Source organism: Streptomyces sp. NPDC087428 (genome assembly GCF_044744085.1).
GTDB lineage: Bacteria > Actinomycetota > Actinomycetes > Streptomycetales > Streptomycetaceae > Streptomyces.
The window spans coordinates 346,029-402,497 of the sequence record NZ_JBIUXR010000004.1 but is presented as its reverse complement, the minus strand read 5'-3'; the positions used below and the strand labels follow the sequence as shown (position 1 = coordinate 402,497).

Sequence of the window (56,469 nt, the reverse complement as noted above, 5' to 3'; positions counted from 1 at the left end):
GGACGGGAACCTGACCGGCACCCGCTGGGCCAGCGAATGGCGCGACCCGCAGTGGATCCAGGTGGACCTGGGTGCCACCGCGGACCTGAGCCGGGTCGTCCTGACCTGGGAGTCCGCCTACGGCAAGGCGTACGAGATCCAGGCCTCCGACAACGGCTCCGACTGGCGCACCCTGAAGACCGTGACCAACGGGGACGGCGGCACCGACGAACTGGCCGTCTCCGGCTCCGGACGGTACGTGAGGATGTACGGCACCGCCCGGGCCGGCGGGTACGGCTACTCCCTGTGGGAGTTCCAGGTCTACGGCACCACCGGCCCGCCGCCCGCCACCGGCGGCGCCGTCCGGGTCACCGGATCGCAGGGCAACTGGCAGCTGACCGTCGACGGCAAGCCCTACCAGGTCAAGGGACTGACCTGGGGACCGTCCGTCGCCGACGCGGCACGCTACCTGCCCGACCTGAGGTCGATGGGCGTCAACACCATCCGTACCTGGGGCACCGACGGTTCCTCCAAGCCGCTGCTGGACGAGGCCGCGGCCAACGGGATCCGGGTCGTCAGCGGCTTCTGGCTCCAGCCGGGCGGCGGTCCCGGCAGTGGCGGCTGCGTCAACTACCTCACCGACGACGCGTACAAGGCCTCCTCGCTCACCGAGTTCGCCAAGTGGGTCGACACGTACAAGAACCACCCCGGCGTGCTCATGTGGAACGTCGGCAACGAGTCGGTTCTCGGCCTCCAGAACTGCTACAGCGGTGACGAACTGGAGAAGCAGCGCAACGCCTACACCACCTTCGTCAACGACGTGGCGAAGAAGATCCACACGATCGACCCCAACCACCCCGTGACCTCCACCGACGCCTGGACGGGAGCCTGGCCCTACTACAAGCGCAACGCCCCCGACCTGGACCTGTACTCGGTCAACTCCTACGGCGACATCTGCGGGGTCCGCGGGGCCTGGGAGTCCGGCGGCTACACCAAGCCCTACATCATCACCGAAGGCGGCCCGGCCGGTGAGTGGGAGGTGCCCGACGACGCCAACGGCGTCCCGGACGAGCCCACCGACGTACAGAAGGCCGAGGGGTACACCAAGGCCTGGAACTGCATCACCGCGCATCAGGGCGTCGCGCTGGGAGCCACGCTCTTCCACTACGGAACCGAGCACGACTTCGGCGGCATCTGGTTCAACGTGGTGCCCGACGGCAAGAAGCGGCTCTCGTACTACGCGCTGAAGAAGGCGTACACCGGATCCACCGCCGGCGACAACACCCCGCCGGTCATCAGCGGGATGACGGTCCAGAACGCCAACGGCGCCCCCGCAGGGCGCGAGTTCACCGTCGGAGCCGACATCCGGGACCCGGACAACGACGCGCTGACGTACAAGATCTATCTGAGCGGCAACTACGCCACCGGTGACAAGGCCCTGGTCGAGGCCACCTGGCGGTCCACCGGCAACGGCACCTTCGCGGTGACGGCGCCGGCGCGGCTCGGGGTGTGGAAGGTCTACATCCAGGCCGAGGACGGACACGGCAACGCCGGCATCGAGACCAAGTCCGTGAAGGTCGTCGTGCCGCCGGTCACCGGCACCAACCTGGCCCTCGGACGGCCGGCCACCGCCACCTCCGCCCAGGCCGGCAGCACCGGCTGCCCCTGCACCCCCGCGATGGCGGTCGACGGCAGGATGGACACCCGCTGGGCCAGCGACTGGAGCGACCCCCAGTCGATCCAGGTCGACCTCGGTGAGCGGAAGTCCTTCCGCCACCTCCAGCTGGTGTGGGACCCGGCCTACGCCAAGTCGTACGAGGTACTGGTCTCGGACGACGGCAGCAACTGGCGTTCGGTGTTCTCCACCACCACCGGGAACGGTGATGCCGACGATCTCGACATCGCCCAGACCGCCCGCTACGTGAAGCTCAACCTCACGCAGCGGGGCACCGCTTGGGGCTACTCGCTCTGGGAGTTCGGGATCTACGGCTGATCACCCGGGCGGCGCCGGTGAGGCATGTTCACCTCACCGGCGCCGCCCGCCGGGGTGTGTCGGTGGCGGGGCCGGGGCAGGAGAGCGGCCATGGTGAGGACATGAACGTCGCAGACATTTTGGTGGACGGGTTCACCCGCGTCCGGGAGACGGTGCACTCGGCCGTCGAGGGCCTGGAACCCGACGACCTCCACGCCCGGCTCGACGAGGGCGCGAACTCGATCGCCTGGCTGGTGTGGCACCTGACCCGTGTCCAGGACGACCACATCGCGGACGCGGCCGGGACCGAGCAGATCTGGTTCACCCAGGACTGGCCGGCCCGCTTCGATCTGCCCTTCGCCAAGGACGCCACCGGCTACGGGCAGACCAGCAAGCAGGTCGAGGCCGTACGGGTGGGCTCGGCGGAACTGCTGATCGGGTACTACGACGCGGTGCACCTCCAGACCGTCGGCTTCGTCCAGGGCCTCGACGGCAAGGCGCTGGACCGCGTCGTGGACGAGGCCTGGTCACCGCCGGTCACCCTGGGCGTACGGCTCATCAGCGTGCTGTCGGACGATCTCCAGCACGCCGGACAGGCCGCGTTCGTCCGCGGCTCACTGGAACGCCGGTAGCCGTCGTCAGGCGGCGGGCGGGGTGAGCGGCCCCCGGGTGCGGGCGTAGTGCCCCGGGCTGGTGCCCACGACACGCTTGAAGTGACGCGCCAGATGGGACTGGTCGTAGAAACCGGCGCCCGTCGCCACCTCGGGCGCCGGCCGCCCCTGGAGGAGCAGCCGGCGCGCGAGGTCGACACGGCGCCCCGTCACGTACTGGTGCGGCGCCATCCCGAACTCACGGCTGAAGGCCCTTACCAGATGCGTGTGGTGGGCGTGCAGACGCAGCGCGGCCTCCTGGAGGGTGATCCCCTCCACGAACCGTTCGTCGAGCAGATCGCGCAGCCGGTGCGCGACCCTGCGGTCGTGCACGTACCGGACGGGTTCGAGCCGGTTGCGCAGATGCTGGTCGAGGCGCTCGGCAACCAGGGCGAGCCGGCTCGCCGCCTCCAGCTCGTCGCCCGGTTCGGCGAGCGTCGTGTGGAGCCGGGCGATCCGGCGGCGCAGCGCCGGATCGTGCAGCACGGGGCTGTCGACGGCCATGCCGATCAGTTCCTCGTCGACCTGCGCGGTGTTGAGATACAGGACGCGTTTGCGGAAGCCCTCTGCGGTCGCGGCGCCGCCGTTGTGCGGGATGTGCGGCGGCAGGAGCGTCACCACATGGGTGAGCACTCCGTGCTCGTGGTGGTCCAGGTCGTAGCGGACCATGCCCTCGTCCACGATGAGCAGGGTCCACGCGTCGTGCGTGTGCATGGGGTAGGAGTGATCGATGAAGTGGGCGTGGAAGACCTCTTCGATTCCCTCCACGGGCGGACACCACGCGGTGATGTCCGGACGATCAGCCATGACCCGATCGTACGCCCGGCGGACGCGGTGCCCGCCCCGGTGCGGCGGTCGCGGGGCGGGCACCCGGGACAGCGCCGCACCGGGGCGGTCGTGCAAAGTTCGTACAAGACAGCCGGGGGGACGGCCGGGCAGGCTCGGAGCCATGACAGATGATCTCGCCCCCGTCCGCTTCGACACCAAGATCGCCGTCCTGCTCCGGGACGACCTGCACACCTGGCAGCGGCTGAACGTCACGGCCTTCCTGGTCAGCGGCCTCGGCACGGCGGTGCCCGAACTGGTCGGCGAACCGTACGCCGACGCCGACGGCACCCCGTACCTGCCGATGTTCCGTCAGCCGGTCCTGGTCCTCGAAGGAGGGAAGGAGATGCTGACGACGGCCCACACCCGTGCGGTCGGCCGGGGCGTGGCCCTGTCGGTGTTCACGTCCGACCTCTTCTCGACGGGCAACGACCGGGACAACCGGGCCGCCGTCCGGGCCGTGCGGCGGGACGCGATGGACCTGGTCGGGCTGGCCGTCCACGGCCCCCGCAACGCCGTGGACAAGATCCTCAAGGGCGCGTCCATGCACTCCTGAGCGAGGTCACGGCCGGCCCGGTCCAGCGCCCGCCGGAGCGCGGCGGGCCGGCCCGGCCGGTCACACCGTGCGTTCGACGAAGAACGGCAGGAGCGCCAGGAGCTCCCCGACGGCGTCCGGCTCCAGCGCGACGCTCTCCAGGCAGGCGCGGGCGTTCTCCAGATGCCGGTGCGCCTCGGCCACGGCGGCCGCGCGCCCGCCGGCCTCCTCGACCAGACCGGCCGCCCGCCGGGCCGCACTGCCGTCGAGCGGCTCGCCCGTACGCAGCAGCGCGCCCAGTTCCAGCGCTGCCCGGTCGCCCGCGGCGAGCGCGGTCAGGACGGGGTAGGTCTTCTTCTGCCGGCGCAGATCGCTGTGCACCGGCTTGCCCGTGACCGCCGGGTCGCCCCAGATGCCGAGCACGTCGTCCATGGCCTGGAACGCCACCCCGAGATGGCGCCCCGCCGCGGTGAGGGCGTCGGCCTCCGTCCGCCCGGCCCCGCCGAGCACGGCGCCCAGACCGGCGGCGCAGCCCAGCAGCGCGCCCGTCTTGCGCTCGGCCATCAGCCGGTACTCGTGCGGCCGCACGGCATCGGGACCCGTCCAGGGCCGGGACTCGAAGAGCAGGTCGTCGGCCTGCCCGCGGACCAGGTCGTTCAGCGTCCCGGACAGCAGCCGGACCGCCGGTACGCAGTGCGCGCCCGGGGCGTCGGCCAGGGTCTGCACGGCGAGTGCGAAGAGCGCGTCACCCGCGAGGACGGCGGGCCCGGTCCCGTAGGCCTTCCAGGCGGTGGCGCGCTGCCTGCGGGTCTCGTCGCCGTCCATGATGTCGTCGTGGAGCAGGGAGAACGTGTGGATCAGCTCGACCGCGACAGCGCCCCGCACCGCGCTCTGGGCCTTCGCGCCGACGGCCTCCGCACCGAGCACGGTGAGGGCCTGCCGGATCCCCTTGCCCTGCGCACCGGGGACGGCCCGGCCGTCGGGCCCGTCCCAGCCGAGCGAGAACGCGGTGATCTCGGCGTGCCACGGATGCAGCTGCCGCACGGCCCGGCCGAGAGCCGGACGGACAAGGGCGCGGCAGCGGGCGAGGATCTCCTGCGCTGTGGCCCGCTCGGCCACCGGGGGCGTCATCGGCGGCCCTCTTCCTCGGTCACCGTGTCACCGGCCGGTGACACACCGAGTTCCGCGTAGGCCTTGTCGACCATGTCACGGGCGTTGAGCAGTCCGATCCGGTCGAGCGTGACGCGCAGGCCGTCCAGCTCCGCGGCGGTCTCCGCGGGGTCGCGGCCCAGCCGGGCGAGCGACTTCGCCAGACCGAGGCGGGCCAGTGCCTCGCCCCGGGGTTCCGTCATCGCGCTGAACTCTCCCAGCGCCTCCTGGTAGACCTGCCGGGCCTCCTCGTACCGCCCGGCGCGGTAGAGCACATTGGCGCGCATCTTGTGGTTGTAGGCGAGGGCGCTGGACAAGTTCATTTCACGGCAGGTGAGTTCGGCCTCGGACAGCAGGGCGAGCGCGCGTTCCGGGGCGTTGTCCCGTACGGAGATGATGTCGGCCATACCGCGCAGCGCCCAGGCCCGGCCGCGCCGGTCGTCCGCGTTCCCGGCCAGTTGCGCGGCTTCCTCGAACATCTCCAGCGCGGTGTCGAACTGGCCGGTGTTGCGATGTATCTGCGCGATGCCCTCCAGGGCCCAGACAGTGTGGCGCGCCTCGCCGCGGGCTCGCGCCTCGGCGAGCAGTTGCTCGTGCAGTACGGCGACGGTCCGGTAGTCGCCCTGGATGCGCCCGGTCTCCGCGAGCCCGGCGAGCGAATAGCCGCGGGCGACCACATCGCCGCCGTTCTTGCCCAGTTCGGCCGCCAGCCCCAGCAGGCGGAAGGCGAGGCGCAGCGCGCCCCGCTGGCGGGCGAGCGTCCCACCGCTCCACAGCGCCCACGCCATCGCCCCGGTGTCCTCGGCCGACCTGGCCGCCCGGTAACTGGCCTTCCAGGCACGGTCGGCGTCCTGCACATGGCCCAGCCTGCGGTGTGCCTCGGCCACCGCGAGGCCGGTGCGGGCCACCTCCTGCTGGGATCCGGAGAGCTCGGCCGCCCTCAAGTGGCGTTCCCCCTCGGCCAGTACGTCGGTGAGGGAGGCGTTCACGGACATCTTGGTGAGGGCGCCTTGGTACTCGGGCGCCAGTGCTTTGCTCTGCATGGGGGCCTTTCGCGGGCGAACGGGCCGGCCGCATCAACTATACGCCCAATGTATACATTCAGTGCATAGTTGATCGGTACTCTGACCTGCGCGCTCATGGGGGGTCGGACGAAGCTTGTCGTGTGCGGCGTGCCGCCTTGTTGTGGATCAAGACGGCGGATGCGCGCCGAGGGTTGCTTCGCGATCGGCCATTCCGTACAGAAATTCGTCTCGGAGGCGGTCGCCGGGTCAGCCGGACCGGTCCGCCAGGTGGTCGATGAACCACTCCCGGGCCAGCTCGGCGACCTCGTCCAGCGTGCCCGGCTCCTCGAAGAGGTGCGTCGCACCCGCGACGACGTCGAGCCGGTTCTCGCAGCGCAGTTCCGCCTGCGCCCGCCGGTTCAGCTCCAGGACCCGGGCGTCGCGGCCGCCCACAACGAGGAGTGTCGGCGACCGGACGTCGCCGAGGGCGGACCCCGCCAGGTCGGGCCGGCCGCCGCGGGAGACGACCGCACCGATCCCGGTGCCGCGCTCCCCGCCGGCGGCTGCCGCCGCCCGCAGCGCGGCCGCCGCTCCGGTGCTCGCGCCGAAGACGCCGATGGGAAGGGACTCGCGGCGTCGCAGCCAGCCGGTGGCGTCCACCAGCCGTTCCGCCAGGGTCCCGATGTCGAAGACGTTGGCGCGGACCGCTTCCTCGGCCGGTGTGAGCAGGTCGAAGAGCAGGGTGCCGAGGCCCGCCCGGTTCAGTGCCGCCGCCACCGAGCGGTTGCGCGGGCTGTGCCGGCTGCTGCCGGAGCCGTGCGCGAACACCACGAGGGCGCGGGCCGAACCGGCCACGGTGAGCTCACCCGGCAGCACGACGCCGCCCGCCTCCACGTCCACCTCGACGGCCGTCCGCCCGGAGCCCCGGTCCGCGGCCCGAGCCAGCAGGGCGACGACCTCCTCGTCCGGGGTCTGGCCGAAGTCCCGGTACCACTCACCCACCGCGGAGAACCGGGGCGGCGTGGACAGGCACACCAGCGCGTCCACCTGGCCGCGCAGCCTCTCGGCGGCGTCCGGCGGCGCCACCGGAACGGCCAGTACGACGTGGGCCGCACCCTGCGCACGTGCCACCTCGCACGCGGCCAGGGCGGTCGCGCCGGTCGCGATGCCGTCGTCCACGATGATCACGCGGCGCCCGTCGAAGCGGATGCGCGGCCGGTCGCCGCGGAAGGTCCGGGCCCGCCGCAGCAGCTCAACCGTCTCGGCGCGCTCGACGGAGGCGAGATCCGCCGCCGAGGCCCCGCTACGGCGCAGGATGTCCTCGCTGATGACCCGTACACCGCCCTCGCCGATGGCGCCGAAGCCCAGTTCCGGGTGGTGGGGGACGCCGAGCTTGCGGACCACGATCACATCGAGCGGTGCGCCGAGCTCCTGGGCGACCCGGAAGGCCACCGGTACTCCGCCGCGGGGGAGACCCAGCACGACGGGATCGCCCCCTGCGAGGGGGCGGAGAGCCTCGGCGAGCCGTTGTCCCGCGTCGGCGCGGTCGGAGAACAGCACGGGGACTCACCCCAGACCGGGAGAGGGGAGGCGGCTACCTGCACACCTTCTCCGAATCAACCCCATGCACCGCGGGCCCGCAAGCCGACGGCGTCTGCCGTTCCGTCGTTCCGTCGTTTCGCCGTTCTGTCGGAACGGCGGATCGACAGACGCCGCGGGCGACGCCGCGCGGATCGTCACAGGACGGAACGCGCCACCCGGAACCCCGTGTCATCGATCCGGAACGTCGGGTGGCTGCGACGCCGCACCGAGGCCCGGCAGCTCCAGCGCTCGTCGAACCAGCCGCCGCCGCGCAGCACCCGGTAGCTGCCGTAGACCTCGGCGTCGTAGACGTCCCAGCACCACTCCCAGACATTGCCCAACGTGTCGTACAGCCCCCAGGCGTTGGGCTGCCTCCCGCCCACCTCGCGCAGCCGCTCCAGCGAGTTGCCGCGGTGCCAGGCGATGTCGTCGAGCGGGCCGTACCGTGCGCCCGTCGTGCCGGCGCGGCACGCGTGCTCCCACTCGGCCTCTGCGGGCAGCCGGTAGCCGTCGGCTGCCGTGTCCCAGCCGACGTCCTCGGTGCTCCCGTCGCCCGCCGCGTCCTCGGCGCCGAGGCGGTACGCGGGCGTCAGTCCCTCGTGCGCCGACAGGACGTTGCAGAACCGGACCGCGTCCAGCCAGGAGACGCCCTCGACGGGCAGCCGGTCGCCCTGCGCGGCACTCGGGCGCTCGCCGGTGACCCGCGCGTACTGGGCCTGGGTGACCACGGAGGCGGCGAGCCGGTACGGGCTCAGCTCGACCGTCCAACTCCGCTGTGTGCGGCGGTCCGACAGGGTGACCTGCCCCGCCGGGACGGTGATCATCTGGATGTCCGTGTCTGTGTCCATGGGGCGGTGATCGTATCAACGCCGTTGGCGGCCCGGCCGGTTCGCCAACGGCCGTGATCAGCCCGCCGATGCCTGCCGGGTGATCTCGCCGAACCGCTCGCCCATGGCCGCGGCCAGTGCCTGTGCCGCGGAGAGGGGCCGGACCATCACCGTCAGGTCGTCGATCTCGCCCGCCTCGTTCATGTGCAGGAAGTCGCAGCCGTTGATCTCCCGGTCGCCCACTTTCGCGACGAAGACGAGTGCGTGATCGCGTCCGTCCTCGCTCCCCGTCTCCCGGACGTACCGGAAATCCGTGAACACCTCGGAGACCGCGCGCAGGATCGCGGCGGTGAGGGGCTTGCCGGGGTACGGCTTGAACGCCACCGGGCTGGTGAAGACGACGTCATCGGCCAGCATCGCCTCGATCGCGTCGAGGTCGTGCGTCTCGACGGCTTTGCGGAAAGGGTGCATGTGCCGCTCCATAGTCAATTCGTTGAATAGGTGTGAAAGAGATTAATCGCATCGGTGTTAACCTGTCCAGATGTCTCTCAAGTACGCGGTCCTGGCGGCGCTGCTGGAAGGTGAGGCCTCCGGCTACGACCTGGCCAAGGTCTTCGACGTCTCGGTGGCGGACTTCTGGTCCACCACACCGCAGCAGCTCTACCGGGAGCTGGACCGGCTGGCGGAGAGCGGCCTGATCGAGGCACGGGTGGTCGAGCAGCAGCGCAGGCCGAACAAGAGGGTGTTCACCCTCACCGGGGCGGGCCGCGCCGCGCTGGCCGCGTTCACCGCCGAGCCACCCCGCCCCACCGCCATCCGGGACGAGCTCCTGGTCATGACCCAGGCGGTGGACGGTGGCGACCGGGACGCGGTACGTGCCTCGGTGGTGGAACGCATGGAATGGGCACGCGCCAAGCTCGCCCGCTACGAACGGCTTCGGGACCGCATGCTGGACGGCCGCGACGAGGAGACCTTCGTGGCACAGGCCGGGCGCATCGGCCCCTACCTGACGCTGATGCGCGGACGGGCCTTCGAGGAGGAGAACCTGCGCTGGGGCGAGAACGTGCTGCGGATCCTGGACCGGCGGGCACTTCAACGGCGTTGAGGATCCTGTTGTTGTCAGACCCCTCGGTTAGGTTCTCCCCATGACTGAATTCGTACTGGTGGCGGGTGCCTGGCTGGGAGCGTCGGCATGGGACGAGGTGGTGCCGGGGCTGCGCGCGGCCGGGCACGGCGCCCACCCGTTGACCCTGAGCGGTGTCGCTGAGAAGCAGGGTCTCCCGGTCGGCCCGCAGACCCATGTGGCCGACATCGTCGACGAGGTGGAGCGCCTCGGCCTGCGCGATGTCGTTCTGGTCGGCCACAGCTACTCGGGCATCCCGGTCGGTCAGGCCGCCGGCCGGATCGCCGACCGGCTGGCCCGTGTCGTCTTCGTGGACGCCAGTGTCCCGGCCGACGGGGAGTCCTTCGTCTCCGCCTGGTGGCAGGGCCCGGCGGCGCTGGAGGCCGAGCTCGCGGGCAACGGCGGCGTCTGGGCGCCGCCGACCGCGCCCGACTTCGACGGCCAGGGGCTCACCGGCGAGCAGACCGCGCGGATCGTGGCCGGCGCGACGCCGCACCCGGGCGCCTCGCTGAGTGATCCCGCCAAGCTGAGCGGCCCGCTCGGCGGCCTCCCGGTCACCTACGTCAAATGCCTGCTCGACGGCCCCGAACCGGCTGACGACGTGGCCGCCTTGCTGAGCGGGGCGAGCTGGGAGCTGGTCACCCTGGACACCGGGCACTGGCCGATGTTCTCCCGGCCGCAGGAGCTGGCCCGGATCCTGACCGGGGCGGCCGCGCGGTCCTGAGCCCTACCGGGCGGCGACTGCCCGCGCACGGAACCGCCGCCCGCCCGGCACCGCCCACCTCGCCCACGAACAGGCGATCAGGACGCGCGCCCCCGGGGTGTCCCGGGCTGCAATGGACAGGTGACCGCGCCCCCGGACGATTGCCTCGCGCGCAACGAATGGATCTGCGGCGCCTATCTGACCAGTCGGCGGCACATCCTGTGGGACGCGGTACTCCAGCACGTCCAGCTGACCGTGATCGCCGTCCTCATCGGCCTGGTCCTCGCGCTGCCGCTCGCCCTCGCCGCCCGCCGCCGGCGCTGGGCGGCCGGTCCGGTGCTCGGGGTGACCACCGTCCTCTACACCGTCCCGTCCCTCGCCATGTTCTCGTTGCTGCTGCCGGTGTACGGACTCTCCGCCGCGCTCGTCGTCGCGGGCCTCGTCCTGTACTCCCTCACGCTGCTCGTACGGAACATCCTGGCCGGACTCCGAGCCGTACCGGAGGAGACCCGCCAGGCGGCACGCGGCATGGGGTACGGCCCCGTACGCCTGCTCGTCGCGGTGGAACTGCCGCTCGCCCTGCCGGCCGCCATGGCAGGCCTGCGCATCGCCACCGTCTCCGCGGTCTCCCTCGTCACCATCGGTGCGATCGTCGGCTACGGCGGTCTCGGCAACCTCATCTACTCCGGGATGAACACCTACTTCAAGGCCCAGGTACTCACCGCGTCCGTCCTCTGCGTCGTCATCGCCGTCGCCGCCGACCTGCTGCTCCTCCTCGTGCAGCGCCTGCTGACCCCCTGGACGCGGAGGCAGTCGTGAACACCCTCGCCAAGGCCTGGTCCTGGCTCACCACCTCCGCGCACTGGTACGGCGACGACGGCATCTGGACCCGGCTCGGCCAGCACCTCTACCTCACCGTCGTCTGCCTGCTGATCAGCTGCCTCATCGCACTGCCCGTGGCACTCGTGCTCGGCCACCTCGGCAAGGGCGGCGCCCTCGCCGTCAACATCTCCAACGTCGGCCGGGCCGTTCCCACCTTCGCGGTCCTGGTGCTGCTCCTGCTCACCCCGGTCGGACGGTTCGGAGAGGGGCCGACGATCGTCGCCCTCGTCCTGTTCGCCGTACCGCCGCTGCTCACCAACGCCTACGTCGGGATGCGGGAGGTCGATCAGGACGTCGTACGGGCGGCCCGGGGCATGGGCATGACGGGCAGGCAGCTGCTGTTCCAGGTCGAGGTGCCGCTCGCCCTGCCGCTGATCCTCACCGGCGTACGGATCGCGGCCGTGCAGCTCGTCGCCACCGCCACCATCGCCGCACTGGCGGGCGGTGGCGGCCTGGGCCGGATCATCACCGCCGGATTCAACCTCGCCTCCACCGCTCAGGTGGTCGCCGGAGCGGTGCTCGTCGCCGCGTTCGCCCTGATCGTCGAAGGGCTCTTCGTAGTGGCACAGCGCCTCGCCCCCGACTGGGTGCGCGACGGGAACGCCGGATGAGGGCCCGGCGCACGGCCCCGGTGCTTCTGCCGCTCCTGCTGGCGGTGACCGCCTGCACGACCGGGCCCGCGCTGGAGAACCAGGGCGCGGTCACCGCACCGCCCGGCGACAGCGAACACCTCACCATCGGCTCCGCGGGCTTCACCGAGAGCGATCTGCTCGCCCAGCTGTACGCACTCCTGCTCGACCGGGCCGGATACTCCACGAAGATCATCTCCGTCACCAACCGGGAGATCTACGAACCGGCGCTGGAGAGCGGCCAGATCGATGTCGTACCGGAGTACGCCGCCACGTTCGCCGACTGGCTGAACGCCAAGAAGAACGGCGCCGACGCGGCCCCCGTCGGCTCGCCGGACCTCGCCACCACCATGAAGGCCCTGCGTGCCCTGGCCGCACCGCGCGGCCTCACCGTCCTGGACCCCGGTCGCGCCGTCGACCAGAACGCCTTCGCGGTCACCTCCGCCTACGCGACGGCGCACCACCTGAAATCGCTGAGCGACCTGGGCAGGTCGGGGATCCCGGTCCGGCTGGCCGCGGGTGACGAATGCGTGCAGCGCCCCTACTGCGCACCCGGCCTGAAGAAGACGTACGGCATCGACATCACCGCCGTCGACCCCAAGGGCGTCGGTACCACCCCGGCCAAGCGGGCCGTCCAGAGCGGACGGGACCAGATGCTGCTGACCACCACCACCGACGCCACCCTGGACAATTTCGGACTCGTCCTGCTCGCGGACGACAAGCACCTCCAGAACGCCGACTACCTCGTCCCCGTCGTCAACCGGTCCCGGGCGGGCAGCGAGGGCGTGCGCACCGCGCTGGGCAAACTGAACACCGCACTGACCACCGCGGACCTGGCCCGGCTGAACGAGCAGGTGGACAGCTGGCGACGGCTCCCCGAGGACGTGGCACGCACCTACCTGCGGTCCAAGCACCTCATCCCGGCCGGCTGACCGTTTCCCCAGGTTCTGCCCCGACAGGTGCGCACCCTGCCCGGCCGGGCAGGGTGCGCAGCCGGTGGACGTACGGCTTCGGCGCCTCCCAAGCCGCCTCGGGCCGGTACACGCACCGTGGGGGCAAGCGCTTTCTCCCGGCGGGACCCAGGCTTTGTGCCGCGGTCCGGCCAAGAGATCCGGACCGGGGTCGGCGCGGTCCGATGAGTTCGCACCCCCGGTGGAGTCATCCTGTGGACACCACAGCTGAGAAGGCGGAGCGATGAGCACCCTGCGCGAAGTACTCGAAACGCATGTCCGTCACGGATCGGTGCCCGGCGCGGTGGGCCTGGTGGCCCGCGGCGAACGCGTCGACGTGGCGGCGGTCGGCTCCGCCTTCACGGACGGCGGCGTGCCGATGGCTCGGGACTCGATCTTCCGGATCGCCTCCATCACCAAGCCGCTCACCGCGGCGGCGGCCATGACGCTGGTCGAGGACGGCCGGATCGCCCTGGCCGACCCGGTGGGGCCTTGGCTCCCCGAACTGGCGTCACCGAAGGTCGTACGCACCCCGGACGGCCCGGTCGACGACGTGGTCCCGGCCGTTCGGCCGATCACCGTGTTCGACCTCCTCACCTTCCGTGCCGGTTACGGATTCCCGTCCGACTTCTCGCTGCCCGCTGTCGCACCCCTGTTCAGCGAGTTGCACCAGGGCTCCCCGGAGCCGGCGGCCGTCGCCGAGCCGGACGCGTGGATGGCGGCGCTGGCCCGGGTGCCGATGCTGCACCAGCCGGGGGAGGCGTGGCTGTACAACACCTGCTCCGACATCCTGGGCGTGCTGATCGCCAGGGCCTCGGGTCAGTCGCTGCCGGAGTTCATGGCGGAGCGGCTGTTCGAGCCACTCGGCATGACCGACACCGGATTCGCGGTACCCGCCGACCGGCTCGACCGGTTCACCGGCTACTACCGGGCCGGCTCGGAGGGGAAGCTCGAACTGGTGGACGCCCCCGACGGCCAGTGGAGCAGCATGCCGGACTTCCCGTCCGGGGGCGGCGGACTGGTCTCGACCGTCGACGACTGGCACGCCTTCGCCCGGATGCTGCTCGACGGCGGGGCCGTGGGCAGCCGCAGTCTGCTGACGCCCGAATCAGTACGGCAGATGACGACCGATCACCTGACACCACCGCAGCGCGCGGCCAGCGGACTCTTCACCGAAGGGCAGGGCTGGGGGTTCGGCGGCTCGGTCGACGTCGAGACGCTCGATCCGTGGAACGTTCCGGGTCGCTACGGATGGGTCGGCGGCACCGGCACGACGGCGCACATCATCCCGGCCACCGGCACGGTCGCCATCATGCTCAGCCAGGTGGCGATGGCCGGTCCCACCCCGCCCGTGCTGATGCGTGACTTCTGGCGGCACGCCACGGGCGTCTGAGCCCCGGACCGCGAAGCGTTCCGGTGGCCCCCGGCGCACCCCTCACGCGTCCGCCACCGAATCGAACTCCACCTCGTCGCGCCCGACGCCCTGCGCGTCCGCGTCCACCGACCGGCGCAGGGCCTCGTGGAGCTTGGCCGGGGTCAGTACGCCGACGAACCGTGCCCCGTCCAGCACCGCCACCCACCCGGCGTCGTGCTGGAGCATCTCGCTGAACGCCCGCTTCAACGGGGCGCCCACCGGCACCCACGCGTCCATCCGGCGCGCGAGTTCGCCCACCGTGCCGTGCTCCCCGGCGATCCGCAGCGCATCCGCCGCCACCCAGCCGTGCAGCTCGCCGGCACCGTTCAGGACCACCGCCCACCGCGAACCCGCGGCGCCGAGCCGGGCCGCCGCCACCCGGGCGGGCTCGTCCAGCCGGGCGACCGGGGGCTCCTCAAGGTCCTCCGGTTCGATCGTGGTGACCGACAGCCGCTTCAGCCCCCGGTCGGCACCGACGAACCGTGCCACGTACGGGGTCGCCGGGGACCCGAGCACGGCACCCGGACTGTCGAACTGCTCGATGCGGCCCTCCCCGTACACCGCGATCCGGTCGCCCATCCGCACCGCCTCCTCGATGTCATGGGTGACCATCAGCACCGTCTTCCTGACCGTGGCCTGCAGGCTCAGGAACTCGTTCTGGAGCCGCTCCCGCACCACCGGGTCCACCGCGCCGAACGGTTCGTCCATCAGCAGCACCGGCGGATCGGCGGCCAGGGCCCGTGCCACGCCGACCCGCTGGCGCTGGCCGCCGGAGAGCTGGGCGGGGTACCGGGAGCCGTACGTCGCCGGATCGAGGCCGACCAGATCCAGCAGCTCGGCCGCCCGCTCCCGCGCCCTGGACCGCTTCCAGCCGACCAGCGCCGGGACCGTGGCGGTGTTGTCGAGGACCGTCCGGTGCGGGAAGAGGCCGACCTGCTGGATGACGTAGCCGATGCCGCGGCGCAGCTTCACCGGGTCGACCCCGGCGATGTCCTTGCCGTCCACCAGGATGCGTCCGGAGGTCGGCTCGATCAGCCGGTTGACCATCATCATCGTGGTGGTCTTGCCGCAGCCCGAGGGGCCGACCAGGGTGACGAGCTCGCCCTCGGCGACCTCGAAGGACAGTTCGTGGACCGCCGTCGTACCGTCCGGATACACCTTGCCGACCTGCTCGAACCGGATCATGACTGCACGTTAGGAGGCGGCCGGACCCGCCGCACACGGGCCGGGACTGTCCGGGTCACGCGGGTGTGCTGAACTGTCCGGGAAACAACGGATTCAGGAGCACCCTTGAGCAGCTACCGTCAGCCCGGCCTCGTCCTCACCGACCGTCACTTCACCGTTCCTCTCGATCACACCGACCCGGGCGGTGAACAGATCGAGATCTTCGGCCGTGAGGTGGTGGCCGGGTCCAGGGCCGCTGAAGAGCTGCCGTGGCTGCTGTACCTGGAGGGTGGACCCGGCTTCGGTGCCCGGCGCTTCACCGGCGCGGAGGCCTGGCTGGGCCGCGCGGTGCAGGAGTTCCGGGTGCTGCTCCTGGACCAGCGCGGCACCGGGCTGTCCACTCCGGCGAACCGGCAGACCCTGCCGTTGCGCGGCGGCCCGCGGGAGCAGGCCGACTACCTCGCGCACTTCCGGTCCGACAGCATCGTCCGGGACTGCGAACTGATCCGCCCGCAGCTGACCGGTGGTGCCCCCTGGACGGTTCTCGGACAGTCCTTCGGCGGTTTCTGCGCGGTCCGCTATCTCTCCGCCGCGCCGGAGGGGCTCAGCACTGTTCTGATCACCGGTGGTCTGCCCTCGCTCGACGCCCACGCGGACGATGTCTACCGGGCCGCGTACCCGAGGATCGAGCGGAAGGTCGCCGCGCACTACGCCCGCTACCCGCAGGACGTCGAGCGCGCCCGCGAGATCACCGCTCACCTCGCGGAGCACCGCCCGGAGAGCGCCGGACACCGGCTGACGCCCGAGGGGTTCCAGTCGCTCGGCATCATGCTCGGCGGCGGCAGCGGCAGCCACCAGCTGCACTACCTGCTGGAGAACGCCTTCGTCCACACCCCGCACGGCACCGAGCTCTCCGACACCTTCCAGGAGGCCATGCGCACGGCCTCCTCGTTCGCGGGGCACCCGCTGTACGCGCTGCTGCACGAGGCCATCTACGGCCAGGGCGAGCGTCCCACTGGTTGGGCGGCCGAGCGGGTACGCGCCGAGTTCCCGCAGTTCGACGCGGTGACCGCGCTCCAGGGCGACGGTCCGGTCCTCTTCACCGGTGAGAGCATCCACCCCTGGCACTTCGACGTGGACCCGGCCCTGCGCCCGCTGCGCGAGACGGCGGAACTGCTCGCCACCCGCGGCGACTGGGAGCCGCTGTACGACACCGAGCGCCTGGCCGCCAACGACGTACCGGTGGCCGCAGCCGTCTACCACGACGACATGTACGTCGACACGGCCCACGCGCTGCGGACCGCCGCCTCGATCCGCGGACTCCGTACCTGGGTGACCGACGAGTACGAGCACGACGGCCTGCGCGCGGGCGGCCCGAGGGTCCTGGACCGGTTGCTCGCCCTGGTCCGCGACGAGGTCTGAGCCGCGAGGGGGGTCTGGTCCGCGACGAGGTCCGAACCGTGACGCGTCCGGGCCGCGACCGGTCCGGGCCGTCCGGCGGGCCGGCCGCGGTCAGCCCTGCAGCGCGTCCAGCGTCGCGTCCAGGTCGGCCGCCGCACGCGGATCGCGGTTGTAGGGGAGCTTGGACAGAACCGCGGCCATGCCGCAGGTGTTCGTCGCCGCGGAGAAGGCGAGACCGGCGCCGACACCGGCGGCCAGCCAGCGCGCGGCCGGGTACCTGACCCCCGCCAGCAGGCCGGCGACCACCAGCGAACCGGCGGCGAGCCGCACCTGCCGCTCCATCGGCCAGGTGGCACGGGCGCCGGAGGGGCGGTCCAGGTCGCGGCCCTCGCCCTCCCAGGCGGAGGTGCCGCCGGACAGTGTGGCGGCGTCGATGTCGGCGGCCGAGAGGATGTCGCAGGCCCGGGTGGAGCGGACCCCGGAGGCGCAGACCACGAGCAGGGCGCCGCGCGCGGAGGCCGACTTGAGTGCGGGCACCGCCTCGGAGAGGCGGTCGAGCGGGATGTTCAGGGCACCGGGAACGTGCCCGGAGGCGTACTCGCCCGGGGCCCGCACGTCGATGACGGTGAACTCCGTGAGACGGGCCGCGGCCTGGGCCGGGGAGAGGGATACGGGGCTGGTCACGAGCAGTGTTTCCTTTCGTTCACCGGGCGGGGCAGGTTCTCGGTCTCTCCTGCCCCGGACAGGCCAGGGTACCCGTCGGGGTATCCGAAGCGGCGGTGCACGAAGCCGGGCGGGCCGCGGCCCGCCCGGCCGGGGTGCCGGTGCGGCACCCCGGCCCGGCGGTCGGACGCGCTCAGGCGCCGGTCAGTCGGTGCCGAACTCCATGGCGGCACGGTCGAGCATCTGGTCGTCGTCCCCCTCGGCCCGGTCGCGGGAGGCGATGACCTCGGCGCCGCCCTGCGGCATCGCGCCGATCAGCCCTGTCGAGGCCGCCTGGGCGGCACCGATGAGCGTGGCGTGCGTATTGCCGACGATGCCGAGATCGGCGTACTGCTCCAGCTTGGCGCGGGAGTCGGCGATGTCGAGGTTGCGCATGGTGAGCTGGCCGATCCGGTCCACCGGGCCGAACGCGGAGTTCTCGGTGCGCTCCATGGACAGCTTGTCCGGGTGGTAGCTGAACGCCGGGCCGGAGGTGTTCATGATCGAGTAGTCCTCGCCGCGCCGCAGCCGCAGCGTCACCTCACCGGTGACCGCCGCGCCCACCCAGCGCTGGAGGGACTCGCGGATCATCAGGGCCTGCGGGTCGAGCCAGCGGCCCTCATACATCAGGCGGCCCAGGCGCCGGCCCTCGTTGTGGTACTGCGCGATGGTGTCCTCGTTGTGGATCGCGTTGACCAGTCGCTCGTACGCGGCGTGCAGCAGGGCCAGGGCCGGTGCCTCGTAGATGCCGCGGCTCTTGGCCTCGATCACCCGGTTCTCGATCTGGTCCGACATGCCCATGCCGTGGCGGCCGCCGATGGCGTTCGCCTCCATCACCAGGTCGACGGCGGAGCCGAACTCCTTGCCGTTGATCGTCACCGGACGGCCCTGGTCGAAGCCGATCGTCACGTCCTCGGTGGCGATCTCGACCTCGGGGTCCCAGAACCGCACGCCCATGATCGGGTCGACGGTCTCGACGCCGGTGTCGAGGTGCTCCAGGGTCTTGGCCTCGTGGGTGGCGCCCCAGATGTTGGCGTCGGTGGAGTAGGCCTTCTCGGTGCTGTCGCGGTAGGGGAGGTCGTGGGCGAGCAGCCACTCCGACATCTCCTTGCGGCCGCCCAGCTCGTGGACGAAGTCCGCGTCGAGCCACGGCTTGTAGATCCGCAGGTGCGGGTTGGCGAGCAGCCCGTAGCGGTAGAACCGCTCGATGTCGTTGCCCTTGAACGTCGAGCCGTCGCCCCAGATCTGGACGTCGTCCTCAAGCATCGCCCGGACCAGCAGGGTGCCGGTGACGGCGCGGCCGAGCGGCGTGGTGTTGAAGTAGGCACGCCCGCCGGAGCGGATGTGGAACGCGCCGCACGTGAGCGCCGCGAGGCCCTCCTCGACCAGCGCCGCGCGGCAGTCGACCAGGCGCGCGATCTCGGCGCCGTAGGCCGAGGCGCGGCCGGGCACCGACGCGATGTCGGGCTCGTCGTACTGGCCGATATCGGCGGTGTAGGTGCACGGGACGGCACCCTTGTCGCGCATCCACGCGACCGCGACGGAGGTGTCGAGGCCACCGGAGAAGGCGATGCCGACGCGCTCGCCGGCGGGCAGGGAGGTAAGAACCTTAGACATAGGAAGAGTATGCGTCATTACGCATGATCATGCAACGTGGCACCTTCGGGTGCGGAGCCGGTCGCGCCGGGGGAGTGGGGTCGCGTGTGCGGACCGGGGCCGGGGTGTGCGACAGCGGGCCGTGCCGGCCCGGTCCGGCTAGCCTGCCGGTATGACCGAGCAGCTGGAATCCATGCCCGTGGACTGGCGCCGCGCGCTCGCCGTCGTCGCCCACCCCGACGATCTGGAGTACGGCTGCGCGGCGGCCGTCGCCGTGTGGACCGACGGCGGGCGCGAGGTCGCCTATCTGCTGGCCACCCGGGGTGAGGCCGGCATCGACACGCTCGAACCGGCGACGTGCGCGCCGCTGCGCGAGCGGGAGCAGCGGGCGAGCGCGGCGGTCGTCGGAGTCTCCGGGGTGGAGTTCCTGGATCATCGCGACGGGGTGGTCGAGTACGGCCTGGACCTGCGCCGCGACATCGCGGCGGCCATCCGCAGGCACCGGCCCGAGCTGATCGTCACGCTCAACCACCGCGACACCTGGGGTGGTGTCGCCTGGAACACCCCCGACCACCGCGCGGTCGGCCGTGCGGCCCTGGACGCGGTGGCCGACGCGGGTAACCGCTGGATCTTCCCGGAGCTGGCCGAACAGGGTCTCCAGCCGTGGAACGGGGTGCGCTGGGTGGCGGTCGCCGGATCGGCCACCCCCACGCACGCCGTCGACGTCACGGCCGGACTGGAGCGTTCCGTGCGCTCGCTGCTCGCCCACCGCACGTACATCGAGGTGCTCACGGACCAGGACCCCGAGGAGTACTGCCGCACCTTCCTGACCGGCAACGCCGAGGCGTCGGCCGAGCGGTTCGGTGGGCGGCCCGCCGTGACCTTCGAGCTCTTCGCGCACTGAGGACGGGCTCTGGCCGCCTCTGGGTGTGCGGCCGTACCCTGTGCCGCACAAGCTTTCTGACGATGCGTCAGCAATGGAGGGGGCGGCCGTGCTCGACATCCTCGATCACGACATTCCGCACGGCGAGGAGCGGATCACGCTCCGGGTCGAGGACGGCGTGGGCGTGCTGACCCTCTGCCGGCCCGATCGGCTCAACGGCTGGAGCTGGGAGTCCAGCAGACAGCTCGGCATCATGGCTGACCGGATCAGGTTCGACGACGCGGTCCGGGTCGTTCTGCTGCGCGGTGCGGGCCGGGCCTTCTGTGCCGGGATCGATGTCACCGCGCCCGGTGGCGACATCACCGGGCGTTCCCCGTCCGAGCGCACCCAGAACTACTACGAGGGGATCCGCTGGGTGCACGAACGCTTTGCCGCGTTCGCCGGGCTTCCGCAGCCGGTGATCGCCGCGGTCCAGGGCTACTGTCTGGGCTTCGGTTTCGAGCTGGCGCTCATGGCCGATATCCGGATCGCCGCCGACGACGCCGTGTTCGCGCTGCCGGAGGCCGGGATCGGGGTCGCCGTCGACGCGGGCGGCGACATGCGGATCGCCCGTGAGGCCGGGGCGGGCTGGGCGAAGTACCTCGCGCTCACCGGCCGCCGGATCGACGCGGCGACGGCCGAGCGGATCGGGCTGCTCCAGGGCGTCACGCCGCCCGGTGAACTGGAGCGCACCGCGCGGTCCCTGGCCGACGCGGTGGCGGCCAACGCCCCGTTGGCCGTGAGGCACATCAAGCGTTCGGTCGACGCCTTCGCGGATGCCGGAATGGCGGCCGCGCTCGACCGTACGGCGCTGGCGGCGGCGCTCACCCTCACCTCCCGGGACTGCGCCGAGGGCTATGCGGCCAAGGCCGCCCGTCGGCCACCGCACTTCGAGGGCCGCTGAGTCACCGCGCGTCGTCGGCCGCGCTTCGGGGGCCGCCGGCTCCGTGCCCCTCGGGGCCGGGCGGCACGAAGGGGCCTCGGCCCAGTTGCTCGCGCACCGGCACCACGGGTGGGGCGACCAGGGAGCGCCGCTGCCAGTTCGCGCCGTCGACCACGAGGGAATGGCCCGTGATGAACCCGGCGTAGGGCGAGGCCAGGAACGTCGCCGCCCAGCCCAGCTCGCGGGGCAGGCCGACCCGCAGCGCCGGCTGCCGCGCGCCGTGCTCGGAGCTCGCCTCCCCGCCCCGGTCCAGGTGGCCGCGGATATCGGCGGTCATGTCCTCGTGCGGCATCAGGCCCGGCACCAGCCCGTTGATCCGGATACCGTACGGACCCCACTCCACGGCAAGGGTCTCGACCAGGTTCTTCACCCCGGCCTTCGCGGCGGCCGAGTGGGCGTAGCCGGGGCCGCCGGTCCAGGCGTACGAAGCCCCGACGCAGACGATGGAGCCCGCCGTCCCGGCCGCGAGATGGCGCCGCCCGAACTCCCGGGTCATGAACCAGGTGCCGGTCAGCGTGATGTCGAGCACCGCCCGCCAGGCGTTCGGCGACAAGTCCTCGGCGGGGGAGGGAAAGTTGGCCGCCGCGTTGTTGACCAGCACGTCCGGCGGCCCCAGTTCGGCCCCGGCCGCGTCGAACACCTCGGTGATCCGGCCGGGGTCGCGGATGTCGCCGGGGGCGGTCATGACCCGGCCGCGGGTCAGTGGGGCGAGCTCTTCCCCGGCGGCGGTCAGCCGTTCGGCGTTCCGGCCGACGAGCACCAGGTCGGCGCCCAGCCGGGCGAACTCGGCCGCGATCGCCTTGCCGAGCCCCGAGCCGCCGCCGGTCACCAGTACCACCCTGCCGTCGTACGTGCCGGGCGGTAACGCGCTCGCACCCAGCGGCGGCGGAGCGGCGAGTCCGGGGGTGTGCGTGGTCTCTGTCATGGCGCATAAGTACCGCTTCCGAAGGCAAAACTCCAGGTCCACGCAGTGATGTTGTCCAGACCATTGACATGCAAGCGCCAGGATGTTGAATTCGGTGCAGTTGTGTTGCGCGACTCTGATGACTTGAGTGATCAATGGAGGATCTGTGACGCCTCGCCCACCCCGCCTCACCGCTCTCGCCGCGGCGGCGACCCTGCTCGTCGGCGGCCTGCTGGCCGCCGGGCCGTCCGCACAGGCGGCCGGCACCACCGGGACCGGCACCCCGGCCAAGGCCCAGGACAGCCCGGGGACCCCGGCCATCACCCCGACCCCGCAGTCCGTGAAGCGCCGGTCCGACCGGATCACCATCACTCCCACCGTCACCGTGGTGGCGGGCGAAACGGCCGACGCGTCCTCGCTCGACGTGGTGGAGACCGCCCTGAAGCAGGCCGGTGCGCAGCGCGTCGTCCGGGGCACCCGGGCGTCCGCGAGCGGGCTGACCGTCCATGTCGGCGACCCCGGCGCGCTCACCGCCCAGAAGCTCGAAGGCCCCGCCGGGCTGCCCGCCGACGGATACGTCCTCGGTATCGGCGCGGACCGCGTCGTTCTCGCGGGCAAGGACACCACCGGCACCTACTACGCCGCCCAGAGCCTGCGTCAGATCCTGCCGCGGCAGAAGCGGCCGGGTGCCCGGGTCGGCGGACTCGCGGTGCGCGACTGGCCGGGCACCGCGCTGCGCGGCGTCATCGAGGGCTTCTACGGCACGCCCTGGTCGCACAAGGCCCGCCTGGACCAACTGGACTACTACGGCGAGCACAAGATGAACATCTACGTGTACTCGCCCAAGGACGACGCCTACCTCCGCGAGAAGTGGCGCGACGCCTACCCGGCCGACCAGCTCGCGCAGATCAAGGAGCTCACCGGCCGCGCGGTCCAGCGCCACGTCGAGTTCACCTACGCGCTCTCGCCCGGACTGTCGGTCTGCTACAGCTCGGACGAGGACGCCAAGGCGCTCGTCGACAAGTTCCAGACGATCTGGGACATCGGCGTACGGACCTTCGCGGTGCCGCTGGACGACATCAGCTACACCGACTGGAACTGCGACGCCGACAAGGCGAAGTGGGGGACCGGCGGCGGCGCGGCGGGAGCCGCGCAGGCGTACCTGCTGAACCGGGTCAACAAGGAGTTCATCGCCACCCACCCCGGCGCCCAGCCGCTCCAGATGGTCCCCACCGAGTACTACGACGTCAGCGAATCGGCGTACAAGAAGGCCATCTCCGAGCAGCTCGACCCGGATGTGCTCGTCGAATGGACCGGCGTGGGAGTCGTCGCACCGACCATGACGGTGGCTCAGGCCGACGCCGCCCGTGCGGTGTTCGGGCACCCGATCCTGACGTGGGACAACTACCCGGTGAACGACTACGCGACCGACCGGCTGCTCCTCGGCCCGTACAACGGACGTGAGAAGGGCCTGCCGGGCAGACTCGCGGGGATCACCGCCAACCCGATGATCCAGCCGTACGCCTCGAAGCTCTCGCTGTACACCGTCGCGGACTACTCCTGGAACGACGCCGCTTACGACCCGCGCACCTCGTGGGGCAAGGGACTCAAGGAGTACGCGGGTGGCGACGCCCGCACCGAGCAGGCACTGCGCGCCTTCGCCGACGCCAACTACAGCTCCGCGCTCAACACCGACAAGGCCCCGGAACTGGCGGCGGAGTTCGCGCGCTACTGGAAGTCCGGCGACTCCAAGCGGCTCACCACCGTGCTCGGAAACCTCGGTGCGGCCCCCGCCCGGCTGCGCGCGGCCCTTCCGGACCAGGGCTTCATCGAGGACTCCGGCCCCTGGCTGGACGCCACCGAGTCCTGGGCGACCGCGTCCCGCACCGCTCTGCGCATGGTCGACGCGGCCCGCGCCGGGAAGGGCGCACAGGCCTGGGAGCTCCGGCAGCAACTGCCGGCGCAGGTCGAGCGGGCCAAGTCCTTCGTGTACACCGGCCTCGACGGCCGCAAGGTACCGGTCCTCGTCGGTGACGGGGTGCTGGACGCGTTCATCGGGGCCGCCACCGCCGAGCACGACCGGATCCTCGGCGTGAGCGGCCGGCCGACCGCGTCGACGAGCCTCGGGACGTACCAGAACAACACCGCCGCCCGCATCCTCGACGGCGACGACTCCACGTACTTCTGGAGCGACGGGGCGCCCGCCGTGGACGATCAGCTCACCGTCGACCTGGGCGAGTCCAGGGACATCGGCGACATCACGCTCGCCATGGGCAAGCCCGGCAGCACCGACGACTACCTCCACGAGGGTGTGCTGGAGTACTCGGCCGACGGCAAGAGCTGGCAGCAGCTCACCGCCTTCTCCGGGAAGGCCGAGGTCACGACGGCCGCGCCCGCCGGTACGAAGGCGCGCTATGTGCGGGCGCGGGCGACCGCGGGCCAGACCAGCTGGGTCGTCGTCCGTGAGTTCCACGTCGCGACCACGGACGGCGCGGTCACGGGCAACCCGCCCGCGGCCACCGGATCCGCGCTGAGCGCGGCGGCCGACGGGGACCCGGGCACGGTCTACCGGGGCGCACGCGCCCCGGAGGCCGGTGAGTTCCTCGAACTGGGGCTCGGCACCGCGCGTGCGGTCGGCTCGGTCACGGTTCTCCGGCCGGCCGGCGCCAAGGGCGCCGCGGACATCCAGCTGCGGAACGCGGACGGCGACTGGCGGACCGTCGGCAGGCTCGGCGGGACGTACACCACGGTCGACGCCCACGGCCGGACCGCCGACGCGGTGCGGCTGGCCTGGCGCGAGGGCGCCGCCGCGCCGCAGATCGCGGAGGTGGTGGTGGGGAAGTAGCGGGTACCTCCCGCCGTGCGTCCGGCGCCCCCGCGATCCTGCGGACGGGGCCGGGCGCACAGTCATGTCACCGTCCGGCGCGAACGGTCACCCGCAGGCTGTTCCCAGAGGGGCAAGCGACCGCTTAGTATGCGCCGGAGCAGTGGTAATGCCGACAGTGTTGTGGAGGCCCCTCATGCAGGCATGGCGAGTGCACCGGAACGGCGAGCCGAGCGAGGTGATGCGGCTGGAGGAGACGGACCGGCCCACGCCCGGCGACGGGCAGGTGCTCATCGAGGTGCTCGCGGCGAACATCAACTTCCCCGATGCGCTGCTCTGCCGCGGCCAGTACCAGGTGCGGCCCCCGCTGCCGTTCACGCCCGGCGTGGAGATCTGCGGCAGGACCGGCGACGGGCGCCGGGTGCTCGCCACCCCCGCCCTGCCGGACGGCGGATTCGCCGAGTACGTCGTCGCGGACGAGACAGCCCTGCTGCCCGCCCCGGACGCCCTGGACGACGCAGAGGCCGCCGCGCTGCACATCGGCTACCAGACCGGCTGGTTCGGACTGCACCGACGGGCGAACCTGCGGGCCGGTGAGACGCTGCTCGTCCATGCGGCGGCCGGTGGCGTCGGCAGCGCCGCCGTCCAGCTCGGCAAGGCCGCCGGTGCGACCGTCATCGGGGTGGTCGGCGGCGCCGAGAAGGCGAAGACCGCCACCGCGCTCGGCTGCGACCTGGTCATCGACCGGCGCACCGAGGACATCGTCGCGGCCGTCAAGGAGGCGACCGGCGGGCGCGGCGCCGACGTCGTCTACGACCCGGTCGGCGGCGACGCGTACGCCAAGTCCGTCAAGTGCATCGCCTTCGAGGGCCGGGTGATCGTCGTCGGCTTCGCCAGTGGCGTCATCCCCACCCCGGGCCTCAACCACGCCCTGGTGAAGAACTACTCGGTCGTCGGACTCCACTGGGGCCTGTACAACACCAAGGACCCGCAGGCGGTCCGCGACTGCCACCGGGAGCTGACCCGGCTCGCCGCCGAGGGCGTCATCAAGCCGCTGATCAGCGAGCGCGTCACGATGGACGGAGCGGCGGCGGCCGTCCAGCGTGTCGCCGACGGCACCAGCACCGGCCGCATCGTCGTCCTTCCGTCAGGAGCCGCCCGATGACCGCCCCCGACGCGGCCGGACTCCGCCGCCTCACCCGGGAACTGCTGGCCGCCCACCCCCCGGCCACCACCGAGCGCACCGACTTCCTCAAGGCGCGCTTCGACGCCGGACTCGCCTGGGTGCACTACCCGGCCGGACTCGGTGGCCTCGACGCCCCGCGCTCCCTTCAGCCCGTCGTCGACGAGGAACTCGCCGCGGCGGACGCACCGGACAACGATCCGCGCCGCATCGGCATCGGCCTCGGCATGGCCGCCCCGACCGTCCTCGGCTACGGAACCGACGAGCAGAAGCAGCGCTTCCTGCGCCCCCTGTGGGTCGGCGAGGAGGTGTGGTGCCAGCTCTTCAGCGAGCCGGGCGCCGGCTCCGACCTGGCCGCCCTCGGCACCCGCGCCGTCCGCGACGGCGAGGACTGGGTGGTGGACGGGCAGAAGGTGTGGACGTCCAGCGCCCACGTCGCGCGCTGGGCGATCCTCATCGCCCGCACCGACCCCGACGTACCCAAGCACCGCGGCATCAGCTACTTCATCTGCGACATGACCGACCCCGGGGTCGAGGTGCGGCCGCTGCGCCAGATCACCGGCGAGGCCGAGTTCAACGAGGTCTTCCTCACCGGCGTGCGCATCCCCGACAGCCGCAGGCTCGGCGCGGTCGGCGAGGGCTGGAAGGTCGCGCAGACCACGCTCATGAACGAGCGCGTCTCCATCGGCGGAGCCCGTGTCCCGCGCGAGGGCGGCATGATCGGCCCGGTCGCCCGGACCTGGCGCGAACGCCCCGAACTGCGCACCCACGATCTGCACCAGCGTCTGCTCACCCTCTGGGTGGAGGCCGAGGTCGCCCGGCTCACCGGGGCGCGCCTGCGCCAGCAGCTCGTCGCCGGACAGCCCGGCCCCGAGGGCTCCGGGATGAAGCTCGCCTTCGCCCGGCTCAACCAGGAGATCAGCGGCCTCGAAGTCGAACTTATGGGCGACGAGGGCCTGTTGTACGGCGACTGGACGATGCGCCGGCCGGAACTCGTCGACTTCACCGGACGTGACGCCGGTTACCGCTACCTCCGCTCCAAGGGCAACTCCATCGAGGGCGGCACGAGCGAGGTACTGCTCAACATCGTCGCGGAACGCGTGCTCGGCCTGCCCGTCGAGCCGCGCAACGACAAGGACGTCGCCTGGAAGGATCTGTCCCGATGACCGCACGTACCGAAGAGGGCCAGGCGCCCGATCTGCTGTACTCCGAGGCCGAGGAGGATCTGCGGGCCGCGGTCCGCTCGCTCCTCGACGACCGGTGCGCCGCACCGGAGGTGATCGCCCGCACCGAATCGGGCACGCCGTACGACCCGCAGCTCTGGAAGGCGCTCGCCGCCGACATCGGCGCCGCCGGACTCCTGGTGCCCGAGGAACTCGGCGGGCAGGGCGCCGGCCACCGCGAGGCCGCGGTGGTCATCGAGGAACTCGGGCGCAGCGTCGCCCCGGCGCCGTACCTGACCAGCTCCGTCGTCGCCACCGAGACGCTGCTGGCGCTCGGCACCCAGGACGGGCCGGTGGCCGGACTCCTCACCGAACTGGCCGCGGGCCGCAAGGTCGCCGTGCTCGCCGTCCCCTTCTCCGCCGCCGAACCGGGCACCACCGCCGTCACCGCCGCCCTCGACGGCAGGCTCGGCCAGGTCGCCGACGCGGCCGCCGCCGATGTCCTGCTGGTGCCCACCACCGACGGCCTGTACGCCGTCGCGGCGGACACCGCCGGTGTCGCCGTCGAGCCGTGCGTCTCGCTCGACCTGACCCGCCCGCTCGCCACCGTCACTCTGACCGGCGCCACCGGAACCCGCCTCGCGGACGCCGGGACCGCTCAAGCGGCGGTCCGCGGAGGGCTGCTGGCCGGAGCCGGACTCCTCGCCTCCGAACAGCTCGGACTCGCCGAGTGGTGCCTGACCGAGACGGTCCGGTACACCCGCGAGCGCCACCAGTTCAACCGCCCGGTCGGCTCGTTCCAGTCGCTCAAGCACCGGATGGCGCAACTCTGGCTGGAAGTCGTCTCTGCGCGGGCGGCGGCGCGCAACGCCGCGGACGCGCTGGCCACCGGCAGCCCCGAGGCTCCGCTCGCGGTGGCCGTCGCCCAGGCGTACTGCTCCGGGGTCGCCGTCCACGCGGCGGAGGAGTGCGTCCAGCTCCACGGCGGCATCGGGATGACCTGGGAGCACCCCGCGCACCTGTACCTGAAGCGCGCCAAGGCCGACTCGATCGCGTACGGCACCGCGGGCCGCCACCGCGACACCGTCGCGGAACTGATGGAGCTGCCCGCTCCGTGACACCGGGCGGGAGCACGGGCCGGCGTGCTCCCGCCGACGAGCCCCGGTACGACTGGCTGACCGGGTCCGCCGGGACCCGTCGGCGGCATCCCAGCCGTACCCGTTTGGCGGACACGCCAGCGCGCCGGACGGCTCCTCCGCTACGCCAAACTGGCCGCCGAATGCCGCGATTCAGGCGCGGCGGAGGAGGTTGGCCATGGCCATTTCGATCTCACTGGTGCTGCTTCTGGTGATCCTCGCGGTGATCTTCCTGCGCAACGGCGGGCTGAAGATCTCACACGCGCTGGTCTGCGGCCTGCTGGGGTTCTTCCTCGCGGGGACGAGCATGGCGCCCACCATTCAGGAGGGCATCATGGCCACCGCCGATGTCGTCAGCAGCATCAGGCCCTGAGCCTCTCGCCGGTCCGGTCGCTCCGTCCGGCGGGGCCGGGTCACCGGACAGCGCCCGGAGCGCCGCTGCCAGCCGGTCCCGCGCCTCCGTCTGGGCGGCGATCCGCGCTTCGAGGACCCCCAGCCGCTCACGGGCGATCCGCAGGCCTCGCGCGGAGGGCGGGGACGCGACGACATCGCCGTCCAGGCAGGGCAGGAATGCCCGCACGTCGTCCAACGTGAGCCCGGCGGCCAGCAGATGACGGATATTGCGGACCCGGACCGTCGTGCGCGCCTCGTACACGCGGTAGCCGTTGGCGGCCCGCTGCGAGGTGATCAGCCCGGCCTGCTCGTAGTGGCGCAGCGCACGCGCGGTCGTACCGGTGGCCCCGGCCAGTTCACCGATCAGCACCCCCACCACCTCCCCGTCCACTCTTATCACGCGACCACCGCACCACCGTCGACCGGGAGAATCGCACCGGTGATGAACGAGGCGTCGGGTGAGGCGAGGTACGTGATCGAGCGGGCCACCTCGACGGGTGTGCCGCGCCGGCGCATGGGAGTGTGCGCCAGCTGCCATTCCCGGAGCGCCGCCAACTGCTCGGGTGTCAGTCCCTGGTGCTTGCCGATCGGTGTGCCGATGGCGCCGGGTGCGACCGCCACGACGCGGATGCCGCGCGGCGCGAGCTCGACCGCCCAGGTGCGGGTGAACAGCTCCATGGCCGTCTTGGTGGCCGCGTAGACGGAGCCGCCCGGCCACCCCCGCTGCCCGATCGACGTACTGATGTTCACGATGACGCCGTCGGAGGCCTCCAGCAGCGGCAGCGCGGCCTGGGAGAGCAGGAGGGGCGCGACCAGGTTGGTGGCGATCTGCGGCTCGATCATCTCGGTGGTGACGGTGCCGAGCGGGGCGCTGCGGACCACGGCGGCGTTGTTGACCAGGACATCGAGCCGGCCGTACGTCTCCTGTGCGGTGCGGATGATCCGCTCGGGCTCGCCGGGGCCGGTGATGTCCGCCACCAGCGGCACGATCCGGTCGCTTCCGGCGGCGGTCTCCTCGAGCGGGCCGGGGCGCCGCCCGATGGCGAGAACGGTGGCGCCCTCGGCGGCGAAGGCGTGGGCGGTGGCGCGGCCGATGCCGGTTCCGGCTCCGGTGATGGCGACGACGCGGTGGTCGCAAGGCGCTGGGCTGCTGTTCATGGGGCAATCGTTCAACCCTGCCGCCAGCGGTAAGGTCAAGCAGCGGCACGGAATCGCGCACGGGCGGTCCCGACCGGTCCCGGTCTGTACCGGAACGTGTTGATTGCGGTCATTCTGTTACGTCGTGCGGTCATGCGGGGACCCTGGGCATTCGGGTATGAAACGGTCCGCCGGGGTACCGGACTGCGCGTACCGTGGCCCCGTCCGGCCCGGCAACGGCTGCCGGGCGCCGCACCGAACCGGGACCCGGAGAACGCAGCCATGTCATTGCCGCCACTCGGACGTGAACCGGGCGCCGTGCACCACGAGCACTGCAACAGCAGCCGCTGCTGCCGCTGCCAGCAGCGGCCCTGGACGTCGGCCGTCGGCTTCGAGCGGCTCTGCGGCCTGTGCGCCTCCTGCTGCCGGGAGTGCGGCCGGGCGCCCGCCCGGCATCTGGACGGGCTCGACCACGGACTGTGCGGCGACTGCCGAGGCCTGTGCAGCCGGTGCCGCACACCCCTGTCGGCGGACGGCGACTGCCAGTGCCGGAAGTGGCAGCGGGCCGGGGCGGACCCGGTCGGCTATCTCCTGCACGCCCTGCCGCCGCCGCTGATGAGGGAGTTCGGCGGCCGCTACCCGGCCGAACTCGTCGAGATGATCCACCGGGAGCTGGGCCGGCGCAGCGCGGATCAGCTCCTGGACCGGATCGAGCGCCGGTGGAACGCCCGCTGGGCCCATACGCTCCAGGAGAAGGACGAGGACGGCCGGCGCCGCTGGCCGCCTCTGGAGATCGCCGGGCATCTGCTGCGCGCGGCCCTCTGCGACGACCCGCAGTGCGAGGACGGCCGGCTGATCCACACCGACACGGCGTGCTCGCGGTGCGCGCATGCGCTGCACCGGTTCCTGCCCGCCCAGACGGACCACAGGGCGACCCCGGACCGGGCCAGGAGCACGGCCGCCGAGATCCGCCGCGAGCTGCTCGACCGCCGCACCGGAGCGCGGCGCGCAGCCGGCGGACCGCGGCGGGGCAAGGGCCTCCCGGCGTGACGCACGGCCTGCGCGGGCGGCACCGGCCGCCGCCGGGACCGTGCGTGCCCGGTGTCCGGTCAGCCGCCCACCAGCCGTGAGCGGATCAGGAACCGCACCCCCTCCGGGGCCTCGAGCGAGAACCCGCTGCCCCGGCCCTCCACCACGTCGACGATCAGCCGGGTGTGCGCCCACACCTCGAACTGGCTCCTCGACATCCAGAACGGAATGGTCTCCGCCACCCCGGCGACCTCAAGGGATGCGAGCAGCACATCGGAGCCGCCGGTACGGAACTCACCGTCCTGGTAGCACATGGGCGCACTGCCGTCGCAGCAGCCGCCCGACTGGTGGAACATCAACGGCCCGTGCAGCTCGCGCAGCCGCCGCAGCAGATCGGCGGCCGCGGGGGTGAGTTCCACCGGGGGCGCGTCCGTGGAGCTCATGGCTGCCGTACCTCGGATCGGTTCACGGATCGGCCTCTCTCGTGGCACCGCGGGGAACGCGGTGCGCGCATGGCCCTCATACAACCCGGCCGGACGTTGCAGAGGGGTTGCGCGGACCGGCACCGTCCTCAGCCCGCCGCCGCCCAGGCGTAGCGGTGTTCCGGGCGGCCGGTGTCCCCGTACTTGAGACTGAGGCTGATCCGGCCCGCCCCCTCCAGGTACTTGAGATAGCGGTGGGCGGTCGAGCGGCTCAGACCGGCCCGCGCGGCGACCTCGTGCGCGGACAACGGCTCACCGGCCGCCGACAGGACCTGGCGGATGACATCCGCGGTGGGCGCCGAGTGACCCTTCGGGAGCCCGGCCGCGGAAACGGCCTCCGAGGTGCGCAGCGCCCCGAAGATCTGGTCGACCTGCTCCTGACCGGCCTCGCCGCGCCGGCTCTCCACCCCCTCCAGGGTGCGCCGCAGCGTCGCGTAGCTCTCCAGTTTGGAACGCAGACCGCCGAAGTTGAACGGCTTGACCAGGTACTGGAGAGCGCCGTAGCGCATCGCGGTCCGGACGGTCACCACGTCGCGGGCGGCCGTCACCATGATCACGTCGGCCGGGTGGCCGATCTGGTGCAGCTGACGCACCAGCGTGAGCCCCGTCCGGTCCGGCAGATAGTGGTCGAGCAGGATCAGATCGACATGCTCGCGTTCGAGAACCGACAGGGCCTGCGCCGCCGTGTGGGCGCGGGAGACGACGCGGAAGCCCGGCACCTTGGCCACGTACGCCGCGTTGATCTCCGCCACCCGGAAGTCGTCGTCCACCACCAGAACGTCTATCACTGCGCCTCTCCCACTTCGGCTCGCTGCCGGACGGCCAGCGCCTCCGGCAGAACGACGGTGAAGACCGCGCCGCCGCCCGCCCTGGCCGTGACCCGGGCCGCGCCGCCGTAGCGCTCGGCGAGGCGGCGCACCAGCGCCAGGCCGAGGCCGCGCTCCCGGTGGGCCGGGGACTCCTTGGTGGACCAGCCCTCGGTGAAGATCTGCTCCCGCACGGCGACGGGCACCCCGGGACCGTTGTCGCTGACCCGCAGCACGGCCGTGGTGCCCTCGGCGAGCAGCTCCACCTCGACGAGCGTGGCGACGTCCAGCGCGTTGTCGATGAGATTGCCCAGCACGGTCACCAGATCTCGCGGGTCCACCACGACGTCGGGCAGCCGGGTGGCGGGGGAGACCAGCAAGGACGCGCCGCGTTCGGCGGCGACGGCGGATTTGCCCACGAGCAGCGCCGACAGCAGCGGATCGTTCACGCGCTCGGCGACCTGCTCGGCCGAGGCCCGGTGCCCGTCGGCCACCTCGGTCACGAACTCCACCGCCGCCTCGTGCCTGCCGAGCTCCAGCAGACCCAGCAGGGTGTGCAGCCGGTTGGCGTGCTCGTGGTCCTGGGCACGGAGAGCGTCGAGCAGTCCGTGCGTGGAGTCCAGCTCGCGGCCGAGCAGTTCGAGTTCGGTACGGTCGCGCAGCGTCACGACGGCCCCGCCGTCCCCGGTCGGCATCCGGTTGGCGATCAGCACCCGCCCCCGGGAGACGGTGAGCAGGTCGGCGCCATCGACCCGGCCCGCCAGCACCTCCGCGGTACGCCCCGGCGGCAGCACCTCGCCCAGCGGGCGCCCGACGGCGTCCGGGGTCAGCTCCAGCAGCCGCTGCGCCTCGTCGTTGAGCAACCGGATCCGTCCGCGCGAGTCGAGCGCGAGCACCGCCTCCCGGATGCTGTGCAGCATCGCCTCGCGCTCGTCCAGGAGCGCGGAGATGTCCGCGAAGGCCAGACCGTGGGTGTTGCGCTGGACGCGCCGGGAGACGACGAGCGCCGCCAGTACCCCTGCGGCCAGCGCGGCTCCCGCGTACTGCAGGAGTACCGGAATGGTGCCGAGCAGCCCCTCCCGGACGCTCTGGTACGCGATGCCCACCGAGACGGCCCCGACCACGGTGCCCGCCCGGTCGCGCAGCGGGACCTTCGCTCGGGCCGAGCGCCCCAGGGTGCCGATGTCGATCTGCATGACCTCGCGGCCGGCCAGCGCCGAGCTCGGATCGGTCGAGACGCGCTCGCTGATCCGGTCGGTCTCGGTGTGCGACCAGCGCACCCCCCGGGTGTCCATCACCACGATGTACAGCGCCCCGGTGGCCCGCCGGATCCGCTCCGCCTCGGCCTGTACGGGCCCGGAGGGGCTCGGCCGGGTGTTCAGCAGCTTGTCCACCAGACCGGGTTCGGCGGCGGTGGTCTGGGCGATGGACAGGGCCCGGCGCATCGCCTGGTCATCGAGTTCGTGGCTGAGCGGGGCGAGGAAGAGCCCGGTGACGAGCATGACCACCCCCGTCATGATGACCACCTGGGTGAGCAGGACCTGGGCGAAGACACGACGGGGCCAGTGCATGCGCATGTCCGTGTCCTCTGTTCTCCCGCGGCCCTCGAATCCGGTTCTCCGATCCGTTCGGTGTAAACGCAAGGTAAACGCCGCTGACCTCGCTGCCTACCCCTCGTCTCCGCTTCGTTGTACGGGCGTGAGCACAATGAGCAGAACTGCGGGTAACAGGCAGAACCCGGAGTTGTGAGCGCAAGGCTCCCGCCGCGGCCGGACCGCCTCTAGCGTCCCGCCCCATGAACAGCGAAACGAGCCCCGCCATCGAGCTGCGGGGGGCGAGCAAAGCGTTCCCGACTCCGTCGGGGGCGCTCCACACCGCCGTACGCGACCTGGACCTGACGATCGGCAGGGGGGAGTTCGTCGCCGTCGTCGGCCCGACCGGATGCGGCAAGTCCACCACCCTGACCCTGATCAGCGGACTGGAGGAACCCACTGAGGGGGAGGTCCTGGTCTCCGGCGAGCCGGTACGCGGCATCGGCGACAAGGTCGGCTTCGTCTTCCAGCAGGACGCGGTCTTCCCCTGGCGCACCGTCCTGTCCAATGTCATGGCCGGCCCCCGCTTCCGGGGCGTGCCCAAGGCGGAAGCGAGGGAACGCGCCCGCGAATGGCTCGCCAGGGTCGGCCTCACCTCCTTCGAGGACCGCTATCCGCACCAGCTCTCCGGGGGCCAGCGCAAGCGGGTCGCACTCGCGGCGACGTTCGTCAACGACCCGGAGATCCTGCTCATGGACGAGCCGTTCTCGGCCCTCGACGTACAGACCAGGGCCCTGATGTCCGACGAGCTGCTGGAGCTGTGGGGCGGCACCGGGGCCTCCGTCGTCTTCGTCACCCACGACCTGGAGGAGTCCATCGCGCTGGCCGACAAGGTGGTCGTGATGACCGCCGGACCGGCCACGGTCAAGGAGGTCTTCGAGATCGGCCTGCCGCGGCCGCGCAAGGTCGAACAGGTGCGGCTGGAGCCCCGGTTCCTGGAGATCTACCGCGAGATCTGGTCGTCGCTCGGCGAAGAGGTCCGCATCACCCGCGAGAGGGGTGCGGCCGATGCCGCCTGAGACCGTCACCATGGATGCGCCCGTGACCAAGACCCGGCGGACCGAGGCCAGGGCGAAGGCCGCCCGCAACCGCAGGATGCTGGTGCTCGCCAGCCGGATCGCCGTGCTCGTCGCGGTCGTCGGGCTGTGGGAATGGCTGGCCAGGACGGCCGTCATCGACCCGTTCAACTTCTCCATGCCGTCGAAGATCTGGGACCAGATCCGTACCTGGGTGACCGACGGCACCGCCCAGGGCTCCCTGTGGGAGCAGATCTGGTACACGCTCTACGAGGCGCTGCTCGGCTGGATCATCGGCGTGATCGCCGGTGTACTGCTCGGCATCGCGCTGGGACGCGTCCGCTTCGCCGCCGATGTGCTCGGCCCGTACATCAAGGTCCTCAACGCGCTGCCGCGCATCGTGCTCGCCCCGATCTTCCTGATCTGGTTCGGCCTCGGCCCGGCGTCGAAGGTCGCCTCCGCGGTCGTCCTGGTGTTCTTCCCGGTCTTCTTCAACGCCTTCCAGGGCGCCAGGGAGGTCGACCGCAACCTCGTCGCCAACTCCCGCATCCTGGGCGCCAGCAACCGGCAGGTGACCCTTCAGGTGGTCATTCCCTCGGCCACCTCGTGGATCTTCACCAGCCTCCATGTCAGCTTCGGCTTCGCGCTGATCGGCGCCATCGTCGGTGAGTACATCGGTGCCACGAAGGGGCTCGGCCTGCTGGTCGCCGCCTCGCAGGGCACCTTCAACGCGGCGGGCGTCTACGCCGCCATGGCCATCCTCGCGGTCGTCGCCCTGCTCGCCGAGGGGCTGCTCACCTTCCTGGAGAAGAAGCTCTTCCGCTGGAAACCGGCCGAGGCCGACACCGCGCGCTGAGCCGCGCCGCCCCGCTCCTTTCTCCTCACCTCCCCTCCGGGGAACCCTCTTCACAAGGACGTGAACCAGATGCGTATGTCCCCTCGGATCCCGGCACTCGCCGTCGCCGGAGCGCTCGCCGCGGCGAGCCTGACCGCCTGCGGAGGCGACTCCACCTCCGCGTCCGGCGACAAGAACGACAGGGTCAAGATCATGGTGGGCGGCCTGGACAAGGTCATCTACCTGCCCGCGATGCTCACCGAGCGGCTCGGCTACTTCAAGGACGAGGGCGTCGCCGTCCAGTTGCTGACCGAGCCCGCCGGCGTCCAGGCGGAGACCGCGCTGGTCTCCGGCGACGTACAGGGCACCGTGGGCTTCTACGACCACACCCTCGACCTCCAGGTGAAGGGCAAGCACGTCCAGTCGGTGGTCCAGCTGTCCCAGGCCCCGGGCGAGGTCGAGATGGTCTCGAACAAGGCGGCGGACGACATCGCCTCGGCCAAGGACTTCAAGGGCAAGAAGCTGGGTGTCACGGGACTCGGCTCCTCGACCGACTTCCTGACGAAGTACCTCGCCGTGAAGAACGGCGTGCAGACCAGCGAGTTCACGCCCGTCGCGGTCGGAGCCGGCCAGACGTTCATCTCCGCGCTCCAGCAGGGCTCCATCCAGGGCGGCATGACGACCGACCCGACCGTGGCCACCATCCTCGACAAGAAGCTGGGCCGGATCCTCATCGACATGCGGACCCCCGAGGGCTCCAAGAAGGCGCTCGGCGGGCTCTACCCGTCCTCCAGCCTCTACATGCAGACCGAGTGGGTCAACGCCCACAAGGCGACCGTGCAGAAGCTGGCCAACGCCTTCGTGAAGACCCTGAAGTGGATGTCGACGCACAGTGCGGACGAGATCGCCGCGAAGATGCCGGCCGACTACGCGCAGGGCGGCGGCGCGGCCCTCTACGCGCAGTCCATCAAGAACACCCTGCCGATGTTCACCACGGACGGTGTGATGCCCCCGGACGGGCCGGCCACCGTCGAGCGGGTCCTCAAGGCCTTCAACCCCAACCTCAAGAACGCGGACGTCGACCTCTCCAAGACGTACACCACGGAGTTCGTCAAGAAGGCGAACTGACGAGTCACTGACACGCGCCGACAGCCGCCCGCGCGCTCCGTGCGCGGGCGCGTCGGCATGCACCGCTTCTGACGACTGACGGACCGCGGCTACTCGGAGGGGGTTTTCCCGGCCTGCCGGTCCGGCTCCGGGAGCGCGGTCGGAACCCTGGCCGCGGAACCCAGCCGGACGGCCTCCACCACGGCCTCGTGCAGTGCCCGGCTGTCCTCCTCGGAGGAGCAGGAGACGGGGCTGCCCGACATCGTGAACCAGTCGGCCGCGCCGGTGTACTGCACGGTGATCTGTGCCGTGTCGTCGGCCCATGTGGTGTGGACGGTCAGGTCGCCGGACAGCGGGCCTACCTCCTCGGTGAGCACGCCGCCGTGCCCCGAATACACTCCGCGAGTCGTCCAGGACGCCCAGGTCATGTATCCAGGCTCGCACCAAAACGGCCGGATCGCGACCCGCCGGAGCCAATATCCCGTGGCACGCGGGCGATCGGACCGCCTCCGGTCGCACCGTCCCGGACACTCCGCGCGACTGAACGAAACTCTCCGTACCCCGGCGCCGCGGTCCCCGCCCGGTGTGGAAGGGGGGGTTGATCGGGTGACTCCGACCCGTCATCCCACATGCCGGAGCCGCACGGCGGTTAGGCATGCCGGCATGACATGTGATCCCCGACCGAAGAACACCGGCCTCTTCCGTGCCCACCGCCTCCGCGCGGCCGGCGCCGCCTGCGTCGTCCTGACCGCAGCCCTGCTCACTGGCTGCGGCCAGGACAGCGGCAGCACGTCGACGGGGACGGAGACCTCCGAAGCCGCCCGCGCCGTCCCGGAGCGGACCACCTCCACCTCGCCCAGCCCGAGCGCTTCGCTGACCAAGGACCAGCAGAAGCGCAAGAAGCTGCTGGACTCCACCAAGATCACCTTCGACAAGGCCGTCACCACCGCAGAGGGGGCCGTCGCGGGAAGCAAGCTGATCGAACTCGATCTGAAGGCACCGGGGAAGGACACCGGCGCGTCCGCGTCCGCGAGCGCCTCCCCGTCCGGTGCCAGCTCCTCACCGAGCGGCTCCAGCGCGTCCCCCTCCGTAACCGTCTCTTCCCCGTCCGCCAGCCCCGCCTCCACCGGCCCGGAATGGGTCGCGTCCGTCGCGGCCAAGGACGGCACCGAGCACACCGTGCGCATCGACGCGGTCACCGGCAAGGTGCTCCAGACCGTCGAGGACCAGGGTCAGGACGCGCAGGAGAAGAGCCGGACCGCCGAGCGGATCGCCAAGGCCACCCAGACGCCCCAGGAGGCGGCCAAGACCGCGAAGGACAAGGCCAAGGGCACCGTGACCTCCGTCGACCTGGACGACAACGACAAGAACGTCCTCGTCTGGTCCGTCGACGTCGTCACCAAGGACTGGAAGGAGACCGAGGTCGACGTCGACGCGGCCAGCGGCTCCGTCACCGGTGAGCACGTGGACAACGACTGACACCTCCACGCCACGTCGTCCCACGAAAGCCGCCCCCGGTCCGCACGGACCGGGGGCGCCCCCCTGTCATTCGGCCGGCACGGTCTCCGTCTCCGGGTGCGCCCCGTCCTCGGCCGGCGACTCGAACTGGGTCCGGTACAGCTCCTCGTACCGACCGCCCAGGGCCAGCAGTTCGGTGTGCGTACCGCGTTCGGCCACCCGCCCCTCCTCGATGACCAGGATCAGGTCGGCCGCCCGTACGGTCGAGAGCCGGTGGGCGATCACCACGGCGGTGCGGCCCTCCAGCGCCTCGGCCAGCGCCTCCTGCACGGCCGCCTCCGAGGTCGAGTCGAGGTGGGCGGTCGCCTCGTCGAGGATGACGACCCGCTGCTGGGCCAGGAGCAGCCGGGCGATGGTCAGCCGCTGACGCTCACCACCCGAGAGCCGGTAGCCGCGCTCGCCCACCACCGTGTCGAGCCCGTCGGGCAGCGAGGCCACCAGCCCGTCCAGGCGGGAGCGGCGCAGGGCGTCCCAGATGTCCTCCTCGGTCGCTCCGGGCCGGGCGAGCGTGAGATTGGCACGGACCGACTCATGGAAGAGGTGCCCGTCCTGAGTGACCATGCCGAGCGTCTCGCGGATCGACTCGGCGGTCAGATCGCGTACGTCGACACCGTTCAGCCGCACGGAGCCGGTATCGGCGTCGTACAGCCGGGGCAGCAGCTGGGCGATCGTCGACTTGCCGGCGCCGGAGGAGCCGACCAGAGCGACCATCCGGCCGGGTTCGGCACGGAAGGAGACCTCGTGCAGGACCTCCGTACCGCCCCGGGAATCTAGTGTCGCGACCTCTTCGAGGGAGGCGAGGGAGACCTTGTCGGCGGACGGATACCCGAAGGAGACCCCGTCGAACTCCACCGACACCGGCCCCTCCGGCACCTTGCGGGCGTCCGGCTTCTCGGCGATCAGCGGCTTCAGGTCGAGGATCTCGAAGACCCGCTCGAAGCTCACCAAGGCGCTCATCACCTCGACCCGGGCACCGGCCAGCGCCGTCAGCGGGGCGTACAGCCGGGTCAGCAGCAGGGCGAGCGCCACGACCGCGCCCGGTTCCAGACTGCCGCGCAACGCGTAGTAGCCACCGAGTCCGTAGACGAGCGCGAGCGCCAGCGCGGACACCAGGGTGAGCGCCGTGATGAACGTCGACTGCGCCATCGCCGTGCGGATACCGATGTCCCGGACCCTGCTGGCACGGGCGGCGAACTCGGCGGACTCGTCGGCCGGCCGACCGAAGAGCTTGACCAGCGTCGCGCCGGGGGCCGAGAAGCGCTCGGTCATCTGGGTGCCCATGGCGGCGTTGTGACCGGCGGCCTCGCGCTGCATCCGGGCCATCCTGGAACCCATCCGCCGCGCGGGCACGACGAACACCGGCAGCAGGACGAGCGCGAGCAGCGTGATCTGCCAGGAGATCGTGAGCATCACCCCGAGGGTCAGCAGCAGCGTCACCAGGTTGGACGCCACACCCGACAGCGTGTTGCTGAACGCCCGCTGCGCCCCGATGACATCGTTGTTGAGCCGGCTCACCAGGGCGCCGGTCCGGGTGCGGGTGAAGAAGGCGACCGGCATCCGCTGGACATGGTCGAAGACCGCCGTGCGCAGGTCCAGGATCAGCCCCTCGCCGAGCGTCGCCGACAGCAGGCGGGTCAGCAGACCGAGCGCCGCCTCGGCCACGGCGATGACGGCGATCAGCAGGGCCAGCCGGATCACCGTCCCGCTCTCCTTGCCCTGCACGATCGCGTCGACCACCCGGCCCGCCAGCACCGGTGTGGCCACCGCCAGCAGGGCGGTGACCACACTCAGGACGAGGAAGCGGTAGAGCTCACGGCGCCGCGGCCGGGCGAAGGAGGCGATCCGGCGCACGGTGGCCCGGGAGAAGGGCCTGCGGTCCTGTTGGGCGTTCATCGCGCTGTGCAGCGATGACCAAGCGGTGACTTCCATACTCATGCGGTGCCTCCGGGAACGAGTCGGTGCTCCCGATGGCCGGACACGGCCAGGGGCGCAGAGAGAACGCTAGGATCTCAAGCTGACTTGAGGTCAACCGCCCTCTCCGCGCCCGGCGCGGGATCCTGGGCCGGGCGAGATCCACTGCCTGACCCGGCGGGGATTCCCATGCCGGTGTCGGCCGTCTCGACGAGCGAGCAGGGTGTGCACATCCACTGTCCGCCGCGGCACCGGTCCCACTGGGCGTACTGCTGGGCGGCGCCGACCAGCGGTGCCCGACCACCCGGATCCGGGTCTCGTCCTGATCCGGTGTCGCGTGCCACAGCGGCGGAGGATCGGGAGCGGGGGCCGGACGAGGCCGCTCCGGTGCAGAACGACCACTCCTCGGTGCCGCCCACGGCTCCGGCGGCGGACCACGTAGAATCGGCCCCTGTTTCCGGCCGAACGATGGCGTACCCAACCGATTGAGGCAGTTCGACGTGAGTTTCACAGACAGTTCCGAGGCACCGATCTACGCCGGTCTCGTGGAGGAGCACGGGGACGTCCTGGCGGAGGTGCGGCGAGTGGCTGAGGAAACTCTGCGCGAGGCCGACCGGGCCGTCGACTTCAGCGATGTACGCAGGTCGGCGGCGTACCGCTAGGGCCTGTATGGGGTTGTCACGCGGAAGGAGGAGCGGGGCTGGGTGCATGCGGTCGCAAGGCGCCGGAGCGCTCCTGTAGCGGAGCCACCAGGGCGTTTCGGCAACGCTGCGAGCGCGCGTGCCCGGCCCCGTGACGCCGCGGGACAACCCCATACAGGCCCTAGCAACTGACCGGCCCCCATTCGGGCGGCACCGCCCCCGGCCCCCGCCACCCCGTCGATCTCCCGTGCCACGGCACCCGGCAGCACCGGTGCCGTGCGCCGCCATGTCCTCTCGCACTGCGGACCGGGCTCCCCCGTCGGAGCATGGAACGAACAGTCGGCGACGGACTCGGGACGAAGGGATGCCGGATGGGTGGTGAACGGCATGAACCGTCGCCGGACGAGTTCGAGGCCGAGCTGGACCAGATCGCCGCGCTGAACCGTTTGGATGCCGCTCCTCCGGCACCACCCGACGACCGGGGACCCGCCGCCGACGGCACCCGGTCCGGCGAGGCGGCCAGGCGCCGCGACTCGCTCCTGCTGTCCGCCGGTCACACCGCCGCGGAGTCCGACTCGCTCGACGAGACGCTGAGGCTGGTGGCCGGGCTGTACACGCCTGAGTTCCCCCTGGACGGCCAGTGCGTGTTCGACGTCCGCGACGGGTCCCTCAGCGCTCTGGCGCAGTACGGATTCAGGCCCGGCGGCGGAGTCGACCAGGGATTCCGGATGCCGATGACCACCGGCTACCCGGCAGCCGAGGCCGCCAGGACCGGCCGGGCGGTGTTCCTGGCCTCGGCGCGGGAGTACCGCAGCCGCTTCCCGGCCACCTGGCACATGTCGGCCCGCAAGAACCGCGAGGCATGGGCCTTCCTGCCGCTCGTGACCGCGGGGCGGGTCGTCGGAGTGTGGCTCGCGGCCTTCCGCTCCCCGGTGGCCTTCACGACGAGCGAGCGCGCCCTGCTGACCGTGACCGGCCGGATGATCGCCCAGGTACTCGAACGCGCCCGCGCCAGCAGGGCGGAACTGGCCCTCTCCCGGGGCCTGCGCCGCAGCATGCGCACCGCGAGCCCGGCACTGACCGGCCTCAGCGTCGCGACGCGCTACGTGCCGACCGGGGGAGGCCTCATGGTCGGCGGGGACTGGTACGACAGCATCGACCTGCCGAGCGGCCGCCTCGCCCTGGTCATCGGCGACGTGCAGGGACACGATGTGCACGCCGCGGGGCTGATGGCCCAGCTGCGTACGGCCGTGCACGCCTACGCCGCCGAGGGGCACGGCCCGGACGCCGTACTGGCACGGGCCTCCCGCTTCCTGACCACCCTCGACGACGACCGGTTCGCCACCTGCATCTACATCGAGGCCGACCCGTCCACCGGCGACCTGCACATCGCGCGGGCCGGCCACCCGCACCCGGTGCTGCGCACACCGGACGGCACCTGCCTGATCAAGCACATCAGCGGCGGGCTGCCGCTCGGACTGATGCCGGGCGAGGAGGACTACCCCGTCGACATCCTGCGCCTGCACGACGGCGAGGTACTGCTGCTGTGCACGGACGGCCTGATCGAGAACGGCGGCCATGACATGTACAGCGGGTGGGTACGGGTGCGCGACGCGTTCTCGCCCGGCCCCGTCGAGGACCTCGAAGGGATGGCCGACCGGCTCATGGCGGCCGTGCTCAGCCCCGAACCGGGCGCCCGGGAGGGCGCCGCCGCACGCGACGGCGACGACATCGCCCTCCTGCTCCTGCGCCGCGACTCCGGACAGCCGCGCGCCGAGGTGAACCAGCGCCGGCTGGTGCTGACCATCGGCCAGGACCATGGCGAGGGACTCGCCGAGGCGCGGGCCGAACTGAAGGCGCTGCTGCACGACTGGGCGCGGCCCGACCAGGTGGACACCGCGGTGCTCCTGGCGACGGAACTGCTCGGCAACGTACTCGTGCACACCGATCAGGACGGCTCACTCACCGCGTCCGTCACCGGTGAGACCGGCCGGCGCCGGCTGCTCGTCGAGGTCATGGACCGCGGCGACGAACTGCCTCACCAGCGGACTCCGGTCGAACTTGCCTCTTCCGGCCGGGGGTTGCTGCTCCTCGACATCCTGGCCGACCAGTGGGGTGTGCGACCCGAACCCGAGGGCAAGACCGCCTGGTTCGCGCTCACCGAGGCGTCCACGGCCGAGACCGGGGGCGGCGCCAAGGCCTGAGCACAGGAGCCGGCCGGGCCGCCCCCGGCGGGGCAGGCCGACCGGACGGGAGCAGACCGTGTCGTCAGCGGGGGATCCAGGCCCGCCACTCCCGCTCGTTCTCGTCGACCCACTTCTCCGCCGCGTCCTCGGGCGACAGCTTCTGATCGGCGATCATCAGGGCGACCTCGTTCTGGTCCTCGGTGCTCCAGGAGAAGTTCTTCAGGAACCCGGCCGCCTTGCCGCCGCTGCCTGCGAAGCGGGCGTTGAGGTACTTCTTCAGCGGCGTCTGCGGGTAGGCGCACCTGATCTTCTTCGCGTCGGCGTCGCAGCCGTCCTTGTACGGCGGCAGCTTCACCTCCGTCATGGGCACCTTCTCGAACAGCCACTGCGGCTTGTACCAGTAGGAGAGGAAGGGCTTCTTCTCCTTGGCGAACTGATTGATCTGCGTGATCTGCGCGGCTTCGGAGCCGGAGAACACGACCTGGTAGTCCAGGCCGAGATTCTGCACGAGCGCCTTGTCGTTGGTGACGTAGGACGGGGAGCCGTCCAGCAGCTGGCCCTTGCCCCCGCTCTCCGCCGTGCGGAACTGTTCGGCGTACTTGTTGAGGTTGTGCCAGTCCGTCACGTCGGGGTGCTTCTCGGCGAAGTACGTCGGGACGAACCAGCCGATGTGACCGGTGACCCCGAGCTCGCCGCCCGGACTGATCGTCTTCTTGTCCTTGACGTACCGCGCCTCCTGGTCCGGGTGGCCCCAGTCCTCCAGGATCGCGTCCACCCGGCCCTGACTGAGGGCGTCCCAGGCGGGCACCTCGTCGATCTGGACGGTGTCGACGCGGTAGCCCAGCTCGTGTTCGAGGAGGTACTGGGCGACCGCCACGTTCGCCTGGGCGCCGACCCACGACTGCACGGACAGGGTCACGGTCTTCGCGCCCTGCGCGTTGGCGAACGGCGAGGACTGCTGGGTCATGTCGGCCGCGCCGCAGCCGGCCACGGCGACCAGGGCCGTGGCGGAGACGAGAGCGATGAGCGGAGTACGCGGACGAGCCATGTCAGGCCCCCTTTCCGGAGTGGCGCCTCGTCGGCTGGGTGACGCGGTCGAGCGTCAGGCCGAGGAGGACGATCGCGGCGCCGGCGACCAGCCCGGTCGCGAGGTCGCCCTGCGCGAGGCCGAACACCGCGGAGTAGCCGAGCGCCCCGCCCCCGACGAGACCGCCGATGACGACGACGGCGAGCACCAGGACGACGCCCTGGTTGACGGCGAGGAGCAGCGCGGGGCGTGCCAGCGGAAGCTGGACCTTCAGCAGTTGCTGGACGCCGGTCGCGCCGAGAGAACGCGAGGACTCCATGGTGACCGGGTCGACGCCGTTCAGGCCCTGGGTGGTGATGCGCACGACGGCGGGCAGCGCGTAGATGACCGCGGCGGCCACCGCCGGTGCGCGGCCGACGCCGAACAGGGCGACGACGGGGATGAGATAGACGAACTGCGGCATCGTCTGGAACACGTCCAGCACGGGACGCAGCAGCCGCTCCACCCGTTCGCTGCGGGAGGCGGCGATCCCGACGGCGAAACCGGCCACCAGGGTCACCGCGACACCGGCCAGCACCTGGGAGAGCGTGTCGAGCGCCGGGTCCCAGACACCGAGCACCCCGATGGCGCCCATCGCGAGGACGGCGGTCACCGTGGTGCGCCAGGTGCCGATCAGCATGGCGAGCACGGCGATCAGCAGCAGCACGGACCACCAGGGCAGCCATTGCAGTCCGTCGCGCACCGGGTCCAGCACCCAGGTGGTGAAGCGGCCCGCCCAGTCCGCCGTGCCGCCGACGACCGGGACGCCGGAGTACAGGTGGTCGGTCATCCAGCCGACGGCCCGGTTGACGGGTTCGGCGACGGCGACCGTCCAGCCGCCCGGCCAGGTCGTCCCGGAGGCGAGGCGTGCCACGACGGCGACGATCACGGTGCCGGCCGCGGCGACGGCCCAGCCCAGCCGGGCCGATCCGGTCCGCGGAGCGGTGTCGAGCCCGTTGCCGGCCGCGCCGGTGACCCGGTCGAGGACCACGGCGAGCAGCACGATCGGGACCCCGGCGGCCAGCGCGGCGCCGACGTCGACGGAGGCGAGCGCCTGGTACACGCGGTCACCGAGACCGCCGGCGCCGATCACGGAGGCGATGACGGCCATCGAGAGGGCCATCATGATCGTCTGGTTGAGACCGAGCAGCAGTTCCTTGCGCGCCAGCGGGAGCCGGGCCGTCAGCAGCCGTTGCCGTCCCGTGGCACCGAGCGAGGCCGCGGCCTCCATGACGCCCGCGTCGGCGCCGCGCAGCCCGAGAGCGGTCAGCCGGGCCATCGGCGGCGCCGCGTAGACGACGGTCGCCAGCACGGCGGCCGGCACACCTATGCCGAAGACGAGCACCACCGGCAGCAGATACGCGAAGGCCGGCATCACCTGCATGGTGTCGAGCACCGGCCGCAGCATGCGGAAGACCCGCTCCGACAGCCCCGCGGCCAGGCCGAGGAGCGCTCCGAGCGCCACGGAGACCAGGACCGCGACGACCATCAGCGCGAGGGTCTGCATGGTGGGCACCCACATGCCGAGCAGCCCGCAGCAGAGGAAGGCGACGACGGCGGACAGCGCGAGCCGGACACCGGCCACCCGCCAGGCGATCAGTCCGACGGCGGCCGTGACACCGGCCCAGCCGGCGGCGAGCAGGACCAGGTAGACGCCCCGCACCGAGAGCACGACGCCATTGCTGATGTGCCCGAAAAAGTACAGGAACAGCGGGTGCGTGTCGCGATTGTCGATGATCCAGTCGCTGACCCTGCCGAGCGGACCGGTGAGGTCGACGGTGAGATCCCCGGGCCAGGCGCCGCCACCGACGAGGAAGGTGCCGAGCACCAGCAGCGCGACGGCCGCGGCGAGCAGGAGCGCGGTGCGGTGCCGCACGAGGGAGCCGGTGGTTCCGGAGGAGCCGAACCCGGTGGGACGCGCGGTGGTGGTGGTCGCGGTCATCGCGGGCACCTCCCGCTCGTGGCGGCGGGCATCGCGTCCGGCCGCGGGCACGGTGTGACATGGCGGCCCGGCGGGGCCGGTGAACGGGTCATCCGCATCACGCGGCCTCCTTCACGGCCGGGATCCCGGCCACGACGCCGAGCAGGCACGCGTGGTCGACCACGCCCAGGCAGCGGCCCCCGTCGACGACCCGCGCGGTCTCGCCGGTGCGGACGACCGCCTCGATGGCCTCGGAGACGGTGGTGCCCGGTGTGAGCGCCGGGCCCGAGACGCTCTCCGCGCCGTCGGCGGGGCGCATCGCCGCCCGCACCGTCAGGACCTGTTCGCGCGGGACGTCGCGCACGAAGTCCCGGACGTAGTCGTCGGCCGGTGAGCCCACGATCTCCTCCGGAGTGCCCAGTTGCACGATCCGGCCGTCCCGCATCAGCGCGATCCGGTCGCCGAGCTTCAGCGCTTCGTTCAGGTCATGGGTGATGAAGACCATCGTGCGGCCCTCCTCGCGGTGCAGGCGCACGACCTCCTCCTGCATGTCCCGTCGGATGAGCGGGTCCAGGGCGCTGAACGGCTCGTCGAACAGCAGCACTTCGGGATCGACGGCGAGTGCCCGCGCCAGCCCGACCCGCTGCTGCTGACCGCCGGAGAGCTGCCCGGGGCGGCGATCCTCCAGTCCTTCGAGGCCCACCTTGGTAATGAACTCCGCGGCCCGCGCACGCCGTTGGGTTCGGCCCATGCCCTGGATCTCCAGCCCGTACGCGACGTTGTCGACGACCGAGCGGTGCGGCAGCAGCCCGAAGTGCTGGAAGACCATGGCGGCGCGGTGGCGGCGCAGTTCGCGCAGCCGTCCGGCGTTCATCGACAGCACGTCCTCGCCGTCCATGGTGATCTCGCCGGACGTCGGCTCGATGAGCCGGGTGAGGCAGCGTACGAGGGTGGACTTCCCGGACCCGGACAGACCCATCACGACGAACACCTCGCCCTTGCGGACGTCGAACGAGACGTCACGCACGGCGGCGGTGCAGCCGGTACGGCTGCGCAGCTCGGCGCCGTCGAGCTCGGCGAGTTCGGTGTCACCGGGCACCCGGTCGGCCTTCGGACCGAAGACCTTCCAGAGGTTGTTCACGGAGAAGACGTGTGGCGGTGTGTTCATCGGTCATGACCCCCAGTAGTGGCGCCGAGCAGATCCGCGCATTTCTCCCCGACCATCAGCACCCCGATCATCGGGTTGACGGTCGGCATGGTCGGGAAGACCGACGCGTCGGCGATCCGGACGCCGTCCAGGCCGCGGATCCGCAGGTCGGGTGCGACCACGGCGAGCGCGTCGTCGGCCGCACCCATCCGGCAGGTTCCCGCCGGGTGGTAGACGGTGTGCGCGACCCTGCGCGCGTACTCGCTCAGATCCTCGTCCGAGGTGACCTCGGGCCCCGGGCAGACCTCGCGCTTCAGCCAGCCGGCCAGCGGTTCCCGCGCGGCGATCTCGCGGGCGATCCTTATCCCGTCGACGAGCGTCCGTCCGTCGTAGTCCTCCGCGTCGGTGAAGTAGCGGAAGTCCAGGGCGGGTTTGACCTCGGGATCGGGGCTGGTCAGATAGAGCCTGCCGCGGCTCCTCGGCTTCGGGATGTTCGGCGTCATGGACACTCCGTGCTCAGGACGCTCGTACCCGAGCCGCTCCGGATTGTCCGTGAACGGGATCTGGTAGAAGTGGAACATCAGGTCGGGCCCGGGGCTCTGCGGGTCCCGCCGTACGAACAGGCCGGCGTCACTGTCCATCGCGGAGTTCTCGGGGATCGGCCCGTGTGTCTCCCAGACGATGACCGACTCGGGGTGGTCGAGCAGGTTCTCGCCGACACCGGGCAGGTCGTGCAGCACGGGTATGCCGAGCTTCTCCAGCTCCGCGCGGTGGCCTATCCCGGAGTGCATCAGCAGCCGGGGCGTGTCCACCGCGCCCGCGCACACCACCACTTCGCGCCGGGCGCGTACGAGCCGCTCCTCGCCGTCCGCGGTCCGCACCCGTACGCCGGTCGCTCGGCGGCCGTCGAGCTCCAGCCGGAACGCCCAGGTCTCCAGCGCGATATGGAGGTTCGGCCGGTCGAGGAAGGGATGCAGATAGGCGACAGAGGCGGAGGAGCGCTTGTTGTTCTCGGGGTGGTAGGCAAGGTCGAAGAACCCCACACCGTCCTGGAAGGGCGCCTTGTTGAAGCCCTCGACGCGCGGGACCCCGAGCGCCGTGCGGGCCGAGTCGACGAAGTCGCGCGCGATGGCGTTGCGGTCCGCCTCGTCGACGGGGACGATGTTGTTGCGCAGCCGGTGGAAGTACGGGTCCATCGACGAGGCGTCCCAGCCCTCCGCGCCGGCCGCGGCCCATTCGTCCCAGTCGGACGGCAGCGGCCTGAAGGCGATCAGGGTGTTGTGGGACGAGCATCCGCCGAGCACCCTGGCCCTGCTGTGCCGGATGTTCGAGTTGCCCCGGGGCTGCTCGGTCGTCGGGTAGTCGTAGTCCAGCTCACCGCCGAGGAGGCCCATCCAGCGGCGCAGGGTCAGGACGTCGTCCCGTCCCACGTCGCTCGGCCCGCCCTCGATGAGGGCGACGGTGATGTCGGGGTCCTCGGTCAGCCGGGACGCGATCACCGAACCCGCGGTGCCGCCGCCGACGATGACGTAGTCGTAGTGCGTCATGTGCTCCATCGCCTCTGCTCCCGTCAGCCCGCGAACCAGCGCACCGGGCGCGGGGCGAGGTTCTGGTAGATGTGCTTGGACTCGCGGTACTCGGCGAGACCCGTCGGCCCCAGTTCCCGGCCGATGCCGGACTTGCCGAAGCCGCCCCACTCGGCCTGCGGCAGATAGGGGTGGAAGTCGTTGATCCAGACGGTTCCGTGGCGCAGCCGGGCGGCCACCCGGCGTCCGCGGCCGGTGTCCGCGGTCCACACGCCGCCGGCCAGCCCGTACTCCGTGTCGTTGGCGAGAGCCACGGCCTCGTCCTCGGTACGGAACGTCTCTACGGTCAGGACCGGTCCGAAGACCTCCTCGCGCACCACGCGCATGGAGCGGTCGCAGTGGTCCAGCACGGTGGGCCGGTAGAAGTACCCGGGCCCTTCGGGGCGCTCGCCGCCCGCCCGCAGCACCGCACCCTCCTTCAGCGCGGAGTCGACGAACTCCTCGGTCCTGGAGAGCTGTTGCGCGGAGACGAGCGGACCGCACTCGACACCCTCGTCGGTGCCGCGGCCGATACGGATCAGCTCGGCGCGCCGGGCGAGTTCGGTGACGAAACGCTCGCGCACCGACTCCTCGACGATCAGCCGTGATCCGGCGGAGCAGACCTGGCCGCTGTGGATGAAGGCGGCGTTGAGCGCCTGGTCGACAGCGGTGTCGAAACCCTCCTCGGTGGCGCAGGCGTCCGCGAACACCACGTTGGGGTTCTTGCCGCCGAGTTCGAGCGCGACTTTCTTGACCGAGTCGGCGGCGGCCCGCATCACCTTCGTTCCGCTGGCTAGGCCACCGGTGAAGGAGACCAGGTCGACACCCGGGTGGTCCGCGAGCCGGGCGCCGACGGTGGCGCCGGGGCCCGTGACGATGTTCGCCACCCCGGTCGGCAGTCCGGCCTCGACGAGCAGCGCGATGAGCGCGACCGTGGTCAGCGGGGTGATCTCGCTCGGCTTGATCACGAAGGTGTTGCCGGCGGCGAGAGCCGGAGCGATCTTCCAACTGGCCTGGAGCAGCGGATAGTTCCACGGAGTGATGAGCCCGCAGACGCCGACGGGTTCATGCACCACGACACTGTGGATCTCCTCGGACCCCGCATCGACGACCCGCCCGCCGCTCTCGTTCATGACGAGGTCGGCGAAGTAGCGGAAGGCGTCGCGCACGCAGTCCACGTCGACCCGGCCCTCTTCGAGCGTCTTCCCGGCGTCACGGCACTCCAGAGCACCGATCCGTTCCCGGTCGCGCTCCAGGAGACCGGCCACGCGCCTGAGCAGCGCGGCGCGCTCCGCGACGGGCGTGCGCGGCCAGGGGCCCGCGTCGAAGGCGGCCCTGGCCGCGGCCACGGCGGCGTCCGCGTCCACGGTGCCACCCTCGGAGACGACGGCGAACGCGGTCGCGTCGACGGGATCGAGGATCTCGCGCGTGGCGCCGGATGCGGCGGCTCGCCACTCTCCCGCTACATGGATCGTGTGTTGTGCCGACACGTCGTGTGCTGCCCTTTCGATGGCCGTTCGTCCGCCGCCGGGGGAACCCGGCGGTCTGGCCCTCTTCCCCGGAAGGCCGAAGCCATGCGTGGCGGGCGGCGCGAAGTGACCCGGCTCACGGGATCCGCACGTCAGGACGGGGGTGCCGTCGACGGAGAGGGGTCCGCGACCGGGGTACCGGACCCCCCTGCGGCACGGCGCGGAACAGCCGCTGATTCGTCCACCGTTGGTGACCGCCCCACTACCCCCTGCACTGTTTAGGTCAAATATCTGGAAAGTCCATATATAAAACTATTTGGGTAACGTAGTGATTGCTCTGCCGGGCCGCGGGGATGACCGTCCATGACCCCCGCGGACCCACGCGGAGTCTCCGGGCCCCGACCGGGATCCGACCGTAAGGAGTGGAAGCAGCCATGGCGGACGAGCAGTACGAGGTGCCGGACAACACCGCGGTGCGGGTCGCACTCTGGCGGGCGATGCACGTCCAGGCAGACGCGGAGCCACACGTGTTCGAGGACGAGATCGGCCTGCGGCTGGTGGCGCCCGACGAGGAGTGGCGCAGCCGCCCGGACATGGACCCGCGCGGCACCAGCGGGTTCCGGGCCTCCATCGTGGCCCGCGCCCGCTTCATCGAGGACATGGTCGCCGAACAGATCGACCACGGCGTCGACCAGTACGTCATCCTGGGGGCCGGGCTGGACACCTTCGCCCAGCGCCGGCCGGATACCGCCTCCCGGCTGCGGGTCTTCGAGATCGACCAGCCCGCCACCCAGGCCTGGAAGCGCCGGCGGCTGATCGAGCTCGGCTACGGGATCCCGGACCGGCTGCGCCTGGTGCCGGTCGACTTCGAGGCGGGTGGTGACTGGTGGCGGGAGCTGGCGGACGCCGGCTTCGACACGGACCGGCCGGCGCTCGTCGTCTGCGCCGGTGTCACCGTGTACCTCACCAAGGAGGCCACCGCGGCGACCCTGCGCCGGCTCGCCGGGCTGGCCCCCGGCTCGACGCTCGCCATGACGTTCATGCTGCCGGCCGAACTCGTCGATGACGCCGACCGCGCCGAACTGGAGGCGACCAAGCCGCGGGCGCGGGCATCCGGGACGCCCTTCATCAGCTTCTACACCCCGCAGGAGATGCTCGCACTGGCCCGCGCCGCCGGTTTCGCGGACGCCCGGCACGTGTCGGGAACCCGGCTCGCCGAACGCTACTTCGCCGATCGGACCGACGGATTCCGCCCGTCGAGCGGAGAGGATCTGCTCGTCGCCACCATCTGAGGCCCGCTCGGGCCGCGTTGCGGGGCGCGGCTCCGGTCGGGCGGGACCCACGAGTCCGCAGAAGCCTGGTTACGTCGTCGTGCACCGGGCGGAAAAGCAGATGCACGTGGCACCCGGCGCTGTCACGATGCGCCGGTGAACAGAGAAGAGAGCTCCAGAATCGCGCACACCCACCACCCGATCAAGTCCCCGCTCGACGACGAGTCGGTACGTCAACTGCTGGACCGCGGCATCACACGCGGCGACGAGCGCGTCCTCGACCTCGGCTGCGGTGGCGGGGAGTGGCTCCTGCGCGCGCTGTCCGCCCGGCCGGACGTGCGGGCCGAGGGCGTCGACATCTCCGAGGCCGCCCTGGCGCAGGCCCGTACGCGCGCCGCCGGACTCGGGGTGGAGGACCGCCTGGTGCTCCACAACCGGCCGGCCGCCGACTTCGTCTCCCCGCACAAGTTCGACCTGGTGCTGAGCTTCGGGGCCGCCCATGCCTTCGGCGGACTGCTCCCGACCCTCGCGGCGGCACGCGAGCACCTGGCTCCCGGCGGGCGCGTTCTGGTCGGCGACGGGTTCTGGGACCGCGAGCCCTCCCCGGAGGCCGTCGAGATGCTCGGTGACTTCGCCGACCTGGCGACGACCGTGGACCGGGTCACCGCCGACGGCTGGACGCCCGTCCACGGTCACGTCAGCAGCCGCCAGGAGCTGGACGACTACGAATGGGCCTGTTGGGGGACCCTGGCCGACTGGGCGCTGGACCACCCAGCGGACCCGGACGGCGCGGAGACGCTCGCCCTGTCCGTCACCCGCCGAACCGAATGGCTGCGCGGCTACCGCGACACCTGGGGCTTCGTCAGCCTGGTCCTGCGCCGCACCTCCGACTGAGCGGGAGAGGGCGCGGAACCGAGACCCGCGCCCCGGGGTGAGGGCGCCCCGCGACGGCATCCCCGCCAGGGCGACTCGCGGCTACGGGGTGGGAGCCGGCGTCCCGCAGGCCCGGAGGAAGGTCTGTCCCGCTGGGTGCTCACGCCCCCGACGGCGGCCTGAGCGCCGCGTACGTTCCCGCGCCGGCCGCCAGCAGCAACACGCAGCCCGTGAAGACGAGTCCGGCCTCGCGCAGCCCGAGCCAGGTGGCCATGGCGCCGACCCCCACCACCGGTACCGAGATCCCGGTGTACGCGACGACGAAGAAGGCCGAAATGGTGCCGCCGCGATGCTCCGCCGGGGCAGCACCGCTGACCAGGGTGAGCGCCGCACGGAAGGCGAGGCCCTGTCCGGTGCCGCCGCACAGCGCTCCCAGGACCAGCAGGAGCAGGGATTCGGCCACCAGCGACGACGCCACCAGCAGCAGGCCGGCCATGAGGATGCCGCAACCGGCCGGGAGCGCGCGGCGTGCGCCGATACGTCGCGTCAGGGACTGCCCGAAGGTCGAAGCCAGGAACACGGAGAACACCACGGCCCCGGTGACGGCCACGTTGTGCACGCCCAGCGTCTGCGAGGCGAAGCTCGGCGCGACCGCCGTGAACAGCCCGAGCAGCGCGAAGCCGGCGAACGCCGCCAGCGAGGCGGGCACGAACACGCCCCGCACCTCGGGCGGCACCGCCACGCCCTGGGGCGTCGGACGCGGCCACCGCTTCGGCTCCGCCACGGTCTCCGGCAGGAACCAGGTGATCCCGGACGCCACGGCCACCAGCCCCAGATGGACCCAGAACGGCAGCGTCAACGGCCAGGGCGTGTACTGCGCGAGGAGCCCGGACAGCAGCGGTCCGCAGCCCAGGCCCCCCATGTTCGCGGCCGTGGCGGCGAACCCGGCCCGCGCCTTCTGTGCGGGCGCGGCCAGTTCGATGACCGCCGCCGTCGCCGCGCCGCTCAGCAGCCCCGCCGCGAAGCCGGACAGCAGCCGTCCCGCGAAGAGCAGCGGCAGACCGCGTTCCAGGAGGAAGCACCCGGCACTCGCGGCCGACAAGGCCATGGCGCACAGAAGTACGGGTCTGCGGCCGACCTTGTCCGAGTAATTGCCCGCCACGAGCAGCACGGTGATGACCGCGACGGCGTAGACGGCGAAGACGACGGTCACCATCAGCTCGGAGAAGCCGATCTGCTTCTGATAGAGCCCGTACAGCGGCGTGGGCAGGGTGGTACCAGCCATCCCGATGGCGAACACCACCGCCGCGGCCAGATATCCCGGTCGCCGGTCTCTACTTGCGTTCAGTTCATGCTCACGAACGATCACGAATGTCACCCTATGATCGGCCGCCCGGTGAGTCGGCGCTCGGCGCGAGGACGCGCACGACTCAGCCATTCGACTCGGGTCCGCGGGGACGGTCCGCGGTGGGCCGCGGCCGTGGGCAAGGCGGCCCTCGAAGAGGCCACGCGAGGGTTCCTGGAGCAGGTGGACCGGGCGGCCGGTCTGCCTCCCGGAGCAGCTCGGAAGGGCCTGCGCGGCAGGGGCGATGAGTCCTCTACAGGCACCGACCCATGCCTGTCCGCGTTTCCGGGAATCTTCTACTGATCGAGTGATTGACCAATCCGCCGGGCGGTCGGCACCGAACCAGTTGCGTGACGATCCCCCGGACCACCTCGATCCACAACGTGCCGGCCGCGCCGAGCGGCACGACCGCCGGCTGCGCCGAGCGCACGGCGGCCGAGCCCGCCTCCGCTGCTCGAGCCGCCGGCCGAACCGGTGAGGTCCGGACCGGAAACACATCAGAGCTCTTCCCGACAGTGCAGGCGGTTGGCACTCGGTCGTCCTGACCGGCCGCCGCCCGTCGCAGACGCAGCCGTCGGCTGCGACCTCTGTCGCACTCCCCGCATTCCATCAAGGAGAACACCATGAACGCCCTTCGCTACCGTCGCGCAGCCGTTGCCGTCGCCGCTGCCGCCGTGCTTCCGCTGGCGCTGACCGCGTGCTCGGACGACAGCTCCGACAAGGCGTCCGACAGCAAGTCCAGTGCGGCTGCCGCCGCTCCGGAGGCCTCGGACCCGGCCACCGCCGACTCCGCCTCGATGGACAAGCCGTTCGGTCCGGCCTGTGCGGGCGTCCCGAAGGAAGGCGCGGGCAGCTTCGACGGCATGTCCAAGGACCCGGTGGCCACGGCCGCCTCCAACAACCCGGACCTGTCCACCCTGGTCACCGCGGTCAAGAAGGCCGGCCTGGTCGACACGCTCAACAACGCCAAGGACATCACCGTGTTCGCGCCCACCAACGACGCCTTCGCGAAGATCCCGAAGGCCGACCTGGACAAGGTGCTGAGCGACAAGGCGACGCTCACCAAGATCCTCACGTACCACGTCGTGGGCCAGAAGCTCACTCCGAAGCAGCTGGAGAACGGCAGCTTCGACACGCTGGAGAAGACCAAGCTCACCACCGCCGGTTCCGGTGAGTCGTACAAGGTCAACGACAGCGCCGGCGTGGTGTGCGGCAACGTGCCCACGTCCAACGCCACGGTCTACATCATCGACACGGTCCTGATGCCCAAGTAGCCGCGGGCGAAGCCAGACAGCCGCCCCGCTGCGGACCCGGCCGGAATCAGCCCCCCGGTCCAGGCCCGCAGCGGGGCTTTCCCGTGCCGTGCACCCCGGGCGGGCCCGAGCCCCGTACCCCGGTCACCGGAGCGTGCGGCGCGGCAGCCGCACGGCCACGTGATGGCGAAGCCGCCGGGCCAGATCGCTCGTCCTGCGCCGCCACGGCGGCTGCCTCGGCGTGGCGCGGACGATGTCGAGTACGCGTCCTTTCAGGGCCGCGGGCGGAGTCGCCGTCGAGGCCATCCCCAGCCGGGCGGCGGTCGCCCGGAACTCCTCGCATTCACGGAGGCACGCGGGGCATCCCGCACAGTGCGCCTCGACGGCCGCGCGTTCCCGTTCCCGCAGCGCGTCCAGTGCGTACGCGCCGGTCAGCATATGAACGTCGGACACCAATTCCTCCTGTGCTTACGGGACAGCTGAGTCTCGGATCCGTTGATTTCCGGTTCGGGGCGGATATCTGCGCGCGAGGCGGAATCGAAAAAGGTCACGCCGAACCGCGGCATCGGCTTTTCGGTCACCCGAATGCTCGATCGCCGGATATGTGTTGACGCGACTGAAGGTGTCTCTGCCCGAATTCCTCTCCGAAGCTGTCCCGGGTGCTGTTTCCTTCAGTGGTTTCCGAGTGATTCGTAGCTGGGTCCGCCCCGGATTGCCTCCTGGTGGAAACTGGTGAAGATCCGGCGAAACTCCATGGCGTTCAGGTGATTTACGGACTTCGCGACAGACCGTCCGGGTGAACGCGCGTGCTGCCGTGGTGAACGAGTGGTTGCCGCTTATTGCGAAAGGCTCGCAATAAGCGGCGGATAGCGCTTCCGGCCCATTCGGGCGTGGTGTCCACCGCCTATTTACCGCAGTTCCGGCTGGTCGCATTCGGGTGTTCAGCTGCGGTTATGCATGCAGGGGAACGTATTGCCGAAAACCTTTTTCGCGCATATGTGAATCCCTGCCGGAGAAATGTGGTTCGCTATCGCTCCGACGATCGGCGAGGGCATCGCCCCCGCGAAAGGCGCGCGGAATTCTGTCCCGCGTCCGGGGTCGTCGGCCCGTTCCGCCCATCCCATGGATCGCTCCGTACCCGCACCTGCGCCCCGGCCAGGCGGTGCCGCGGTGATCCCTTGTCGAGAGGACCAGTCTTGACGTCCCCCACTCCGAGGCCGCGCAGCCGGCGCGTCCTCGACCACTCCCTCGTCGTCCTCGGTGCCGGTGCGCTGGCCACGGGGCTCGGCATCCTCACGCTCGCACCCGGAATCAGTGCGGCCTCCAGCCACCGCGAGGCCCCGCTGATCGCCGGTGACCCGCGGGCGGACAACACCGACGTGTACGCGTTCACCAGCCCCGACCGCTCCGACACGGTGACGCTCGCCGCCAACTGGATCCCGTTCGAGGAGCCCAACGGGGGCCCGAACTTCTACCAGTTCGCCGATGACGCCCGGTACAACATCAAGATCGACAACACCGGTGACGGCAACGCCGACATCACGTACAGCTGGCGCTTCCGCACCATCACCCGGGACGCGGGCGGTCAGTTCCTCTACAACACCGGCCCCGTCACCTCGCTCAACGACCCGGACCTCAACATCCGCCAGGTGTACGACCTCACGGTGACCACCTCCCGCGGCACCTCAACGGTGCTGCGCGGGGCCCCCGTTGCGCCGTCGAACGTCGGCAAGGCGTCCATGCCC

At 71.5% G+C, this 56,469-nt stretch carries 51 protein-coding genes and 1 pseudogene (2 of these 52 running past the window's edge); 28 read left to right on the top strand and 24 right to left on the bottom strand.

The annotated features are described in order from the left end of the window. On the top strand, positions 1-1,972 hold the 3' portion of the coding sequence (locus ACIO3R_RS11265; protein WP_402105182.1) for a discoidin domain-containing protein. Its footprint begins 197 nt before the window's first position; the window shows 1,972 of its 2,169 coding nt (coding positions 198-2,169); its start codon lies off the left edge, out of view; it ends in the stop codon at positions 1,970-1,972. A gap of 101 nt (positions 1,973-2,073) precedes the next feature. After that, positions 2,074-2,583 carry a DUF664 domain-containing protein gene (locus tag ACIO3R_RS11260; RefSeq protein ID WP_402105180.1) on the top strand — a complete coding sequence of 170 codons (510 nt, stop codon included), beginning with the start codon at positions 2,074-2,076 and terminating at the stop codon, positions 2,581-2,583. A gap of 6 nt (positions 2,584-2,589) precedes the next feature. Here the strand turns inward: ACIO3R_RS11260 and ACIO3R_RS11255 are convergent, their stop codons facing one another. Beyond that, positions 2,590-3,408, bottom strand: coding sequence for an AraC family ligand binding domain-containing protein (locus ACIO3R_RS11255; protein WP_402105179.1), 819 nt, complete (start codon positions 3,406-3,408; stop codon positions 2,590-2,592). A 142-nt stretch (positions 3,409-3,550) separates the two neighbouring features. Between ACIO3R_RS11255 and ACIO3R_RS11250 the strand changes: the two genes are divergently transcribed. After that, the gene (locus tag ACIO3R_RS11250; RefSeq protein WP_385040400.1) at positions 3,551-3,982 is read left to right on the top strand and encodes a DUF2000 family protein; all 432 of its coding nucleotides are present in this window, start codon (positions 3,551-3,553) and stop codon (positions 3,980-3,982) included. A gap of 60 nt (positions 3,983-4,042) precedes the next feature. Here the strand turns inward: ACIO3R_RS11250 and ACIO3R_RS11245 are convergent, their stop codons facing one another. The 5 genes from ACIO3R_RS11245 to ACIO3R_RS11225 form a co-directional block, all read right to left on the bottom strand. Continuing rightward, positions 4,043-5,092 (bottom strand): polyprenyl synthetase family protein, encoded by a 1,050-nt coding sequence (locus ACIO3R_RS11245; protein ID WP_385040402.1) that lies wholly within the window; start codon positions 5,090-5,092, stop codon positions 4,043-4,045. Further along, a complete protein-coding gene (locus ACIO3R_RS11240; protein ID WP_402105176.1) occupies positions 5,089-6,153 on the bottom strand; it encodes a tetratricopeptide repeat protein in 1,065 nt (354 codons plus the stop codon). Before ACIO3R_RS11240 ends, ACIO3R_RS11245 begins: the two co-directional genes overlap by 4 nt. A 228-nt stretch (positions 6,154-6,381) precedes the next feature. Then, positions 6,382-7,674 (bottom strand): phosphoribosyltransferase family protein, encoded by a 1,293-nt coding sequence (locus ACIO3R_RS11235; RefSeq protein WP_402105174.1) that lies wholly within the window; start codon positions 7,672-7,674, stop codon positions 6,382-6,384. Positions 7,675-7,850: 176 nt separating this feature from the next. Next, positions 7,851-8,543, bottom strand: a complete 693-nt coding sequence (locus ACIO3R_RS11230) for a formylglycine-generating enzyme family protein (RefSeq protein WP_402105172.1) — start codon at positions 8,541-8,543, stop codon at positions 7,851-7,853. Between the two features lie 57 nt (positions 8,544-8,600). Next, positions 8,601-8,993, bottom strand: coding sequence for a nuclear transport factor 2 family protein (locus tag ACIO3R_RS11225; RefSeq protein ID WP_402105170.1), 393 nt, complete (start codon positions 8,991-8,993; stop codon positions 8,601-8,603). Positions 8,994-9,063: 70 nt separating this feature from the next. Between ACIO3R_RS11225 and ACIO3R_RS11220 the strand changes: the two genes are divergently transcribed. The 6 genes from ACIO3R_RS11220 to ACIO3R_RS11195 all read left to right on the top strand — a co-directional run bounded on the left by ACIO3R_RS11220 (position 9,064) and on the right by ACIO3R_RS11195 (position 14,202). Beyond that, positions 9,064-9,627 carry a PadR family transcriptional regulator gene (locus ACIO3R_RS11220; protein WP_402105168.1) on the top strand — a complete coding sequence of 188 codons (564 nt, stop codon included), beginning with the start codon at positions 9,064-9,066 and terminating at the stop codon, positions 9,625-9,627. Positions 9,628-9,667: 40 nt separating this feature from the next. Then, on the top strand, positions 9,668-10,369 hold the full coding sequence (locus ACIO3R_RS11215; RefSeq protein ID WP_402105167.1) for an alpha/beta fold hydrolase: 702 nt from the start codon (positions 9,668-9,670) through the stop codon (positions 10,367-10,369). 120 nt (positions 10,370-10,489) lie between these two features. Beyond that, positions 10,490-11,167: an ABC transporter permease gene (locus ACIO3R_RS11210; protein WP_402105166.1), complete on the top strand. Its 678-nt coding sequence runs from the start codon at positions 10,490-10,492 to the stop codon at positions 11,165-11,167. After that, positions 11,164-11,841 (top strand): ABC transporter permease, encoded by a 678-nt coding sequence (locus ACIO3R_RS11205; protein WP_402105165.1) that lies wholly within the window; start codon positions 11,164-11,166, stop codon positions 11,839-11,841. The genes ACIO3R_RS11210 and ACIO3R_RS11205 overlap by 4 nt, the downstream gene beginning before the upstream one ends. Then, entirely contained in the window at positions 11,838-12,791 is a 954-nt protein-coding gene (locus tag ACIO3R_RS11200) for an ABC transporter substrate-binding protein (RefSeq protein WP_402105162.1), read from the top strand. Before ACIO3R_RS11205 ends, ACIO3R_RS11200 begins: the two co-directional genes overlap by 4 nt. Positions 12,792-13,053: 262 nt before the next feature. Beyond that, positions 13,054-14,202, top strand: a complete 1,149-nt coding sequence (locus ACIO3R_RS11195; RefSeq protein ID WP_402105160.1) for a serine hydrolase domain-containing protein — start codon at positions 13,054-13,056, stop codon at positions 14,200-14,202. A gap of 42 nt (positions 14,203-14,244) precedes the next feature. On the opposite strand, the gene ACIO3R_RS11190 is transcribed toward ACIO3R_RS11195, so the two are convergent. Continuing rightward, the gene (locus tag ACIO3R_RS11190; RefSeq protein WP_385041702.1) at positions 14,245-15,408 is read right to left on the bottom strand and encodes an ABC transporter ATP-binding protein; all 1,164 of its coding nucleotides are present in this window, start codon (positions 15,406-15,408) and stop codon (positions 14,245-14,247) included. 105 nt (positions 15,409-15,513) lie between these two features. Here ACIO3R_RS11190 and ACIO3R_RS11185 point away from each other — a divergent pair, with 105 nt between their 5' ends. Next, entirely contained in the window at positions 15,514-16,809 is a 1,296-nt protein-coding gene (locus tag ACIO3R_RS11185) for an alpha/beta fold hydrolase (protein WP_385041704.1), read from the top strand. Between the two features lie 90 nt (positions 16,810-16,899). Here ACIO3R_RS11185 and ACIO3R_RS11180 read toward each other — a convergent pair whose 3' ends face one another. Together ACIO3R_RS11180 and argG are read right to left on the bottom strand one after the other, a co-directional pair. Beyond that, positions 16,900-17,472 carry a rhodanese-like domain-containing protein gene (locus tag ACIO3R_RS11180; RefSeq protein ID WP_402105159.1) on the bottom strand — a complete coding sequence of 191 codons (573 nt, stop codon included), beginning with the start codon at positions 17,470-17,472 and terminating at the stop codon, positions 16,900-16,902. Between the two features lie 183 nt (positions 17,473-17,655). Continuing rightward, positions 17,656-19,107, bottom strand: a complete 1,452-nt coding sequence (gene argG / locus ACIO3R_RS11175; RefSeq protein ID WP_385343170.1) for an argininosuccinate synthase — start codon at positions 19,105-19,107, stop codon at positions 17,656-17,658. Positions 19,108-19,258: 151 nt separating this feature from the next. On the opposite strand from argG, the gene ACIO3R_RS11170 reads away from it, so the two are divergent. After that, complete coding sequence (locus ACIO3R_RS11170; protein WP_385036756.1) at positions 19,259-19,990, top strand: PIG-L deacetylase family protein; 732 nt, start codon at positions 19,259-19,261, stop codon at positions 19,988-19,990. 88 nt (positions 19,991-20,078) lie between these two features. After that, positions 20,079-20,912, top strand: a complete 834-nt coding sequence (locus tag ACIO3R_RS11165) for an enoyl-CoA hydratase/isomerase family protein (protein ID WP_385036758.1) — start codon at positions 20,079-20,081, stop codon at positions 20,910-20,912. Between the two features lies 1 nt (position 20,913). Here ACIO3R_RS11165 and ACIO3R_RS11160 read toward each other — a convergent pair whose 3' ends face one another. Beyond that, the gene (locus tag ACIO3R_RS11160) at positions 20,914-21,876 is read right to left on the bottom strand and encodes an SDR family oxidoreductase (protein ID WP_402105156.1); all 963 of its coding nucleotides are present in this window, start codon (positions 21,874-21,876) and stop codon (positions 20,914-20,916) included. A 145-nt stretch (positions 21,877-22,021) separates the two neighbouring features. On the opposite strand from ACIO3R_RS11160, the gene ACIO3R_RS11155 reads away from it, so the two are divergent. The 5 genes from ACIO3R_RS11155 to ACIO3R_RS11135 all read left to right on the top strand — a co-directional run bounded on the left by ACIO3R_RS11155 (position 22,022) and on the right by ACIO3R_RS11135 (position 28,534). Further along, positions 22,022-24,700: a beta-N-acetylglucosaminidase domain-containing protein gene (locus ACIO3R_RS11155; protein ID WP_385036762.1), complete on the top strand. Its 2,679-nt coding sequence runs from the start codon at positions 22,022-22,024 to the stop codon at positions 24,698-24,700. Positions 24,701-24,875: 175 nt separating this feature from the next. Next, positions 24,876-25,844 carry an NADPH:quinone oxidoreductase family protein gene (locus ACIO3R_RS11150; protein WP_385036764.1) on the top strand — a complete coding sequence of 323 codons (969 nt, stop codon included), beginning with the start codon at positions 24,876-24,878 and terminating at the stop codon, positions 25,842-25,844. Next, complete coding sequence (locus ACIO3R_RS11145; RefSeq protein WP_385036766.1) at positions 25,841-27,028, top strand: acyl-CoA dehydrogenase family protein; 1,188 nt, start codon at positions 25,841-25,843, stop codon at positions 27,026-27,028. Before ACIO3R_RS11150 ends, ACIO3R_RS11145 begins: the two co-directional genes overlap by 4 nt. Continuing rightward, positions 27,025-28,143, top strand: coding sequence for an acyl-CoA dehydrogenase family protein (locus ACIO3R_RS11140; protein WP_385036768.1), 1,119 nt, complete (start codon positions 27,025-27,027; stop codon positions 28,141-28,143). The genes ACIO3R_RS11145 and ACIO3R_RS11140 overlap by 4 nt, the downstream gene beginning before the upstream one ends. Before the next feature lie 196 nt (positions 28,144-28,339). Next, positions 28,340-28,534: a hypothetical protein gene (locus tag ACIO3R_RS11135; RefSeq protein ID WP_385036770.1), complete on the top strand. Its 195-nt coding sequence runs from the start codon at positions 28,340-28,342 to the stop codon at positions 28,532-28,534. A gap of 30 nt (positions 28,535-28,564) precedes the next feature. On the opposite strand, the pseudogene ACIO3R_RS11130 reads toward ACIO3R_RS11135, so the two are convergent. Next, positions 28,565-28,924 (bottom strand): annotated as a pseudogene (locus ACIO3R_RS11130) (MerR family transcriptional regulator); the annotation flags it as partial. A gap of 26 nt (positions 28,925-28,950) precedes the next feature. After that, a complete protein-coding gene (locus tag ACIO3R_RS11125) occupies positions 28,951-29,712 on the bottom strand; it encodes an SDR family NAD(P)-dependent oxidoreductase (RefSeq protein ID WP_385036772.1) in 762 nt (253 codons plus the stop codon). Between the two features lie 261 nt (positions 29,713-29,973). On the opposite strand from ACIO3R_RS11125, the gene ACIO3R_RS11120 reads away from it, so the two are divergent. Beyond that, positions 29,974-30,741 carry a hypothetical protein gene (locus ACIO3R_RS11120; RefSeq protein ID WP_402105155.1) on the top strand — a complete coding sequence of 256 codons (768 nt, stop codon included), beginning with the start codon at positions 29,974-29,976 and terminating at the stop codon, positions 30,739-30,741. Between the two features lie 59 nt (positions 30,742-30,800). Here the strand turns inward: ACIO3R_RS11120 and ACIO3R_RS11115 are convergent, their stop codons facing one another. From ACIO3R_RS11115 to ACIO3R_RS11105, 3 genes are all read right to left on the bottom strand, one after another. After that, a complete protein-coding gene (locus ACIO3R_RS11115) occupies positions 30,801-31,163 on the bottom strand; it encodes a DUF779 domain-containing protein (RefSeq protein WP_402105154.1) in 363 nt (120 codons plus the stop codon). Positions 31,164-31,291: 128 nt separating this feature from the next. Continuing rightward, the gene (locus ACIO3R_RS11110; protein ID WP_385036778.1) at positions 31,292-31,990 is read right to left on the bottom strand and encodes a response regulator; all 699 of its coding nucleotides are present in this window, start codon (positions 31,988-31,990) and stop codon (positions 31,292-31,294) included. Beyond that, complete coding sequence (locus ACIO3R_RS11105) at positions 31,987-33,585, bottom strand: ATP-binding protein (protein WP_402105152.1); 1,599 nt, start codon at positions 33,583-33,585, stop codon at positions 31,987-31,989. Before ACIO3R_RS11105 ends, ACIO3R_RS11110 begins: the two co-directional genes overlap by 4 nt. 218 nt (positions 33,586-33,803) lie before the next feature. Between ACIO3R_RS11105 and ACIO3R_RS11100 the strand changes: the two genes are divergently transcribed. The 3 genes from ACIO3R_RS11100 (at position 33,804) to ACIO3R_RS11090 (ending at position 36,579) form a co-directional block, all read left to right on the top strand. Beyond that, on the top strand, positions 33,804-34,619 hold the full coding sequence (locus tag ACIO3R_RS11100; protein ID WP_385036782.1) for an ABC transporter ATP-binding protein: 816 nt from the start codon (positions 33,804-33,806) through the stop codon (positions 34,617-34,619). Beyond that, positions 34,609-35,472, top strand: coding sequence for an ABC transporter permease (locus ACIO3R_RS11095; protein WP_385036784.1), 864 nt, complete (start codon positions 34,609-34,611; stop codon positions 35,470-35,472). Before ACIO3R_RS11100 ends, ACIO3R_RS11095 begins: the two co-directional genes overlap by 11 nt. A 69-nt stretch (positions 35,473-35,541) precedes the next feature. Beyond that, positions 35,542-36,579, top strand: coding sequence for an ABC transporter substrate-binding protein (locus tag ACIO3R_RS11090; protein WP_385036786.1), 1,038 nt, complete (start codon positions 35,542-35,544; stop codon positions 36,577-36,579). Positions 36,580-36,668: 89 nt separating this feature from the next. Here the strand turns inward: ACIO3R_RS11090 and ACIO3R_RS11085 are convergent, their stop codons facing one another. Continuing rightward, positions 36,669-36,986 carry a hypothetical protein gene (locus tag ACIO3R_RS11085; protein ID WP_402105150.1) on the bottom strand — a complete coding sequence of 106 codons (318 nt, stop codon included), beginning with the start codon at positions 36,984-36,986 and terminating at the stop codon, positions 36,669-36,671. A 235-nt stretch (positions 36,987-37,221) separates the two neighbouring features. Between ACIO3R_RS11085 and ACIO3R_RS11080 the strand changes: the two genes are divergently transcribed. After that, positions 37,222-38,037, top strand: a complete 816-nt coding sequence (locus ACIO3R_RS11080; protein WP_402105149.1) for a PepSY domain-containing protein — start codon at positions 37,222-37,224, stop codon at positions 38,035-38,037. A 66-nt stretch (positions 38,038-38,103) separates the two neighbouring features. Here ACIO3R_RS11080 and ACIO3R_RS11075 read toward each other — a convergent pair whose 3' ends face one another. After that, positions 38,104-40,011, bottom strand: a complete 1,908-nt coding sequence (locus ACIO3R_RS11075) for an ABC transporter ATP-binding protein (protein ID WP_385036792.1) — start codon at positions 40,009-40,011, stop codon at positions 38,104-38,106. Between the two features lie 476 nt (positions 40,012-40,487). Here ACIO3R_RS11075 and ACIO3R_RS11070 point away from each other — a divergent pair, with 476 nt between their 5' ends. Next, complete coding sequence (locus tag ACIO3R_RS11070; protein WP_164494445.1) at positions 40,488-40,649, top strand: hypothetical protein; 162 nt, start codon at positions 40,488-40,490, stop codon at positions 40,647-40,649. A 305-nt stretch (positions 40,650-40,954) separates the two neighbouring features. After that, positions 40,955-42,832, top strand: a complete 1,878-nt coding sequence (locus ACIO3R_RS11065; protein ID WP_402105146.1) for a SpoIIE family protein phosphatase — start codon at positions 40,955-40,957, stop codon at positions 42,830-42,832. A gap of 64 nt (positions 42,833-42,896) precedes the next feature. Here ACIO3R_RS11065 and ACIO3R_RS11060 read toward each other — a convergent pair whose 3' ends face one another. The 5 genes from ACIO3R_RS11060 to ACIO3R_RS11040 form a co-directional block, all read right to left on the bottom strand. Beyond that, positions 42,897-43,862 (bottom strand): ABC transporter substrate-binding protein, encoded by a 966-nt coding sequence (locus ACIO3R_RS11060; protein ID WP_385035020.1) that lies wholly within the window; start codon positions 43,860-43,862, stop codon positions 42,897-42,899. Between the two features lies 1 nt (position 43,863). Next, the gene (locus tag ACIO3R_RS11055) at positions 43,864-45,831 is read right to left on the bottom strand and encodes an ABC transporter permease (RefSeq protein ID WP_402105279.1); all 1,968 of its coding nucleotides are present in this window, start codon (positions 45,829-45,831) and stop codon (positions 43,864-43,866) included. Between the two features lie 88 nt (positions 45,832-45,919). Beyond that, the gene (locus ACIO3R_RS11050) at positions 45,920-46,969 is read right to left on the bottom strand and encodes a glycine betaine/L-proline ABC transporter ATP-binding protein (protein ID WP_402105144.1); all 1,050 of its coding nucleotides are present in this window, start codon (positions 46,967-46,969) and stop codon (positions 45,920-45,922) included. Beyond that, complete coding sequence (locus ACIO3R_RS11045) at positions 46,966-48,504, bottom strand: GMC family oxidoreductase (RefSeq protein WP_385035026.1); 1,539 nt, start codon at positions 48,502-48,504, stop codon at positions 46,966-46,968. The genes ACIO3R_RS11050 and ACIO3R_RS11045 overlap by 4 nt, the downstream gene beginning before the upstream one ends. A gap of 14 nt (positions 48,505-48,518) precedes the next feature. Next, positions 48,519-50,003: an aldehyde dehydrogenase family protein gene (locus tag ACIO3R_RS11040; RefSeq protein WP_385343216.1), complete on the bottom strand. Its 1,485-nt coding sequence runs from the start codon at positions 50,001-50,003 to the stop codon at positions 48,519-48,521. Positions 50,004-50,416: 413 nt separating this feature from the next. On the opposite strand from ACIO3R_RS11040, the gene ACIO3R_RS11035 reads away from it, so the two are divergent. After that, complete coding sequence (locus tag ACIO3R_RS11035) at positions 50,417-51,274, top strand: class I SAM-dependent methyltransferase (RefSeq protein ID WP_402105142.1); 858 nt, start codon at positions 50,417-50,419, stop codon at positions 51,272-51,274. Positions 51,275-51,409: 135 nt separating this feature from the next. Further along, complete coding sequence (locus ACIO3R_RS11030) at positions 51,410-52,147, top strand: SAM-dependent methyltransferase (RefSeq protein WP_402105140.1); 738 nt, start codon at positions 51,410-51,412, stop codon at positions 52,145-52,147. Positions 52,148-52,286: 139 nt separating this feature from the next. On the opposite strand, the gene ACIO3R_RS11025 is transcribed toward ACIO3R_RS11030, so the two are convergent. After that, complete coding sequence (locus tag ACIO3R_RS11025; RefSeq protein WP_385035034.1) at positions 52,287-53,495, bottom strand: MFS transporter; 1,209 nt, start codon at positions 53,493-53,495, stop codon at positions 52,287-52,289. A gap of 599 nt (positions 53,496-54,094) precedes the next feature. On the opposite strand from ACIO3R_RS11025, the gene ACIO3R_RS11020 reads away from it, so the two are divergent. After that, positions 54,095-54,745, top strand: coding sequence for a fasciclin domain-containing protein (locus tag ACIO3R_RS11020; protein WP_385035036.1), 651 nt, complete (start codon positions 54,095-54,097; stop codon positions 54,743-54,745). Positions 54,746-54,868: 123 nt separating this feature from the next. Here the strand turns inward: ACIO3R_RS11020 and ACIO3R_RS11015 are convergent, their stop codons facing one another. Next, positions 54,869-55,177 carry an RskA family anti-sigma factor gene (locus tag ACIO3R_RS11015; RefSeq protein WP_385035038.1) on the bottom strand — a complete coding sequence of 103 codons (309 nt, stop codon included), beginning with the start codon at positions 55,175-55,177 and terminating at the stop codon, positions 54,869-54,871. A gap of 743 nt (positions 55,178-55,920) precedes the next feature. On the opposite strand from ACIO3R_RS11015, the gene ACIO3R_RS11010 reads away from it, so the two are divergent. Then, positions 55,921-56,469, top strand: partial view of a DUF4331 domain-containing protein gene (locus ACIO3R_RS11010; protein ID WP_385035040.1) — the start only. It continues 1,017 nt past the right edge of the window; 549 of the gene's 1,566 nt are visible here — the first part of the coding sequence; its start codon is at positions 55,921-55,923; its stop codon lies off the right edge, out of view.

Bases quoted from the DNA above. Each gene is read 5' to 3' on its own strand.
- ACIO3R_RS11250 (WP_385040400.1), top strand. From the start codon at position 3,551: ATGACAGATGATCTCGCCCCCGTCCGCTTCGACACCAAGATCGCCGTC.
- ACIO3R_RS11200 (WP_402105162.1), top strand. From the start codon at position 11,838: ATGAGGGCCCGGCGCACGGCCCCGGTGCTTCTGCCGCTCCTGCTGGCG.
- ACIO3R_RS11125 (WP_385036772.1), bottom strand. From the start codon at position 29,712: ATGAACAGCAGCCCAGCGCCTTGCGACCACCGCGTCGTCGCCATCACC.
- ACIO3R_RS11260 (WP_402105180.1), top strand. From the start codon at position 2,074: ATGAACGTCGCAGACATTTTGGTGGACGGGTTCACCCGCGTCCGGGAG.
- ACIO3R_RS11020 (WP_385035036.1), top strand. From the start codon at position 54,095: ATGAACGCCCTTCGCTACCGTCGCGCAGCCGTTGCCGTCGCCGCTGCC.
- ACIO3R_RS11090 (WP_385036786.1), top strand. From the start codon at position 35,542: ATGCGTATGTCCCCTCGGATCCCGGCACTCGCCGTCGCCGGAGCGCTC.
- ACIO3R_RS11160 (WP_402105156.1), bottom strand. From the start codon at position 21,876: ATGACAGAGACCACGCACACCCCCGGACTCGCCGCTCCGCCGCCGCTG.
- ACIO3R_RS11080 (WP_402105149.1), top strand. From the start codon at position 37,222: ATGACATGTGATCCCCGACCGAAGAACACCGGCCTCTTCCGTGCCCAC.
- ACIO3R_RS11095 (WP_385036784.1), top strand. From the start codon at position 34,609: ATGCCGCCTGAGACCGTCACCATGGATGCGCCCGTGACCAAGACCCGG.
- ACIO3R_RS11170 (WP_385036756.1), top strand. From the start codon at position 19,259: ATGACCGAGCAGCTGGAATCCATGCCCGTGGACTGGCGCCGCGCGCTC.
- ACIO3R_RS11145 (WP_385036766.1), top strand. From the start codon at position 25,841: ATGACCGCCCCCGACGCGGCCGGACTCCGCCGCCTCACCCGGGAACTG.
- ACIO3R_RS11215 (WP_402105167.1), top strand. From the start codon at position 9,668: ATGACTGAATTCGTACTGGTGGCGGGTGCCTGGCTGGGAGCGTCGGCA.
- ACIO3R_RS11225 (WP_402105170.1), bottom strand. From the start codon at position 8,993: ATGCACCCTTTCCGCAAAGCCGTCGAGACGCACGACCTCGACGCGATC.
- ACIO3R_RS11060 (WP_385035020.1), bottom strand. From the start codon at position 43,862: ATGGCTCGTCCGCGTACTCCGCTCATCGCTCTCGTCTCCGCCACGGCC.
- ACIO3R_RS11230 (WP_402105172.1), bottom strand. From the start codon at position 8,543: ATGGACACAGACACGGACATCCAGATGATCACCGTCCCGGCGGGGCAG.
- ACIO3R_RS11140 (WP_385036768.1), top strand. From the start codon at position 27,025: ATGACCGCACGTACCGAAGAGGGCCAGGCGCCCGATCTGCTGTACTCC.
- ACIO3R_RS11115 (WP_402105154.1), bottom strand. From the start codon at position 31,163: ATGAGCTCCACGGACGCGCCCCCGGTGGAACTCACCCCCGCGGCCGCC.
- ACIO3R_RS11135 (WP_385036770.1), top strand. From the start codon at position 28,340: ATGGCCATTTCGATCTCACTGGTGCTGCTTCTGGTGATCCTCGCGGTG.
- ACIO3R_RS11075 (WP_385036792.1), bottom strand. From the start codon at position 40,011: ATGAGTATGGAAGTCACCGCTTGGTCATCGCTGCACAGCGCGATGAAC.
- ACIO3R_RS11240 (WP_402105176.1), bottom strand. From the start codon at position 6,153: ATGCAGAGCAAAGCACTGGCGCCCGAGTACCAAGGCGCCCTCACCAAG.
- ACIO3R_RS11150 (WP_385036764.1), top strand. From the start codon at position 24,876: ATGCAGGCATGGCGAGTGCACCGGAACGGCGAGCCGAGCGAGGTGATG.
- ACIO3R_RS11120 (WP_402105155.1), top strand. From the start codon at position 29,974: ATGTCATTGCCGCCACTCGGACGTGAACCGGGCGCCGTGCACCACGAG.
- ACIO3R_RS11190 (WP_385041702.1), bottom strand. From the start codon at position 15,408: ATGATCCGGTTCGAGCAGGTCGGCAAGGTGTATCCGGACGGTACGACG.
- ACIO3R_RS11045 (WP_385035026.1), bottom strand. From the start codon at position 48,504: ATGGAGCACATGACGCACTACGACTACGTCATCGTCGGCGGCGGCACC.
- ACIO3R_RS11085 (WP_402105150.1), bottom strand. From the start codon at position 36,986: ATGACCTGGGCGTCCTGGACGACTCGCGGAGTGTATTCGGGGCACGGC.
- ACIO3R_RS11245 (WP_385040402.1), bottom strand. From the start codon at position 5,092: ATGACGCCCCCGGTGGCCGAGCGGGCCACAGCGCAGGAGATCCTCGCC.
- ACIO3R_RS11065 (WP_402105146.1), top strand. From the start codon at position 40,955: ATGGAACGAACAGTCGGCGACGGACTCGGGACGAAGGGATGCCGGATG.
- ACIO3R_RS11195 (WP_402105160.1), top strand. From the start codon at position 13,054: ATGAGCACCCTGCGCGAAGTACTCGAAACGCATGTCCGTCACGGATCG.
- ACIO3R_RS11220 (WP_402105168.1), top strand. From the start codon at position 9,064: ATGTCTCTCAAGTACGCGGTCCTGGCGGCGCTGCTGGAAGGTGAGGCC.
- argG (WP_385343170.1), bottom strand. From the start codon at position 19,107: ATGTCTAAGGTTCTTACCTCCCTGCCCGCCGGCGAGCGCGTCGGCATC.
- ACIO3R_RS11255 (WP_402105179.1), bottom strand. From the start codon at position 3,408: ATGGCTGATCGTCCGGACATCACCGCGTGGTGTCCGCCCGTGGAGGGA.
- ACIO3R_RS11105 (WP_402105152.1), bottom strand. From the start codon at position 33,585: ATGCGCATGCACTGGCCCCGTCGTGTCTTCGCCCAGGTCCTGCTCACC.
- ACIO3R_RS11050 (WP_402105144.1), bottom strand. From the start codon at position 46,969: ATGAACACACCGCCACACGTCTTCTCCGTGAACAACCTCTGGAAGGTC.
- ACIO3R_RS11035 (WP_402105142.1), top strand. From the start codon at position 50,417: ATGGCGGACGAGCAGTACGAGGTGCCGGACAACACCGCGGTGCGGGTC.
- ACIO3R_RS11100 (WP_385036782.1), top strand. From the start codon at position 33,804: ATGAACAGCGAAACGAGCCCCGCCATCGAGCTGCGGGGGGCGAGCAAA.